The sequence below is a fragment of the Kitasatospora sp. NPDC096140 genome (assembly GCF_040303045.1).
Classification (GTDB): Bacteria; Actinomycetota; Actinomycetes; order Streptomycetales; family Streptomycetaceae; genus Kitasatospora.
In genome coordinates, this window is sequence record NZ_JBEOUW010000010.1 from 108,514 (window position 1) to 166,184 (window position 57,671).

Here is a 57,671-nt window from a genome sequence, read left to right on the forward strand (position 1 = left end):
ACCCCCACAGCCCCGGCGCCGGCTGCGCGGGGCGGCGCCCCCCCCGCCCCCCCCCCCCACCCCCCCCCCCCCCCCGGCCCCCCCCCGCGCCCCCGGGGCCCCAATTCGTTCGGTGTCGGTCAGGCGTCGAGCTTCGCGGGCTCGGCCTGATCGGCCTGCTCGGCGCGCTCGGCCGATTCGGCCTTCTTCGAGGCCCGCAGGCTGGTGAAGGTGGTGACGGCCAGCACCACCACGATGAAGCCGAGCGAGAACGGGATGCCGATCTCCGGCGCCCACGTCGCGCCCGCCTCGTGCGCGGCGTGCAGCACCAGCTTCACGCCGATGAAGCCGAGGATCACCGACAGGCCGTAGCTCAGGTGCACCAGCTTCTTCAGCAGGCCGCCGATCAGGAAGTACAGCTGGCGCAGACCCATCAGGGCGAAGGCGTTGGCGGTGAAGACGATGTACGGGTCCTGGGTGAGGCCGAAGATGGCCGGGATCGAGTCCAGCGCGAACAGGACGTCCGTCGTGCCGATCGCCAGCATCACGATCAGCATCGGGGTGATCAGGCGGCGGCCGTGCTCACGGACCAGGAGCTTGGTGCCGCGGTAGCCGTCGGTCGACGGGAAGCGCCGGGTGATCGACTTGAGCAGGCGGTTCTCCTCGAACTCCTCGTCCTCCTCCTCGGCCCGCGCCTCCTTGATCAGCTTCCAGGCGGTCCAGATCAGGAAGGCACCGAAGACGAAGAACACCCAGGAGAACTGGGTGACCAGTGCGGCGCCGCCGGCGATGAATGCCGCGCGGAGCACCAGCGCGATGATCACACCGAACATCAGCACGCGCTGCTGGTAGATCCTCGGCACCGCGAACTTGCCCATGATCAGGATGAACACGAAGAGGTTGTCGACGCTGAGCGACTTCTCGGTGATGTAACCGGCGAAGAACTCACCCGCCGGCTGCCCACCGGAGTGCCACCACAGGAAGCCGCCGAACAGCAGCGCCAGCACGACCCAGACGGCCGTCCAGATCCCGGCCTCCTTGATCGAGACCTCGTGCGGCTTGCGGCCGCCGATGAAGAAATCGGCCACGACGAGTGCGATCAGCACACCGATCGTGGTGGCCCACATGGTTACGGAAACGTCCATTACTGCTCCTCCGGCAGCTAGGCGAGACAGGTCGTCACTGCCGGAGGTCTCTTCCGCCCATCGGGCCAGCGCCCCGGGATGCCGCGACGGGCACCCGTGATGACGGGGTCGGCTGTCGAGGAATACTCCCCTCCGCTGCCATCGAGAGTAACAGGACGGGCAAAGAAAGGTAAAGAAGGTAAAGATCCGTCAGGAACGACGGCCCGGGATGACCGCCGGGGGCGGCGTCAGAGGAACGGCTCGATCGCCGGCAGCAGGTCCTGGAACGTGCGCCCCTTCGCCGGGGCACCGATCGCCTGCATCTCCCAGCCGCCGTTGCCGTCCCGGACCACCTTGGCCATGATCTGCCCGGTGTGCGGCCCGCCGCCCGCCAGCTCGTACCGGGCCAGCTCCAGCCCGGTGGTCTCGTCCACCAGCCGGCAGTGCGCCCGCTGCACCTCGGCGAAGGTCTGCCCGGTGTACGAGCTCACCGTGAACACCACCTGGGTGATGTGCGCGGGCACGTGCATCAGGTCGACCAGGATCGCTTCGTCGTCCTCGTGGCCCGAGCCGCCCTGCAGGTTGTCCCCGGTGTGCCGGACGGAGCCGTCGTTGCTCTCCAGGTGCTGGAAGAACACCACGTCGGACGGGGTCCGCTCGGCGTACAGTAGCGCCGAGGCGTCCAGGTCGATCGTCCTGGTACGGCTGCCGAACAGGCCCCGCTTGGGGGCGGCCTGCCAGCCGAGTCCCATCCGGACCACGGTCAGGGCGCCGCCCTGCCCCTTCTGGAGGCTGACCCGCTGCCCCTTGGCAAGGTTCACCGACACGACGTTGTCCTCTCTGCCGGCCACGCGGTCGCTGCCGCCCGGCTCCCCTGGAACACCCCGTCGCCGTCCCCCGGCTGAGGCCCCCTCTGCATACGGCCCGCGCCCGTCCAATGAGCGCGATGCCGCAGGCCAGCCTAGGCCCTGCGACACCCCCGCCTCCTCAGGGTTTCCCCGTTTGTGGCAAGGCTGAGACACCGCCGGGCTTGACCGGTGCCATTCCGGCCAAGCCCGGGCGCCCCGGTCGGGCGGCTACGCCACGCCGGCCTCGCGCATCTGCCGCAGCTCCTTCTTCAGCTCCTTGACCTCGTCGCGCAGCCGGGCCGCGACCTCGAACTGCAGGTCGGCGGCGGCCCTGTGCATCCGGTCGGTCATCTCCTGGATGAGGTCCGCCAGCTCGGCGGCCGGCAGGGACTTGGCGGGCTTGCGCTCCGCGCCCAGCGCCGGCACCGGGGCCTTGCCCTTCCCCGGGCTGCGGTAGCCGGTGGACAGCAGCTCGTCGGTGTCCACGTCCTCCCGGGCGAGGGTGTCCAGGATGTCGCCGATCTTCTTCCGCAGCGGCTGCGGATCGATGCCGTGCTTCTTGTTGTAGGCCTGCTGCACGGCCCGGCGGCGGTTGGTCTCGTCGATGGCCTTCTCCATCGCCGCGGTGATCCTGTCCGCGTACATGTGGACCTGGCCGGAGACGTTGCGGGCCGCGCGGCCGATCGTCTGGATCAGGGAGGTGCCGGAGCGCAGGAAGCCCTCCTTGTCCGCGTCCAGGATCGCCACCAGCGAGACCTCGGGCAGGTCCAGGCCCTCGCGCAGCAGGTTGATGCCGACCAGCACGTCGAAGCGGCCCGCCCGCAGCTCGCGCAGCAGCTCCACCCGGCGCAGGGTGTCCACGTCGCTGTGCAGGTACCGGACCCGGATGTCCAGGCCGAGCATGTAGTCGGTGAGGTCCTCGGCCATCTTCTTGGTCAGCGTGGTGACCAGCACGCGCTCGTCCCGCTCGACCCGCGTGCGGACCTCGTGCACCAGGTCGTCGATCTGGCCCTCGGTCGGCTTGACGATCACCTCGGGGTCGATCAGGCCGGTCGGGCGGATGATCTGCTCGACCTGGCCGTCGCCCCGCGACAGCTCGTACTGGCCGGGCGTCGCCGACAGGTACACCGTCTGGCCGACCCGCCCCAGGAACTCCTCCCACTTCAGCGGGCGGTTGTCCATCGCGGACGGCAGCCTGAAGCCGTGCTCGACCAGCGTGCGCTTGCGCGAGGCGTCGCCCTCGTACATCGCGCCGATCTGCGGGACGGTCACGTGCGACTCGTCGATGACCAGGAGGAAGTCCTCCGGGAAGTAGTCGAGCAGGGTGTTCGGCGGGGAGCCGGGCTCGCGGCCGTCGAAGTGCATCGAGTAGTTCTCGACGCCCGAGCAGGTGCCGATCTGGCGCAGCATCTCGATGTCGTAGGTGGTGCGCATCCGCAGCCGCTGGGCCTCCAGCAGCTTGCCCTGCTTCTCCATCCGGGCGAGCGTCTGCTCCAGCTCCTGCTCGATGCCGGTGATCGCGCGCTCCATGCGCTCGGGGCCGGCCACGTAGTGCGAGGCGGGGAAGACGTAGACCGAGTCGTCCTGGCTGATGATCTCGCCGGTGAGCGGGTGCAGCGTGTAGAGCGCCTCGATCTCGTCGCCGAACATCTCGATCCGGACGGCGAGCTCCTCGTAGACCGGGAAGATCTCGATGGTGTCGCCGCGCACCCGGAAGGTGCCGCGGGTGAAGGCGACGTCGTTGCGGGCGTACTGGATGTCCACGAAGCGGCGCAGCAGGTCGTCCCGGTCGATCTCCTGGCCGACCTTGAGCGGCACCATCCGGTCCACGTACTCCTGCGGGGTGCCGAGGCCGTAGATGCAGGAGACGGACGCGACCACGACCACGTCCCGGCGGGTGAGCAGCGAGTTGGTCGCCGAGTGGCGCAGCCGCTCGACCTCCTCGTTGATCGAGGAGTCCTTCTCGATGTAGGTGTCCGTCTGCGGGACGTACGCCTCGGGCTGGTAGTAGTCGTAGTACGAGACGAAGTACTCGACCGCGTTGTTCGGCAGCAGCTCGCGGAACTCGTTCGCCAGCTGCGCGGCCAGCGTCTTGTTCGGCGCCATCACCAGGGTGGGCCGTTGCAGCTTCTCGATCATCCAGGCCGTGGTGGCCGACTTGCCGGTGCCGGTGGCACCGAGCAGCACGACGTCCTTCTCCCCTCCCCTGATCCGCCGCTCCAGCTCGGCGATCGCCGCCGGCTGGTCACCGTTCGGTTGGAAGGGACTGACGACCTCGAAGGGCGCCACGGACCGCTCAATACTCGTGATGGGACGCACGACTCCACCGTACGACCCACCACTGACAGCCGGGGCCTACTTGGCGCTGTCGCGGGCCAGGGCGACGAGGCGGGAGATCGCGCGCAGGTACTTCTTGCGGTAGCCGCCGCGGAGCATGTCCTCGGGGAAGACCCGGTCGAAGGGGATCCCGGAGGCGGTGACGGGCAGTTCGCGGTCGTACATGCGGTCGGCCAGGACGACCAGGCGCAGGGCGGTGGACTGGTCGTCGACCTGGTGCACGCCGCGCAGGCAGACCGCGGTGACGTCGTCCAGCAGCGCGCCGTAGCGGCTGGGGTGGACGGCGGAGAGGTGGGCGAGCAGGGCGTCGAAGTCGTCCAGCGAGGCACCGGGGGTGCGGGCGGCGGCGGCCTCGACGGCCTCGTCGGAGTACGGCGGCGGGGCGTCGGGCAGGCCGCGGTGGCGGTAGTCCTGGCCGTCGATCCGCAGCGGGCGGAAGTGCGCGGACAGGCCCTGGATCTCGCGCAGGAAGTCGGCGGCGGCGAAGCGGCCCTCGCCCAGCTTCTCGGGCAGGGTGTTCGAGGTGGCGCACAGCTTGACGCCGTTGTCGACCAGGCGGCCGAGCAGGGTGGAGACCAGCACGGTGTCGCCCGGGTCGTCCAGCTCGAACTCGTCGATGCAGAGCAGCGTGTGCCCGGAGAGGGTCTGCACGGCCTGCTGGAAGCCGAGCGCGCCGACCAGGTTGGTCAGCTCGACGAAGGTGCCGAAGGCCTTCGGCCCGGGGGCGGAGTGCCACAGCGAGGCGAGCAGGTGGGTCTTGCCGACGCCGTAGCCGCCGTCGAGGTAGACGCCGGCCGGGCCGGTGGGCGCGGGGGCGGAGCGGCGGAACCAGCTGCGCTTGGGTGCGGAACCGTTTCCTCCCGCGAGGGTGGCCGCGAACTGCTCCAGGACCTGGACGGCCTCGTACTGGCTGGGCTGGCTCTGGTCCGGGATGTACGACCCGAAGCTCACCTCGGCGAACCGGGGCGGCGGGACCATCTCGGCGACCAGCCGCTCGGCGGGCACGACGGGACGGCGGTCGGTGAGCGCGATCGGGGAGCCGGCCGCGCTCGCGGTGGCTATGGACTCGGTCGCGGTGTCGGGGCGGGAGGCTGCGGGCACATCAGTAGAGGGTACGCCTGGTCCCGGTGGCCTCCGAACCGCCTCCGGACGACCTGCGGTGGAACACTGAGGGCATGCAACAGTTGATCAGCCCGCTGGGTGAGCCGGTCGCCGATCCGGCCGCACTGGAGTCGCTCGCCGCCGTGTACGCGTACCCCGAACAGGTGAATCGGGGCCGCCCCTGGCTGCGCGCCAACATGGTGGCCGGCCTGGACGGCGGGGCACGGCTCGACGGCCTGTCCGAGGGGCTCTCCGGCGACGCCGACAAGCGGATCTTCGGGGTGCTGCGGGCGCTGTCGGACGTGGTGCTGGTGGGCGCGGAGACGGTCCGCGCGGAGGGCTACCGGCCGGCCCGGGCCCGCAGGGAGTTCGCGGCGGCCCGGGCCGCGGCCGGACAGGCCCCGGCGCCGGTGATCGCGATCGTGACGCGCTCGCTGGAGCTGGACCTGACCGCGCCGCTGTTCACGGAACCGCTGGTCAGGACGGTGGTGATCACCACCGAGGACGCCCCCGAGGAGCGCCGCCGGGCGGCCGCCGAGGTGGCCGACGTGGTACTCGCCGGCACCGGCTCGGTGGACCTGCGGGCGGGCGTGGCCGCGCTGGCCGAGCGGGGCTGGACCCGGCTGCTCACCGAGGGCGGCCCGCGCCTGCTGGGGCAGCTCGCGGCGGCGGACCTGCTGGACGAGCTGTGCCTGTCGCTCGCCCCGCTGCTCACCGGCGGCGACGCGCCGCGCATCCTCCGCGATGCGGAAATGCCTGACGTGCAGCGGATGCGGCTGGTCTCATTGATCGAGCAGAAAGGATTCCTCTTCACCCGCTACCTGCGTCACCTGGGTTCGGAATGACCCCGTGACCCCCCGCTCGTGATCCCGTTATGCGATGCCGGGGCCCGGGGGCCGGCCACTGGAAGGGACTCACGTGTTCAAGACGGTACTGATGATCGAAAAGGCTCTCTCGGACGCGGACGTGGAACTCGTCACCACGCTCCACAGCGACGAGAAGGTCTCCTTCGTCGTCCTGATGCAGCCGCGCGGCAAGCAGGACGAACTGCTGCGGGCGCTCGACGACGTGGCCCTCGGCCACCTCGACAAGGTGAGGCACGAGCACGACGAGTCCGAGAGCGGGCCGACCGTGGCCACCGAGTCGCTGGAGCACAGCCTGCGCCACCTGCGCGCGGCCGGGGCCGAGGCGGTGGGCGAGCTGGTCGAGGACAAGCCCCTGGAACGGCTGCGCGCGGTCGTCGAGGAGCACCGGGCGGACGAGGTGGTGGTACTCACCTCACCGCACTTCGTGGAGGAGTTCTTCCACCGCGACTGGGCCTCGCAGGCCCGGCACAAGGTGGGGGTCCCGGTGCTGAGGCTGTTCGCCAGCGACTCCTAGCTGCGGGCGCCGGTGGTGCAGAATCGTCCTTGCGGTCCGCCCGCGAGGACGGTTCCCACGTCGGCTCCCACGCCGACGGGTGCCGAGCCGTCCGCCCGACCTGTCTGCCCCCGCCCGTACGGAGCCACGCCTTGAACGACGCCGCGCACGACCTGCACGCCCCGCACTTCATCGGCATCGGCGGCGCCGGGATGTCCGGCCTGGCGAAGATCCTCGCAGTGCGCGGTGCCAGCGTCTCCGGCAGCGACTCCAAGGAGTCCGAGACCGTCCTCGCGCTGCGCGCCCTCGGCGCCACCGTGCACGTCGGCCACGCCGCCGAGCACGTGCCGGACGGCACCAGCAGCGTGGTCGTCTCCAGCGCGATCCGCGCCGACAACCCGGAGCTGGCCGCCGCCCGCGAGCGCGGCATCCCGGTGGTGCACCGCTCCGACGCGCTGGCCGCGCTGATGGGCGGCCGCCGCACGCTCGCGGTGGCCGGCACCCACGGCAAGACCACCACCACCAGCATGCTCGCCGTCGCCCTCGGCGAACTGGGCCTCGACCCGTCCTACGCGATCGGCGGCGACCTCGACGCGCCCGGCTCCAACGCCCACCACGGCACGGGGGAGATCTTCGTCGCCGAGGCCGACGAGAGCGACCGCAGCTTCCACAAGTACGCGCCCGAGGTGGCGATCGTGCTCAACGTGGAACTGGACCACCACGCCAACTACGCCTCGATCGACGAGATCTACGAGTCCTTCGAGACCTTCGTCGGCCGGATCGTCCCCGGCGGCACCCTGGTGGTCTCCGCCGACCACGACGGCGCCCGCGAGCTGACCTCCCGGGTGGCCGGCCGCGAGGGCCTGAACGTGGTCACCGTCGGCTCCGCCGAGGACGCCGACGTCCGGGTGCTCTCGGTGGTCGCCCGCGGCATGACCAGCGAGGTCACCGTCCTGCTGGACGGCACCGAGCTGACCTTCACCGTCTCGGTACCCGGCCGCCACTACGCCCACAACGCCGTCGCCGCGCTGGCCGCCGGCGTCGCGCTGGACGTCCCGGCCGCCGACCTGGCCAAGGCGCTCGGCGCCTACACCGGCGTGCGCCGCCGCCTGCAGCTCAAGGGCGAGGCCGCCGGCGTCCAGGTGATCGACTCCTACGCCCACCACCCGACCGAGATGACCGCCGACCTGGAGGCGATCCGCGAGGGCCTGGACGGCGAGGGCCGGGTGCTGGTGGTCTTCCAGCCGCACCTGTTCAGCCGCACCCAGCAGCTCGCCGAGGAGATGGGCCAGGCCCTGGCGCTGGCCGACGCCTCCGTGGTGCTGGACATCTACCCGGCCCGCGAGGACCCGATCCCCGGCGTGACCAGCGAGCTGATCATCGACGCCGCCCGCCGGGCCGGCGCCGAGGTCACCGCCGAGCACTCCTTCGCCGCCGCCCCCGCCGTGCTGGCCGGCCTCGCCCGCCCGGGCGACCTGCTGCTCACCATGGGCGCGGGCGACGTCACCAACCTCGGGCCGGCCGTCCTCGACTATCTTGAGAGGGGCCTGGAGCACCTCGCGAACGTTGCTTCCAACGTCTGACGTACGTCCGTCCGACATCCACCGCGAACGGGAGCCGTGATGAGCTACGAGATCGAGAAGTCCGAGGCCGAGTGGCGTGCCGAGCTCAGCCCCGAGGAGTACCACGTGCTCCGCGAGGCGGGCACCGAGCGGCCGTTCACCGGTGAGTACACCGACACCAAGACGGTCGGCGTCTACGGCTGCCGGGCCTGCGGCGCGGAGCTGTTCAGCTCCGAGACCAAGTTCGACAGCCACTGCGGCTGGCCGTCGTACTACGCGCCGCTGGCCGAGGACCGGGTCCAGTACATCGAGGACACCACGCTCGGCATGCGCCGGGTCGAGGTGCGGTGCGCGCGCTGCGGCGGGCACCTCGGGCACGTCTTCGAGGGCGAGGGCTACGGCACGCCGACCGACCAGCGCTACTGCATCAACAGCGTCTCGCTGACGCTGCGGCCGGCCGAGTAGGCCGCGCGGCGAGGAGGCCCGGACACCCTGCGGCGGTGTCCGGGCCTCCGTGCTGTCCGGGGCGTCCGCGGCCTCCGAGGCGTCCGGGTCCTCGTACCGCCGGGTCTTCGTACCCGGCGGGCCCTGCGCGCGTTACCCGGCGACCGGCTCGAAGCGGACCGGCAGGTGCACCAGGGCGCGGTGGAACGGGCCCGGACGCCAGAGCAACTCCTCGGCGGGGGTGGACAGTTCGAGGTCGCTGAGGCGGCTGCCCAGCTGCTCGATCGCGGTGATCGCGATCAGCAGGGCGGGGTCGCGGGCCGGACAGGCGTGCGGGCCGGCCGCCCAGGCCAGGTGGGCGCTCTCGCCGCTGCGCAGCCCGCCGCCGTCGGTGGGCGGTGCGGCCTGGGAGTTGGCGGCCGCGTAGGAGACCAGCAGGAGGGTGCCGGCCTTGATCTCACGGCCGTGGAACACGATGTCGTAGCGCGGGTAGTGCGCGGAGAGGTTGGCCAGCGGCGGCTCGTGCCAGAGCACCTCGTCGATCGCCTGGTGGGCGGTCATCGCACCGCCGAACAGCGAGCCGGCGTAGCGGGCGTCGGTGAGCAGGCGCAGCAGGGCGTTGCCGATCAGGTTGGTGGTCGGCTCGTGCCCGGCGATCATGGTCAGGCTGATCTGCCGGATCGCCTCGTCGTCGTCCAGCCCGCGCGGGTGGGTGACGAACCAGGAGGCGAGGTCGTGCCGGGGGCGCTCGCGGCGTTCGGCGACCATGGCGGTGACCACCGCGAGGAGTTTCCCGTACGCGGCGCCCGCCTGCGCGGTGCCCTCGATCAGCCCGGTGATCGCGGCGACCACCTCGGCGTGCTGCGCCTCCGGCACGCCGAACCAGGTGGTGAGCACGGAGGCGGGCACCTGGCGGGCGTACTCCGCGATCAGGTCGGCGCGGCCGACCGCGGCGAAGCGGTCGATCAGCCGGTGGGCGGTCTCGGCGACCTGGCGCTGGAGCCGGTGCGGTTCGAACAGCGCGAGGGCGTCGGTGATCACCGCGCGGTAGCGCGCGTGCGTCTCGCCGTCGCTGAACAGGGCGGTCGGGCGGTAGCCGAGCACCGGCAGCAGCGGGGAGTCCGGCGGGACGGTCCGCTGCCAGGCCCGGGAGTCCTTGGAGAAGGTGTCGCTGTCGCGCAGCAGGTCCAGCGCGGCCTGGTAGTCGGTGACGAGCAGGGCCTCGACGCCGGGCGCGATCTCCACCGGGGCGACCGGGCCGTGCCGGCGCAGCCGCTCGTAGACGAGTTGTGGGTCGGCGGCGAAGACCGGGCCGTGGATCGGGATCGGGCGGGTCTCGACGGTCACGGGCACTCCTGGGTGACGGTGGAGGCGGTGGGCAGGGCGTCGAGGACGTGCTCGGCCAGCGCGATCAGCGCGTCCAGGCTGCCCTCGCGTTCGCGGGCGTCGCAGAGCAGGAGGGGGGTCGCGGGGTGCAGGTCCAGGTGGGCGCGGAGCACCTCGACCGGGTGGGCCGGCGCGTCCGGGAAGCAGTTGACCGCGACGGCGTACGGCAGGCCCTGCTCCTCGACCATGTCCATGATCTCGAAGGAGTCGGCCAGCCGGCGGGTGTCGGCGAGCACCAGCGCGCCCAGGGCGCCGCGGGCGATGTCCTGCCAGAGCGGGAAGAAGCGGCGCTGGCCGGGGGTGCCGAACATGTAGAGCACGACGTTGCCGGGCAGGGTGAGCCGGCCGAAGTCCACGGCGACGGTGGTGGTGGTCTTCTCGGGCAGGCCGGCCAGGTCGTCCACCGGGCGTCCGGTCTCGGTCATCGCCTCCTCGGTGTGCAGGGTGGCGATCTCGGAGAGGGTGCGGATGAGGGTGGTCTTGCCGACGCCGAAGGGGCCGGCGACCACCAGCTTCATCAGCGTCTGGTCCCGGTCGGGCAGGTAGCCCACCCGGTCCGGCGGCCCCGCGGGGTGGCCGTCGGGGTGGCCGTCGGGGTAGCCGTCGTGGTGGCCGTCGGGCGGGTCGACGGGTGGATCGACGGACCGGCCGACCGGGTCGGCGGCCCGGTCACCGGAGCGCACGGAGTCCAACGAGGAGCCTCTCGACGATGGAGCGGTCGGTCTGCTGGGCGCGCGGGATCGGTGCGCGGGCGTGCAGGCAGCCCGCCTCGACCAGATCGGCCGCGAGGAAGACGGTGGCGCTGACCGGCAGGCGCAGGTGCGCGGCGGCCTCCACCACGGTCAGCGCGCCGGGGCACAGCAGTTCCCAGAGCCGGCGGTGTTCGGGTTCGAGCCCGGTCGGCGGTTCGGCACGGTCGGCGAACAGAACGGTCAGTCGCTCGAAGCCCTCGGTGCCGGGGCGGCTGCGGCCGCCGGTGGCCAGGTAGGCGGGCACCATCCGCCTGCGGGGGACGGCGGTCATGACCGGCCGGTGTCGCCCTGCCGCCGGCACGGGCTCGCGAGCGCGCGGCCCAGGGCGGCGACCTGCACCTGCATCTGGTACGACACGTTGCCGAGCTGGGCGTCCGGGGTGGTGAACACGGCGAGCGAGGTGTTCTCCCCGGCGGGGACGACGATGGCGTAGCCGAGGTCGGACTCCACCACGGTCTGGGCCAGTCGCGGCCGTTCGGCGTCGGTGAACGCGCCGGTGAAGGCGCGGGCGGCGGCGTGCACGGTGGCGGTCATCGCGGCGACCCGCTCGGCGGAGGCCCGTCCCAGGCTCTCCGAGGCCCCTTCGACCAGGCCGTCCCCGGTGGCGATGACCGCGTGCAGCACCCCCGGCAGCTCCAGCAGCGGGGTCAGCACCCACGAGATCTCGTCGGTGGCGGTCGGGCTGGGCGAGCTGCTCACTGCTCGGCTCCTTCTAAGGTCGTCGGGCCGGTGGTGTGGTCACCGGTGGGGCGGGCGGTGGTGGTGTCGCCGGGGGTGCCGGCGGGGGTGGTGCTGTCCTGGGTCGCGGCGCCTGCGCGGTCGGCGGCCTCGCGCTGGGCGCTCGCGCGTTCGGCGGCTGCACGGTCGGCACTCTCGCGTTCGGCACTCTCGCGTTCGGCGGCTGCACGGTCGGCACTCTCGCGTTCGGCACTCGCGCGTTCGGCGGCTGCACGGTCGGCGGCTGCACGGTCGGCACTCTCGCGTTCGGCCTGCGCCACGGCGGCCCGGCCGGAGTCGGTGCCCTGCTGCAGCGCCTGCCAGCGGGCGGCGGCCCGCTCGGGGGACCGACCGGGGGCGTCGGATCCGCCGGCGGATCCCACCGCGGACCCGCCGGCCGAGCCCGCGGTGGCGGCGGGCGCACCGGCCTCCTCGGGGGCCAGCGGACGGCGGCGGCGCCGGGTGGGCAGGCCGGTGCCGTCGTCGGCCGGGGCGTCGCCGGAGGCCCGGGCGGCGGAGGCGCCGTCGGAAGCCGGGGAGGTCTGGGAGGCCGGGGCGGCCTCGGACGCGGGGGAGGTCCGGCCGTCCGGGACCGCCGCGTCCCCCGACGGGCCGCCGGTGCCCGGGTCGGGCACCACGCGGATGGCCGGTGCCGGGTGCGGTCCGGGCTGGTGGTGGCGGTCGGCGAGCTGCGGGCCGTCCTGCTCGTCGGCGTCGCGCATCGGCGGGACGGCGGCGACGGTGGGCGCGGACGCGGGGCCGGACCCGGCCCGCAACGGCAGCGGGGTGAGCACCGACAGCGGCTGCTCGTCGTCGACGACGGTCACCAGCCCGGCCGGGATGCGCAGGATGGTCCGCATGCCGCCGTACGGCGAGGGCTCGATGTGGCAGGAGAAGCCGTACTGGCGGGCGAGCTTGCCGATCACCGCGAAGCCGGTCTTGGGCGGGTTCCCGAGCTCGGTGAGCAGGAGGTCCGGCGGGCCGGAGAGCAGTCGGCGGGCGCGGCGCAGCTGGTCCTCGTCCATGCCGATGCCGCTGTCGTCGATGATCACCAGCGCGCCGCGGCCGCCCTGCTGGACGGTGACCGGGACGTCGGTCTCCGGGTGGGAGTAGGCGGTGGCGTTGGCGAGCAGTTCGGCGATGGTGACGGCGATCGGCTCGGCGGCCCGGGCGACGACCGCGAGCCGGTGCTCCCGCAGGTGGTTGGCGACCTTGACCCGGGCGTAGCCGGGCACCCGGGAGAGGGCGCCGACGACGACCTCGGCGAGCGGCGAGTCGGTGCGGGCCAGGCCCGGCCAGGCCTCGCAGAGCACGGCGACGGTCTGGATCCGGCGCAGCGCGACCTCGTTGCGGAAGTCGACCTCCAGCAGCCGGGGGTCGTCGTTGTCGTGCTGGAGCTGCTGGACCAGGCTCTGGATCTGGTAGAGCAGGGTCTGGATCCGGGAGGTGGCACCGCGCATCGCGGCGCGGGCGGCGGCATCCACCCGTTCGCGTTCGTCGGCGAGGGCGGCGGCGGTGGCGTCCAGCACGGACTGCAGCGCCCGGACGGCCTCCGGGCCGACGATCTGCGGGTCCAGCGGGCCGACGACCGGGGCGTTGGCGTGGCTGAGCCGTACGGCGGTGGCGGCGACCCGCTCCTGGGCGAGGTGGCCGATCTCGGCGAGCAGCGCGGCGGCGCGCGCCTCGGCGGCGGCCAGGCGGTGGTCGGCCTCCTCGGCGCGGGTGGTCGCCGCGGCGCCCTGCCGCAGGGCGTCCCGGACGGCCTCCTGCGCCTCCCGGGCCACGTCCTGCGCCTCGTGGACGGCGTCCTCGGCGGCGCGGGTGCGGCCCTCCGCCCGCCGGGCCTCGTCGGTGGAGCGCCGGGCGGTCTCCTGGGCCTCGCGCAGTTGCTGCTCGGTGCGGGCGAGGCGGCCCTCGGCGACGCGGGCGCGCTCCTCGCCCCGGGTGAGCGCGGTCTCGGCGGCCGCCGCGCGGGCGACGGCCCCGGCCCGGCCGCGGGCGAGCACGGCCGCGGCCACGGCGGCGACCAGCGCCAGGGCGATCAGCGCGATCTGCGTCATCGGAGTCCTCGGGAGTGCTTGCGGGGCGGGCCGGGCAGGCGGGCGGGCCCGGTTCCGGGCGGGGCATGGGGGGCGGCTTCCCGGCCGGCCCGGTTCCGGGCGGGGCACGGAACCGGGGGCGCGGAGCCGCGGGGCGCGGAGCCGGGTGTCAGTTCCGGGCGGGGCGCGGGCGCGGGATCCGGGCGGCGGGGCCCTCGGCCAGCTCCCGGGCGACCAGGGCGACCTGCCCCATGGCTTCCAGCGCGCCCGGCGCCGCCGAGCCGTCCAGGTGCCGGTACTCGGCGGCGACGGTGAGCACCAGCCGCTCGGGCAGGCCGAGTTCGGGGTGGCGCTGTTCGGCGATCACCCGCCGGGCGGCGTCCAGCGCGGGTATGCCGGCGGCGTGCAGGGCGTGGGCGCGCTCGCGGACGTACGCGAGGTAGCCGATGTGCCCCCGGACGCCGTCGCGGTCGAGCACCGGGCCGTGGCCGGGGACGAAGATCTCCGCGCCGGTGGCCAGGGCCTGCTCGCAGGCGCCGATGACGTTCTCCAGCGGGCCCGCCCAGTGCGAGGGGTGGTCGCCGGGCTGCTCCGGCGTCGAGGAGAAGATGACGTCGCCGGTGAACACCGCGCGCTGGTGCGGGAGGTGGACGATCAGGTCGCCGCCGGTGTGGGCGGCGGGCAGGCTGGTGATCTGCACGGGGTGGCGTCCGACCCGCAGCTCCAGCTCGCCGGTGAAGACGGTGTCCGGGTGCACCGGGTCCGTGGCGGACCAGTCGAAGCGCCCGAAGTGCTCCCTGAGGTAGCCGCCGAGCAGCGAGTCCGGGTCGCTGTCGGTGACCAGGGCGTGCTGCTGCTTCGGGGTGGGCTCCCAGTGGATGTGCTCCAGCGCCTCGCGGGTGGCGATCACCTCGGCGTCCGGCACCACGCCGGCGCCCCACAGGTGGTCGCCGTTGGCGTGGGTGACGACCACCCGGTCGATCTCGACCCCGGCCGGCAGCAGTCGGCGGCTCGCGGCGAGGAACTCCCCCGCCATCGAGGGGTCGTAGGGCGTGTCGATCCAGAGCGCGGTCGTGTCGGAGGCCAGCAGTCCGCAGTTGGCCAGGCCCCAGCCCCGCTTCGGGGGGAGCCACACGTACAGGTCCTCGGCAATCGCGCTCACGTTCGCACGGTTGATCGTCATGTGCGCGATTATGCCCATGATGCGTCAAGGGCGGGGCAAAACCTGTACGAATAGCCGGAGTTCATGGCCTGCTCTCGCCCGTCTGTCCGGATTCGCACCGCAGGTCCGAGACCAATCGTCTCACTGGTCGGGACGACTGACGGACACCTCGCCCCGGAAGCCCGACGGGACGTCCGACCGGGGTGCGGGCAGGACCCGGCAGACCTCGACCGTGACGTCCACGGTGTCCAGCCCGATCACCCGGCCCTCCACCGCGGCGAATCCTTTCTCCCCCGAGCGGAAGAGCGTCGCCAGCGGGGAGTTCCGGCTCGCCGCCGTCAGCGCCTCCACCGCCATCGCGGAGCCGAAGGCGAACACCCCGCAGAGCACGACGCAGGGCGCGTGCCGGGGCGTGCGGGTGACGAAGACGAAGCCGTGGTCGCGGATCAGCTCCCCGGCCGGATTGAACAGCGCCTCGAAGGTCATCCCGCCCCAGCGGGCGCGGGCCGCCTCCGGGTACTCGATCGCGAAGTCCGGGAACACCGCGTCCAGCACGCCGCCGGAGTAGGCGTTGACGCTCGGGCCGCCGATCGAGAAGGTCGGCATCCGCGGGTCCTGCGCGCCCGCCACCACCAGCTCGATCGTCGCCTTCCGGTTGACCTTGCGCAGCAGGTCGGTGAGTTCCGCTATCGCCCTCGCCTCGGCCATCGGCATGAACAGCACGTTCTTCGGCCCGCGGCTGGTCAGCTGGCAGCCGTCCGAGGTGAGGGCGAACTCCGCGACCTCGATGCTCGGCGTGATGATCTGCACCCGGCTGTACGGCGCGAGCAGCGCCCGCAGGAAGCCGTAGCGCAGGAACAGTCTCGTCCGGGCGAGGGAGCGGGCCGCGAGGAAGCCGATCACGGCCGGCACCGATGCGATCAGTACCTGGAGCAGGATGTCCATATCATCCCCCCGGAGGAAGACTCGACCACGAACCGTACGCCCTGGTTAAGTCCCCGCCCATGGCCGGAAATACCCCCCCTGACGGCGATTCCGGGTGTCAGAATCACCGCTCCGAGGGTCACTTCAGGCGCTTGATCCCCTTGCGCTCCCCCGCGCAGCGCTCGTACCCCAGCCACGCGTTGACCGCGAGCATCGGCGCGTTGGTCTCGTCGTTGGAGGTGTACGCGCGCCGGTAGCCCGCCGCGGCCGCCAGGCGCAGGGACTCCAGCTTGGCCAGCTTGCTCAGGCCGCGCCCGCGGAAGTCCCGGCGGCAGGCGGTGAACGCGGACCAGTAGCGGTCCACCCCGTCGGTCTGCGCCAGGGTGAACGCGGCGGGCTCGCCGTCCACCACGGCGACCACGGTCAGCGTCAGGTCCAGGTCCGGCCGGGCCCAGTCGCCCCGCAGCCACTCCTCGTACTCCAGGGCGTCCATCGGCACCTCGCCGGGCTCGTCCCGGATGGCGTCCGCCTCGACCAGGAACAGCGGGCGGGGGTCGTCCGCCCAGTCGGTGGCCGGGCGCAGCTCGACGCCGGCCGGCCGGACCGGTGCCTGCGGCAGCGGCAGCGTCAGGTCCCGTCCGCCGAACTGCGCGGGACGGCCCGGCTCGTAGCCCCGGGCGGCGGCGAAGGCCAGCGAGGCGGGCTCGTCGTCCAGCCAGGTGTGCAGCTCCGTCACCCCGTACTCGACCAGGTGCCGTTCGGCCGCGGCCAGCAGCGCGGTCGCGGCGCCGCGGCGCCGGAACTCCGGCAGCACGCTGCCGTTGGCGTACCCGACGCCGACGGTCGTCGTCCCGCGCACCAGCCCGCAGCGCACCGCGCCGACCACCCGGCCGTCGCACTCGGCGACGAAGGTGCGGAAGTGCTCGTCGGGATTCGGCCGGTCGTTCAGCCACAGCAGGGCCTCGGCGCTCAGCACCAGGTGCTCGCGCCCGGCCCGGTGGGCGGCCGCCACGGCGGCGGCGTCGTCGGGGTGGAATTCACGGATCGTCAAAGAAGTCATGGATTCCCACGCTAGCCGCGCCGCCCGCGCACCGCCTCCGAATTTCCGCCCGCGAAAGGGGGCCCCAGCTGCGGGAACGGCCGCGGCGGAGGGCCGGAGCCGGGCCTTCCGGGGCGGCAAGCTCAAATAATGCTCTGAGAAGACCGGGTGAGGCTTGGCAGCCACCCCGCCCGGGGACATCCTCAGCAACACGGCCGCGGAAAGCCCGGCGACGACGCCCGCACCACCCGACGGCCCTCCCACCCCAGCCCTCCGAAGGGGGCGAACCCATGACTTCCGCTGCCCTGGACCGGCCCGTACCGGCCACCGGCCCCGCCGCCCCCACCCGCCTGGGTGTCGGCCTCGGCTGGCGCCCGGAGATCGACACCGTGGTCGAGCGCCAACCCGGCCTGGACTGGGTCGAGGTCGTCGCCGAGAACGTCTGCGCCGGCCACCTGCCCGACTCGCTGACGGCGCTGCGCGAGCGCGGCGTCACCGTCGTCCCGCACGGCGTCGGCCTCGGTCTCGGCGGCGCCGAGCTGCCCGACCCCGGCCGTCTCGCCCGACTCGCCGACACCGTGCTGGCGCTCGGATCCCCGCTGGTCACCGAGCACCTGGCCTTCGTCCGGGCCGGCGGTCTGGAGGCCGGTCACCTGCTGCCCGTCCCCCGCACCCGGGACTCGCTGCGGGTGATCGCCGAGAACGTCCGGATCGCCCAGGACCAGCTCCCGGTGCCACTCGCCCTGGAGAACATCGCCGCTCAACTCGCTTGGCCGGACGACGAGTTCACCGAAGGGCAGTTCCTCGCCGAGCTGGTCGGCCGCACCGGCGTCCGGCTGCTGATCGACGTCGCCAACCTGCACACCAACCGGGTCAACCTCGGCGTCGACCCGGCCGCCGAACTCGACCGCCTCCCGCTGGAGGCGCTCGCCTACGTCCACGTCGCCGGCGGCACCCTGGTCGACGGGACCTGGCACGACACGCACGCCCACCCCGTCACCGAGCCGGTGCTGGAGGTGCTGGCCGAGCTCTGCGCGCGGGTGGCGCCGCCCGGCGTCCTGCTGGAGCGGGACGCGAACTTCCCGCCGCCCAGTGAGCTGGCCGGTGAACTGGACGCCATCCGCCGGGTGCTGGAGGGGAGCACCCGGTGACGAGCGACCCGACCACGGCGACCGGCCCGACCGCAGCCCCGGAGGCCACCGGCACCGCCGGTGCCCGGGAGCGGCTGGCCCGGCGCCAGGAGGAGCTGCTGGCCGCCCTGGTGGCCGGCGGGCCCGTCCCGCCCGGCTTCGACCCGGTCCAGGTCCGCGTCCAGTCCACCGGCCTCGCCGCCAAGCGGCGCGACACCACCGCGAAGGTGGCCCCGGACCTGCCCCGCCTGCTCGGCGACCGGTACGGGCCGCTCTTCCTCGACTACGCCCGCACCCACCCGCAGACCGGCGGCTACCGCGCCGACGCCCGGGCCTTCGCCCAGTGGGTGCTCACCGACGGCGGCCCGACCGCCGCCCACCACCGCCGGGCCCTGGAGCAGTGGCTCCACCCGGCACCCGTACGGCCGCCCGGCCCGCTCGCCCGCCTTCGCCGGGCCCTGCGCGGCTAGCGACCCATCGTCATCCCGGGGGAACCGCCCATGTGGCACAACAGCTACTTCGTCGTCCCGGCCGTCCTGCTGGCGGCCGCCGCCCTGTACGCCTCCCGGACCCGGCAGCACATCGGCCGCGTCCGGTACGCCAAGGGCCTGCCCGGCCGCGGTCTGCCGCTGCTGGACACCGCGTTCCTGTCCGGCGGGCCGGGCCGGGTGTTCGACACCGCGCTGGTCCGGATGCACCTGGCCGAGCAGGTCGTGATCAGCCGCTCCGGCCTGGTCACGCTCACCGGCGGCAAGCCGTACGACGCCGTCGACCAGGCGGTCCACGAGGCCGTCGGCCCCACCGGCAGCCGGGAGATCGGCCCGCTGCGCCGGATGGTGATGCGCTCGGACGCCGTCCAGGAGATCGGTGGCCGGCTCGCCGACCGCGGCCTGCTGCGCCGCCCCGAGCGACTGCGGCGGGCCCGCACCGCCCGCCGGCTGCTCTGGCTCGCGATGCTCGTCGTCGTGGCCTTCGCCGTCGCCGCCGCGCTGCTCGACGACGGCGCCCCCGGCCACGACCGCCCTCACCTCTGGATCCCGGGCCTCCTGCTGTTCGTGGGCGCCGTCACGCTGCTGGCCACCTGGCCGGTCAGGGGCCGGATCACCCCGGCCGGGGCACGCCAGCTGACCCTGATGGGCGGCTCGCCGTGGACCCCCGGCTCGGGGGTGCCGCCCATGCTGGTGGGCGGCGCGCTGCTGGGCGCGCTCGCACTCGGCGGGCTGGCCGCCGCCGGGCTGGAGAACCAGGAGCTGGAGGCCGCGATGCTCGGCGCGACGGCCGAGGAGGAGGAGATGATGCGACAGGCTTCCACGAGCTCGTCCTGGTTCACGAACTCCTCGTCCTCGTCCTCGTCTTCCTCCTCCTCGTGCTCGTCCTCCTCGTGCTCGTCCGGCAGCCCCGCCACCTGGTGCGGCTCCTCCGACTCCGGTTCCTCCGGCGGGGGCAGCGGCTGCGGCTCGTCCAGCTGCGGCTCCTCCTCCGGCAGTTGCGGCTCGTCCTCCTCCAGCTGCGGCTCGTCCTCCTCCAGCTGCGGCTCGTCCTCCAGCTGCGGTTCCTCGTCCTCCAGCTGCGGATCGAGCTGCGGCGGGGGCGGCTGCGGCTCCTGACCGGCCCCCGGTTCGTCCCACGACCGACGTCACAGTTCGGTATCGCGGACCGGGAAGGCGTTCCCCGCGCCATCGGGCCAGGCATACAACAAGCCCATGTGGTTGCTCTTCCTCATACCGGCCTGTGTCGCGGCGGTCCTCTCCTGCCTCCGGCTGGTCCGGATGACCGCCACCGCCGACGCCCTGGCCGAACAGGACGGGCTGCGCCCACCGGAAGCCGTCGGCATCGGGCTGTACGAGACCGCCTACCTGGCCGGCGGCCCGGACCGGGTGGTCGAACTGGCCCTCGTCCTGATGGCCGGCCGGGGCCGGCTGCACTTGGCGCACACCGGCTGGACCACCGTGGTCGACCCCAAAGGCCGCAGCCGCCTGGAGCGGGCGATCATCGCCACCGTCGGCCCGGAAGGCCAGTGCCGCACGGACGAGCTGCGCCGGGCGATGGCCGAGCACCCCACCGTGCTGGAGATCGGCGCCCGGCTCGCACTGGCCGGCCTGGCCACCCCGGCCCTGGTGCAGCGCAGCACCGTCGTGGTCGTCCGGCAGGTCCGGCACGCGCTGCTGCTCTCGCTGGTCCTGCTGGCCGCCTCGCTGGCGGTCAGCGGCTTCACCGGCGGTGACACCCTCACCCCGCTCGCCTGGTTCTCCCTGCCGCTGGTGCTCACCTCGGGCACCCTGCTGATGGCCCGGGTGGACGTCTACCCCTACACCCGCTGGGCCTCCCCGATCGGCCAGGAGGTGCTGCGGGAGGTCCGCCCGGCCCGCCAGCGCGGCCTCGCCGACGACGAGGAGCGCGAACTGCTCACCGCCGTCGCCATGAACGGCCCGGCCGTCCTCCCCGACGCCCGCCTCCGTGCCGCCCTGCGCCCGCACCGCACCTGACCCGGATCCGGCTGCAGGGCGACGCCCGGGGGCCCGGGAACGCCGGAGGCCGGCTCCCCTCGTGCGGGGAGCCGGCCTCCGGACGGAGTGCGGGTGGCTCAGGCCAGGCCGCCCAGCAGCTCGCTGACCGGCTTGCGGCGGCCGGTGAAGAACGGCACCTCCTCGCGGACGTGCAGCCGGGCCCGGGAGGGGCGCAGGTCGCGCATCAGGTCCACGATCCGGTGCAGCTCGTCCGCCTCGAAGGCGAGCAGCCACTCGTAGTCGCCGAGCGCGAACGAGGCCACCGTGTTGGCCCGCACGTCCGGGTAGCCGCGCGCCATCTTGCCGTGCTCGGCGAGCATCGCGCGCCGCTCCTCGTCCGGCAGCAGGTACCACTCGTAGGAGCGCACGAACGGGTACACGCAGACGTAGTCGCGTGCGCGCTCGTCGGCGAGGAAGGCCGGGATGTGCGACTTGTTGAACTCGGCCGGGCGGTGCAGCGCCATGTTCGACCAGACCGGCTCCAGCCAGCGGCCCAGGCCGGTGCGGCGGAAGCGGTTGTACGCCTCCTGCAGGTCGTCCGAGTCGGCGGCGTGCCACCAGACCATGATGTCGGCGTCCGCGCGCAGACCGGAGACGTCGTACGTGCCGCGCACGGTCACGTCCTTCGCGGCCAGCTGCTCGAACAGCTCGTCCACCTCGGCGGCCAGGGCGGCACGGTCCTCGGGCAGGGCGTCCTTGAGCTTGAACACCGACCACATGGTGTAGCGGATGACCTGGTTCAGGTCGCGCGCCTTCTTCTTCTCGGGTCGCTGCTCCGGCTCCCGCTCAACGCTCTCAGTCATGCGCCCATTGTCCTCTCCGTGGAACGTTCCCCGGTCTCCGGGGTCAACAGTCTGTCGACGGCGGCCACCGCGGCGGCCGCCGAGCCGATGCACGCCGGAATGCCCACCCCGTCGTACGCGGCGCCGCACAGCGCCAGCCCGCCCACCTGCTCGGCCGCCGCCCGGACCCGGGCCACCTTCTCCGGGTGGCCCACCGGGTACTGCGGCAGACCGGCCTCGAAGCGCGAGACGAAGGTGTCGTACGGCCGGGCGGTCAGCCCGATCGCCTCCCCCAGGTCCGCCAGCGAGCGCGCCACCAGCTCCTCGTCCGGCAGGCCCAGCGCCTCGTCCTCGCGGTGCCGGCCCAGCGAGGTGCGCAGCAGGAACGCGTCCGGCGCGGAACGCTCCAGCCAGCCCCACTTGTTGGACGAGAAGGTGGACGCCTTGATCCGCCGGCCGTCCACCGGCGGCACCAGGAAACCGCTGCCGCTCGGCGGCTCGGCCAGGTCGGAGCGGCGGAACGCCAGGGTCACCAGTGCCATGCCCGCGTACTCGACGGTGTCCAGTTCGGCGGCGGCCGCCGGGGCGTCCGTGCGCAGCAGCCGGGCCGCGGCCGGGGCCGGGACGGCCAGCACCACGGCGTCCGCGTGCAGCACCTCGCCGCCGGTCCGCACCCGCCAGCCGTCGGGGGTGCGGCGGAGCTCGTCCACCGGGGCGTCCGTGCGCAGGTCCGCGCCCGCCTCGGCGCAGGCCGCGGCGACCGCCTCCGGCAGGGTGCCGAGGCCGCCGCGCAGACCGTTGAACACCGGGGTGCCGACCACCTGCGGCCGGGAGGCCAGCTCGTGCACCCCCTCGACCAGCGAACCGCCGCCCCGGGCGATCCCCAGCAGCTGCGGCACCGCGGCGCGCAGCGAGATCTCGTCCGCACGCCCGGCGTAGACCCCGCCCAGCAGCGGCTCGACCAGCCGGTCCACCACCTCCCGGCCCAGCCGGTCGGCGACGTAGCGGCCGATCGCGACGTCCTCCCCCACGTCGGTGGGCTGCTCGTGCCGGGCCCGCTCCAGCCCCTCGGCGGTGAGCACGCCGGAGGCCGCCAGTGCCTCCAGGTCGCCCGGCACCCCCATCACCTGCCCGCCCGGCAGCGGCCGCAGCGCCCCGCGGGTCCAGATCGCGGCCTTCGCGGTGGTCGGCGGCTCCAGCTGCTCCGCCAGTCCGACCGCCCGCGCCAGCTCCACCGCCTCCGGCCGCCGGGCCAGCACCGACTCGGCCCCGAGGTCCACCCGGACCCCGCCGACCTCACCGCCCCACAGCTTCCCGCCGACCCGCCCGGACGCCTCCAGCAGCGTCACCCGAGCCCGCGCGGGCCCCCCGGCCGCCCCACTCAGGAAAGCGGCCGCAGCCAGCCCCGCGATCCCACCACCGACGACGACGACCTGTGCATCCGACATGCTCCGCAGTCTCGCAGGTCTTTACACGGACTCCTCAATCCGCTGCACGCCCGCCGCTCGGCACCAGCGCGTCCAGATCGATCGCGATCGAGAACGGCACCGGGCGTTCGATCTTGCCGCGGAAGATCCCGGCCGGGGCGTAGGCGCTCGTCGCCTCGTCCAGCTCGTAGACGTGCACGACCGGCAGGCCCGCCTCCTCCTCCACGATCCAGTAGTGCGGGATGCCCGCCTCGGCGTACTTGCGGACCTTGACGGTGCGGTCCCGGTGCGCGGATTCCGGCGAGACGACCTCGACGACGAGCGCCACCTCCTCGGGAGCGAACTGCGTCCGGTCCGGGTCGAACGCAGCCTTGACGACGAGGACGTCGGGCTCGGGCCGGTTCCGCTTGTCGAGCTTGATCGTCATCTCCCGTCCGACCCTGTGGCCCTCCGGCAGCTGCCGCCGCAGTGTGTACACGAGGTCCGTGACGACATCACCGTGCCACCAGCGCTGGGGAGACATCATGAAGACCAGTGCTCCATCGATCAGTTCGGTGTGCCGCGGCGCCTGCGGCAGGTGGTCGAGGTCATCGGCGAACCAACCCTCGGCTCTGGGCGCGTACATCCAGTCCGGCAGCTCACTCATGCCCCCAAGATAGCGAGATCGGCGTCCCGGTATCCGGCTGCACGGGCGGTGTGCTATCGGAATGCCATGACGTATCTGAGGGGCGAGGCGGTCCGGTGGGTGGAGGACGGGTGCCCGGGGTGGGTGGAGGTCTGCTTCACGGACGCGGACGGGCGGCGGTGGTCCGTGATCGACAAGACCGCGATGTTCGGGACGGAGCAGGCGCTCGGGCCGGACGCCTGGCTCGACGTCGACTCGCCGTACCCGGTGCCGGTCGAGATCGACTGCACGGTGCTGGAAACCGGCCCGGACGGGGTGGCCACGGTGTCCATCCACCGGCCGCACGGCCTCGAAACCGTGTGCGGGCAGCGGGAGTTCAGGGTCCGCCGGGACCGGCTCGTCGAGGACTGACCGCAGTTCCGTAGGCTCGACCGCATGGAACCGATCGTGGTGAGTGCGTGCCTGGCCGGGATCCCCTGCCGGTACGACGGGCGGGCGAAGACCTCGGCGGACGCCGTGCGGCTGGTCGAGGAGGGGCGGGCCGTGGTGGTGTGCCCGGAGGGGGCGGGCGGGTTGCCGACGCCGCGGCCGCCGGCGGAGATCGTGGGCGGGGACGGCGCGGACGTGCTGGACGGGCGGGCGCGGGTGGTGGACGCCACCGGGGCGGACTGCACCGGGGAGTTCCTGGCCGGCGCCCGGGCGGCGCTCGCCGCCGCCGAGTCGGCGGGGGCGCGGCGGGCGGTGCTGATGGCGCGCAGCCCGTCCTGCGGCTGCGGGCAGGTGTACGACGGGACGTTCTCCGGGGAGCTGCGCCCCGGCGACGGGGTGACGGCCGCGCTGCTGCGGCGCGCGGGGATCGAGGTCGCCGCCGGGTAGCGGGCCCCGGGACGGGGCCCGCCACCGCGGGTGGGTCAGCGCGCGCTGGCCTCGTGGACGAAGGCGACGAGGCGGCTGAGCGCGTCCGGGTCCATGGACGGCAGCACGCCGTGGCCGAGGTTGAAGATGTGGCCGCTGGTGCCGAGCGCCTGGGCGGCGTGCAGCACCTCGCGGGCCTTGGTCTCGACGACCTTGGTGGGCGCGAAGAGCACCGCCGGGTCGAGGTTGCCCTGCAGGCCCTTGCCGGGGCCGACCCGCTCGGCGGCGACGTTCAGCGGCACCCGCCAGTCGACGCCGACGATGTCCGCACCGGCCTGGCCCATCAGGCCGAGCAGCTCGCCGGTGCCGACGCCGAAGTGGATCTTCGGCACGCCGTACTCGGCGACGGCGTCGAAGACCTTGGTGCTGGCCGGCAGCACCGAACGGCGGTAGTCGTCCGGCGCGAGCGAGCCGACCCAGGAGTCGAACAGCTGGATCGCCGAGGCGCCCGCCTCGATCTGCACCTTCAGGAAGGCCGAGGTGATGTCGGCGAGCCGGTCCACCAGGGCGGCCCACAGCTCGGGCTGCCCGTACATCATGGCCTTGGTGTTCTCGTGGTTCTTGGACGGCCCGCCCTCGACCAGGTAGCTGGCCAGCGTGTACGGCGCGCCGGCGAAGCCGATCAGCGGGGTCTCGCCGAGCTCGTCCACCAGCAGGCCGATGGCCTCGGTGATGTAGGGGACGTCGTCCGGCTCCAGGGGGCGCAGCCGCTGCAGGTCCTCGAAGGTGCGGATCGGGTCGGCGATGACCGGGCCGACGCCGGCCTTGATGTCGACGTCGATGCCGACCGCCTTGAGCGGCACCACGATGTCGCTGAAGAAGATCGCCGCGTCCACCTTGTGCCGGCGCACCGGCTGCAGGGTGATCTCCTTGACCAGCTCGGGCCGCATGCAGGACTCCAGCATGGGGATGCCCTCGCGGACCTTCAGGTACTCGGGCAGCGAGCGGCCGGCCTGGCGCATGAACCAGACGGGCGTGTGTGGCACCGGCTCGTTCCGGCAGGCGCGCAGGAACGCGGAGTCGTACGCGGCGCCGCGGCGCGCGGGGGTGGTCCGGCCGTCGTTGCTGGCCGCCGTCGTGTCTGCCGTAGTCTCGCTCACGCGTCAAATCTTCGCACGCGTCCCGGGGGCCTCTTCCCGGCCGGTCTCGTCGGTTCCTCCAAGATCTGCCGGGGTTTGCCGTTCCGGCACGCCGCTGGGAGAGAAGTTGCGGCGATAACCCGTGCTTTCGACCTAGTCTTCGGGTCATGGCAGCGGTCGGAGGGCACCCCGCGCAGGGTGGCGGAGCAGGTGGCGGAACGGGTCGCGAGGGGGCGCCGAGCGAGTTCCGGGCTGCCGTGGCGGCCCTGGACGGGGCCCGGCTGCGGCCCGAGGTGCAGCTCTCCCCCGCGCCGGCGCCGCGCCGGCTCGCCCCGCACTCCTTCGCGGTGACCGCCGCGGTCGAGGTGGACGGCGAGGAACTGGCGGACGGCCGGCTGGTGCTGCTGTACGACCCGGCCGGGCAGGAGTCCTGGAACGGGGAGTTCCGGGTGGTCACGATGACCCGGGCCGAGCTGGAGCCGGAGATGGCCGGCGACCCGATGCTGTGCGAGGTCGGCTGGGCCTGGCTGCTCGACGCGCTGCAGGCGCACGGCGCCGGGTACGCGGAGCCGTCCGGCACGGTGACCAGGTGCGCGTCCCAGTACTTCGGCGGTCTGGCGGACCGCCCGTCGTCGACCGAGATCGAGATCCGGGCCTCCTGGACGCCGGCCGACGGCCGTTTCGAGCGGCACCTGGCGGCCTGGGCGGACCTGCTCTGCATCAGCGCCGGCCTGCCGCCGGCCGCGCCGACGCCGCAGGGGCCGCCGGAGGTGCCGTCACTCGGTGGAGTGGTCCCGATGCCCGCCCGGCGACGTCCCAGGTCGCACTGACGGGTGGTGTCGGGGCCCGGCGGCACCGGACGGCCGGACGCCACCCCCAGGGCTGACGGAGTGTGAACTCGGACCCGCTCTGCGTCAATAACGCGGTCGATACCGACTGGTTTGCATCGAATCTGATCGATTTTGTGCGAATACGAGGCATGTCGCATCAATCATTTGCGCGATTTGTCCGTATTGTTACTCACTAGATCGTGATCTTTCGCTAAAGCCGGGCACGGTAGCTGCCGAAGCAGACTGTGACCCTTTCCGAACGCGGAACACTCCGACCGCCCCCATCGGGGTTCCGTCCGCCACTCCCCGCAGGAGGCCTGGTGTCGGTCCTTCTTGAGCACCCCGCAAACGTGGTCGCCTACCGCCCGACCAAGCCCACCGCCATGGTGGTCATCGCCGATCCCCGCGTCCGAAACACCGTCACCCGTCACCTGTGGGCGCTCGGCGTCCGCGACGTGATCGAGGTGTCCTCGATCGCCGAGGCCCGCCCCCGGGTCTCCACCCCGCGCGACATCTGCGTCGCCGACGTCCACCTCCCGGACGGCTCCGGACTGACCATCCTCGCCGAGACCCGCGCCGCGGGCTGGCCCAACGGCCTGGCACTGTCCGCCGCCGACGACATCGGCGCGGTCCGCAGCGCACTGGCCGGCGGCGTCAAGGGCTATGTGGTCACCGGCACCCGGACGAACGTCGCGATGCCGGGCCGACCGGGTCTGCCGCTCGGCGCCGCCGGGCTGGCCGGCCGGATGCGCCGCCCGGGGATGCCGGGCATGCCGGGCGCCGCCGGAGCGCCGGGCGCCCCCGGAGCCCCCGGTGCGCCGGGCCCGCAGCAGGCCGCCTACCGCGAGCTGTCCGGCCGCGAGGTCGAGGTGCTGCGGCTGGTCGCCGAGGGTCAGTCGAACAAGGCGATCGGCGTGGCGATGGGCCTGTCGGCGCTCACCGTGAAGAGCCACCTCGCCCGGATCGCCCGCAAGCTGGGCACCGGCGACCGTGCCGGAATGGTCGCCGTCGCCCTGCGCACCGGGATCATTCACTGAGCCGAGCGCTCCGGACCGCCGCGGCGGCCGAGGAGGAACGTTTCCTCCTCGGCCGCCGCGCCGACGTCCACGGCCCGGCCGGAGCACGGCCCGGCCGGAACCGAAGCCGGGACGAGAACGGCCGGGCGACCCCGCGAGTGACGGTCTGACCAGTCCGACAACACTCCCGGTCCCGAGGACCGTCGTACCCTTGGTGGGTGACCGACGCCGTAGCAGCCATCCCAGAAGAAGCAGCCCCGGTCCCGCTCCTGGAGCCGAAGGAGGGGATCCCGCCCGTCGTGGCGGACGAGCAGGCGCTGGCCGCCACGGTCGCGGCCTTCGCCGCGGGCACCGGGCCGGTCGCCGTCGACGCCGAGCGCGCCTCCGGCTACCGCTACGGGCAGCGCGCCTACCTCATCCAGCTGCGCCGCGCGGGCTCCGGCTCCGCCCTGATCGACCCGATCGCCTGCCCCGACCTCAGCGCGCTCGACGCCGCCCTCGCGGACGCCGAATGGGTGGTGCACGCGGCCACCCAGGACCTGCCCTGTCTGGCCGAGGTCGGCATGAGACCCCGGCGGCTGTTCGACACCGAGCTGGCCGGGCGGATCGCCGGCTTCGCCCGGGTCGGCCTCGGGCCGATGACCGAGAACGTGCTGGGCCTGAGCCTGGCCAAGGAGCACTCGGCGGTCGACTGGTCGACCCGCCCGCTGCCCGAGCCGTGGCTGCGCTACGCCGCTCTGGACGTCGAGGTGCTGGTCGAGCTGCGCGACGCACTCGAACAGGAGCTGGACGCCCAGGGCAAGCTCGACTGGGCCCTGGAGGAGTTCGCCGCGATCGCCGCCGCGCCCCGCCCGGCGCCGCGCACCGACCCGTGGCGGCGCACCTCGCAGCTGCACAAGGTCCGTCGGCGCCGCCAGCTGGCCGTGGTGCGCGAGCTGTGGCTGGCCCGCGACCGGATGGCGCAGGAGCGCGACGTCTCCCCCGGCCGGGTGCTCTCGGACGCCGCGATCGTCAACGCCGCGCTGGCCATGCCGCTGAACGTCCCCGCACTGCAGGCCGTCCAGGGCTTCGGGCCGCGGGTGCACCGGCGCCAGCTGGAGCAGTGGCTGGCGGCCGTGCAGCGCGGCCGGGAGATCCCGGAGGGCCAGCTGCCGCCGGCCGCCGCACCGCACGACGGCCCCCCGCCGCCGCGGGCCTGGGCCGAGAAGGACCCGGTGGCCGCCGCCCGGCTCTCCGGCGCGCGCAGCGCGGTCAGCGAGCTCGCCGAACGGCACCACCTGCCGGCCGAGAACCTGATCACCCCGGACCTGGTCCGACGCGTCTCCTGGGAGCCCCCGGCCGACCGCGGCCCGGAGGGCGTGGCCGCCGCGCTGCGCCGACTGGGCGCCCGGCAGTGGCAGGTGGACCTGGTCGCGCCCGCGGTGGCCGCCGCGTTCGCCGCCGCTACCGCGGTCCAGGGCTGACCCCGACAGGACCTCGAAAGGGGATGTCGTCCGTACGGACGGCATCCCCTTCGTCGTGCCCGGGAACAGCTCTCCTGGTCGGACGTGTCGCGGGACACACGGGCAGATCCGTCCGAGAGGCCTGGGCAGGGTGGTTACCGACCGGTAGCATGACCGTGATGCGGCGCCGCTCGGGTCTTCGCCGGCGGCAGCCTGCCCACCTCAAATGTTGGTCCCTGGGAGGAGAGCCCCCGTGCCTCGTACCGCGAGGGACGTCGTCTTCGTCGATGGCGTCCGCACCCCGTTCGGCAAGGCCGGCCCGAAGGGCATCTACCACGAGACCCGCGCCGACGACCTCGTCGTCAAGTGCATCCGGGAGCTCGTGCGCCGTAACCCGAACCTGCCCGTCGAGCGCATCGACGAGGTCGCCGTGGCGGCCACCACGCAGATCGGCGACCAGGGTCTGACCATCGGGCGCACCGCCGCCCTGCTGGCAGGCCTGCCGAAGTCGGTCCCCGGCTACTCGATCGACCGCATGTGCGCCGGTGCGCTGACCGCCGTGACCGCCACCGCCGGCGGCATCGCCTTCGGCGCGTACGACGTGGTCGTGGCCGGCGGCGTCGAGCACATGGGCCGCCACCCGATGGGCGAGGGCGTCGACCCGAACCCGCGCTTCGTCTCCGAGAAGCTGGTCGACGAGTCCGCCCTGTTCATGGGCATGACCGCGGAGAACCTGCACGACCGCTTCCCGCACATCACCAAGGAGCGCTGCGACGCCTACGCCGTGCGCTCCCAGGAGAAGGCCGCCAAGGCGTACGCCAACGGCGACATCCAGCCCGACCTGGTGCCGATCTCGATCCGCAACACCAACCCCGAGGTCGGCGAGACCGGCTGGGGCCTGGCCACCGTGGACGAGCCGCTGCGCCCGGGCACCACGATGGAGTCGCTGGCGAACCTCAAGACCCCGTTCCGCCCGCACGGCAACATCACCGCGGGCAACTCGGCCGGTCTGAACGACGGTGCCACCGCCTCGCTGCTGGCCGCCGAGGACGTCGCCGAGGAGCTCGGCCTCCCGGTCAAGATGCGCCTGGTCTCCTACGCCTTCGCGGGCGTCGAGCCCGAGGTCATGGGCATCGGCCCGGTGCCGGCCACCGAGAAGGCGCTGGCCAAGGCCGGTCTGACCATCGACGACATCCAGGCGTTCGAGGTCAACGAGGCCTTCGCCGTCCAGGTGCTGGCCTTCCTGGACCACTACGGCATCGCGGACGACGACGAGCGGGTCAACCCGTTCGGCGGCGCGATCGCCTTCGGCCACCCGCTGGCCTCCTCGGGCGTGCGCCTGATGAACCAGCTGGCCCGCCGCTTCGAGCAGCGCCCGGACGTCCGCTACGGCCTCACCACGATGTGCATCGGCTTCGGCATGGGCGGCACCATCATCTGGGAGAACCCGCACTTCGAGGGTGGTAAGTGACCATGAGCACCACGACTGAGCTGCTCCAGCACGGCGCCGAGCTGTTCCCGGGCGAGGTCGTCACGACCGCCCACGTGCGCCACCTGGACCTGCCGCTGCAGGCCGGCAAGCTGGCCCTGATCACCCTGGACAACGGCTTCGACCACACCAAGCCGACCACCTTCGGCCCGGGCTCGCTGCTCAAGCTGTCCGTCGCGCTGGACCAGGTCGAGGCCGAGGCCGCCGAGGGCAAGATCGTCGGCGCCGCGATCACCGGCAAGCCGTTCATCTTCGCGGTCGGCGCCGACCTCAAGGGCGTCGAGCTGCTCAAGGAGCGCGCGGACGCGCTGGCCATCGGCAAGGGCGGCCACGAGGTCTTCAAGCGGATCGCCGCGCTGCCCGTCCCCACCTTCGCCTTCTACAACGGCGCGGCGATGGGCGGCGGCGTCGAGGTCGGCCTGCACGCCGACTACCGCACGGTGTCGGCCGGCGTCCCGGCCTTCTCGCTGCCCGAGGTCTTCCTGGGCCTCGTCCCCGGCTGGGGCGGCTGCACCATCCTGCCGAACCTGATCGGTGCGGGTAAGGCCGTCAAGGTCATCGTCGAGAACTCGATGAACCAGAACAAGCAGCTCAAGGGCAAGGACGTGTTCGAGCTGGGGATCGCCGACGCGATCTTCGAGCCGGCCGACTTCCTGGAGCAGTCGCTGCTGTGGGCCGCCAAGGTCCTCAAGGGCGACGTCGTCGTCGAGCGCGAGGCGATCGACCGCGGCAAGGCCTGGGACGACGCCGTCCTCTGGGGCCGCATGGTCGCCGACGGCAAGGTGCACGGCGCCGCGCCGGCCGCCTACAAGGCGCTGGACATCATCGCCGCCGTCAAGGACGCCGACCTCGCCGACAAGGGCAGCCTGCAGGGCGGCTTCGACGCCGAGGACGAGGCCCTGGCCGACCTCATCATGAGCGGCGAGCTGCGCAGCGGCATCTACGCCTTCAACCTGGTGCAGCGTCGGGCCAAGCGCCCGGTCGGCGCCCCGGACAAGTCGCTGGCCCGCCCGGTCTCCAAGGTCGGCGTCGTCGGCGCCGGCCTGATGGCCTCGCAGCTGGCGCTGCTGTTCGCCCGTCGTCTGGAGGTGCCGGTGGTCCTCACCGACATCGACCAGGCGCGCGTCGACAAGGGCGTCGGCTACGTCCACGCCGAGATCGACAAGCTGCTCGCCAAGGGCCGCATCGGCAAGGACAAGTCCAACCGCCTCAAGGGCCTGGTCACCGGCTCGCTCGACAAGGCCGTCGCCTTCGGCGACGCGGACTTCGTCATCGAGGCCGTGTTCGAGGAGATGGGCGTCAAGCAGACCGTCTTCGCGGACCTGGAGAACGTGGTCTCGCCGACCTGCGTGCTGGCGACCAACACCTCCTCCCTGTCGGTCACCGAGATGGCCTCGAAGCTGAAGCACCCCGAGCGGGTCGTCGGCTTCCACTTCTTCAACCCCGTCGCGATCCTGCCGTTGCTGGAGATCGTCCGCGGCGACAAGACCGACGACGCGTCGCTGGCCACCGCCTTCGCCGTGTCGAAGAAGCTGAAGAAGACCTCGGTGCTGTGCAAGGACGCCCCGGCGTTCGTGGTGAACCGGATCCTGACCCGCTTCATGGGCGAGATCCAGAACATCATCGACGAGGGCACCCCGATCGCCGACGTCGAGAAGGCCGTCGAGCCGCTCGGCCTGCCGATGTCCCCGATCGTGCTGCTGGAGCTGGTCGGCCCGGCCATCGCCCTGCACGTCTCGGAGACCCTGCACGGCGCCTTCCCGGAGCGGTTCACCGTCTCCGAGAACCTCGGCAAGGTCGTCAAGGCCGGCAAGCGCGGCTTCTACACCTGGACGGACGGCCAGCAGGTCCTCGACCCCGAGGTGCTGGAGCTGCTGACCTTCGGCGACTCGGTCCTCTCCGAGGAGCAGGTCCGCGCCCGCGCCCTGGAGGCCGTCGCGCAGGAGATCGGCCTGATGCTGGAGGAGGGTGTCGTCGCCGAGGCGCAGGACATCGACCTCTGCATGATCACCGGCGCCGGCTGGCCCTTCCACCTGGGCGGGATCACCCCGTACCTGGACCGTGAGGGCATCTCGGAGCGCGTGAACGGCAAGCCGTTCCTGGCCCCCGGCGTGGCCTCGGTGCCCGCGTAGGGCGTAGCCCGCCTGACGGAGGAGCCCCGGTGACCTGGTGGTCACCGGGGCTCCTCCGTGTGTGCGGGCCCTTCGGCGTGGCGCGGCGTGTGCGGGCCCTTCGGCACCGCGGGTACGGACGTCTCAGTGCTTGAGGCGGTAGACCACGGTGTCGGCGAAGACGCCGACCATCTCGTAGTGGGTGTCCAGCAGGTTCTCGATCCGGGGGACCATGACCGGCTGGTACGGGGCGATGCCGGAGTCGTCCACCACGACCTCGGGCAGGCCGTTGGCCAGCTCCTTGTCGAAGGTCTGCCAGGCGTTGGAGACGCTGAACTGCTCGCCGACGTTGGCGCTGCCGTCCTTGCCGCCGCTGTAGTTGGTGAGGAAGCCCGCCGTCAGGTAGCGGGAGGCGGGCTTGCGGTCGGCCAGCCAGTACAGCTCGGGGTGCATGCCCCAGACCAGCACGGTGTCCTTGGGGGTGGTCTGGGCGGCGACGGCGGTGGCGACCTCGGTGGTGCGGTCGAGCCGCTCCCCCGGCCAGGCCAGCGCCAGGCCCCAGAACACCGTGGCGGCGGCCGTGGTGTACGCCAGGACGGGCTTCCAGCGGATCGCCGACGTGGCGACCGCCCCGGTGCCCAGCAGCACCAGCGGCGGGATCAGCTGCAGGTAGTAGTGGCCGAAGAAGTGGAAACCGACGCTGACCGCGACGACCGAGGAGAGCAGCCAGACCCACAGGTCGGCGGTCGAGCCGTGCTCCTCGCCGGCCACCGGCAGCGGGCGGTGTCGGTACCTGAGCCAGAGCCGGCGCCCGACCGGCAGCAGGAAGCCCAGGCCGGCCCCGGCCAGGATGGCGGAGTTGCCGAGCGCGCGGCCGAGCATCTGCAGCCAGGCACCGCCGAAGGAGGCGTAGTCGCCGCTGCCGGTGACCACCCAGAACAGGAAGCCCTTGGGCTTGGTGAGGATCACCGCGACCAGCGCTATCGGCAGGGTGAAGCCGAAGCCGATCTTGAACAGGGCGGGCGGCCAGCGCACCCCGCGGCGGCGGGCGTCCTGGAAGAGCATCCAGAGCACCGGCAGCAGCACCGCGCCGCCGGTCTGCTTGGTCAGCGAGCAGAGCGCCACCGCGATGCCCGCGGCCAGCCAGCGGCGCCGCTCGGCGTACCGGAAGGCGGCCACCATGGCGGGCAGCATGAAGACCTCGAAGGTCGCCGCCTGCGTGTCCTCCGGGGAGAGCCCGATGGAGACCAGCAGGTAGAGCAGGCCCGCGCCGGCGCCGGCCCGGTTGCCCCAGCGGCCGCGGGCGATCGAGGCCAGCAGGATCGCGGTCACCAGGTGGGCGACCACGGCCAGGGTGCGCAGCGGCCAGAGCGAGGCGGAGCCGAAGACCGCGAAGCAGGCCTGGTAGAGCCAGGGCAGCAGCGGGGGCTTGCGGTCCACCACGGTGTCGTACAGCACCCCGCCGTCCGCCAGCATCCGGGCCTGAGTGGCCAGGAAGCCCTCGTCCGGGCTCCAGACGGGCCGGGCGAAGGACGGGATGTGGGTGAGCAGCGCAACCAGTGCGAGGACCGGCACCAGCCTGGTCCAGTACCCGTTCCGGAGATGGGTACGGACACGCTCGGGCAGGCGCTCGGCCAGTCCGGCGGGGCGGAGGCGGGTGGGGGTCGGCACGGTTGACAACCTACCGGGCGGGATCGGCGCCGGTGGCGCCGGTCCCGCCATTCCGTAGGATTGTCAGCTTGTTCCGTGACGAACTGTTACAGAGTTACGACGAACGGTCGTCAGCGGAACGGGTGACGCCCCCGTCGGCCCGCGTCGCTCAGGCGTCGACCGTCGCCGTGTCCAGGCGGGCGACCAGGGCCGTCACCTTCCGGGCGATGTCCGGGGCGTTCAGGCCGATCTCGGCCAGGATCTCGGCCCGGCTCGCGTGGTCCAGGAACTCCTGCGGGATGCCGAAGTCGCGGACCGGCAGGTCCACGTCCGCGTCCCGCAGCGCCTGCGCCACGGCGGCGCCGACGCCGCCCGTCCGGCCGTTGTCCTCGATCGTGACGACGACCCGGTGCTCGGCGGCCAGGCCGGGCAGGGCCCGGTCCACCGGCTTGACCCAGCGAGGGTCCACCACCGTGGCGGTGATGCCCTGGGCGGCCAGCAGGTCGGCGACCTCCAGGCTGGTCGGGGCCATCGCGCCGACCGAGACGATCAGCACGTCGGCGCGGTGGGCGCCGGAGGACTCCTCGGCGGCGCGCAGCACGTCCATGCCGCCGACCTTGCCGACCGCGGCGACGGCCGGGCCGACCGTGCCCTTGGAGTAGCGGACCACGGTCGGGGCGTCCTTGACCTCGACGGCCTCGCGCAGCAGCGCCCGCACCTGGTCGGCGTCGCGCGGGGCGGCCAGCCGCAGGGTCGGGATGATCTGCAGCATCGACATGTCCCACATGCCGTTGTGCGAGGCGCCGTCGTCACCGGTGACACCGGCCCGGTCCAGCACGAAGGTGACGCCCAGCTTGTGCAGGGCGACGTCCATCAGGACCTGGTCGAAGGCCCGGTTGAGGAAGGTCGCGTAGACCGCGAAGACCGGGTGCAGCCCGTTGGTGGCCAGGCCGGCCGCGCTGGTGACGGCGTGCTGCTCGGCGATGCCGACGTCGAAGATGCGGTCCGGGAAGGCCTCGGCGAACGGGGCCAGGCCGACCGGGTGCAGCATGGCCGCGGTGATCCCGACGATGTCCTCGCGCTCGTGGCCGAGCGCGACCATCTCCTCGGCGAAGACCGAGGTCCAGCTCTGCCCGCCGCCGCTCTGGATCGGCAGGCCGGTCTCCGGGTGGATCTTGCCGACCGCGTGGAAGCGGTCCTCGTCGTTGTTCTCGGCGGCGTGGTAGCCGCGGCCCTTCTCGGTGAGGCAGTGCACGATCACCGGGCCGCCGAAGCCGCGCGCCTTGGTCAGCGCGGACTCCAGGGCGGTCAGGTCGTGGCCGTCGATCGGGCCGATGTACTTGAGGCCGAGGTCCTCGAACATGCCCTGCGGGGCGATGAAGTCCTTGAGGCCCTTCTTGGCGCCGTGCAGCGTCTCGAACAGCTGCTGGCCGACCACCGGGGTGCGCTGCAGCGCGTCCTTGCCCCAGGACAGGAAGCGCTCGTAGCCCTGGGTGGTGCGCAGGGTGGCGAGGTGGTTGGCCAGACCGCCGATGGTCGGCGAGTAGGAGCGCTCGTTGTCGTTGACGACGATGACGACCGGGCGGTCCTTGGCGTCGGCGATGTTGTTGAGCGCCTCCCAGGCCATGCCGCCGGTGAGCGCGCCGTCGCCGATCACGGCGACCACCGGGTCGTTCTTGCCCAGCAGCTGGTTGGCCTTGGCCAGGCCGTCGGCGTACGAGAGCACGGTGGAGGCGTGCGAGTTCTCGATCACGTCGTGCTCGGACTCGGTGCGGGACGGGTAGCCGGACAGGCCGCCCTTCATCCGCAGCCGCGAGAAGTCCTGGCGGCCGGTGAGCAGCTTGTGGACGTAGCTCTGGTGACCGGTGTCGAAGAGGATGCGGTCGCGCGGCGAGTCGAAGACCCGGTGCAGCGCCATGGTGAGTTCCACCACGCCGAGGTTGGGGCCGAGGTGGCCGCCCGTCTTGGAGACCTCGGTCACCAGGAAGGTCCGGATCTCCTGGGCCAGTGCGGCCAGCTGTCCGGGCGTGAGCCGGTCGAGATCGCGCGGTCCCCGAATGCGGGTCAGCAGGGCCACCCGTTCCTCCTCGTTCAGTGTTCGCGGACCGCTGGCGGTCCGACGGGCGTCGCTGCCCGGTCCGGCGGCAGGCCGACGGTCGCGGCCGGTACCGACCGGTCGAGTCTAATGTCCGCTTGCCGGACACCGAGCGGCGCGCCCGGTGCCACCGTTCGGTTACCGCCATTCCGGGAGGTCGGCCGGGGGATGCGGGTCACGACAGGTTGACGGACTGGCGTTCGAACGCCTTTACAACGGACGACCGCCGCCGGGCTCGGATCCGACGGTGCTAGGCGCGGCCCAGCGCGCCGGACTCGCCCATCTCGCTCATCACCAGCGCCAGCGCGCCGAGCACCTCGGCGCGGCCGCCGAGGGTGCCGGGGACCACCGAGAGCTGCCGGGCGGCGCTGGGGATCGCGTAGCGGGCCACCGAGTCGCGGATCGGGGCGAGCACCAGCTCACCGGCCTCGGCGAGGTCGCCGCCGAGGATCACCCGGCGCGGGTTGAGCAGGTTGCACAGGGTCGCGACGCCGGTGCCGATCTGCCGGCCGGCGTCGGCGATCACCCGGCGGCAGCCGAGGTCGCCCTGGTGGGCCAGCTCGACCACCCGGGGCAGCGTGAGGTCCGGGCCGAGGGTGGAGCTGAGCAGGGAGAGCAGGTAGCGGGAGCCGACGAAGGTCTCCAGGCAGCCGCGGTTGCCGCAGCGGCACACCGGCCCGGCCTCGTCCAGCGTGATGTGCCCTATCTCACCCGCCGTACCGCCCGGGCCGCGGTAGATCTGGCCGTTGACGACCAGACCGGCGCCGACACCGCTGGCGATCTTGATGTACGCGAGGTCGCTCAGGCCGCGGCCGGCACCCCAGACCAGCTCGCCGAGCGCACCGAGGTTGGCGTCGTTGTCCACGTGCACCGGCATGCCGAGCCGCTCGCCCAGCTCCCGCCCCGGGGCGATGCCCGTCCAGCCGGGCAGGATCGCGGTGGAGCCCAGCGCGCCGGTCTCCACGTCGATCGGGCCGGGCACGCCGAGGCCGACGCCGATCACCTTGTCCGAACGGAACCCGGCCTGCGCCAGCAGCCGCTCGACCATCGCCTCGGCGCGGTCGAAACCCTGCTGGGCGGAGACGTCCACGTCGATCGGGGCGCTCTCCTCGGCCAGCACCCGGTGGGCGAGGTTGCCGACCGCGACCCGCAGGTGGGTGTGGCCGAAGTCGATGCCGACCACGATGCCGGCGTCGCCGCTGAGCGAGACGCTGCGGGCCCGGCGGCCGCCGGAGGAGGTGTCGGCGACCACGACGGTGCCGCTCTCCTTCAACTCCCGCACGATGTTGGACACGGTGGCCGCGGAGAGACCGGTGCCGCGGGCGATCTCGGCCTGGGTCAGCGAGCCGGCCATCCGCACCGCGCGCAGCACCCGCTCCAGGTTCGCCCGGTGCAGGGACGACTGCGAGCCCGGTGTGTCCGTCGACATGATCCACCCTCCCAGGGCGGGGACCCCTCCGCCGGGTGTCCCCTTCAACTCCTGAAGGGTACGGCCCGGGGGCGGGGGCGGGGATGTCGACGGTGAGGGTTCGCAGGCGGATCGGAGGTGGATCGGAGGTGGACCGGAGGTGGAGACGACCGGGCGGCGGGCGCCGGTCCGGGACCGGCGCAGCGGCGGGCGCGGCGAGGACGGCCGCCGGGGGCGGGTGAGCCGGACGGGTGATTCCGACGGGTGATGCCGACGGGTGACAGCGGCGGTGCGGTCGGCCCGGGAGCCGGGCGGGCGGGCCGCCGGGGTCACGCCGCGGTGTCGGGGGTGGGGGCCGGGTGATCGGGGGGTGAAGGTGTTGCACGGCCTGGACCTGCGGGGACGAGGTTCGACGGTCCTGGCAGCGGCCGAAATCCACACACCACTAGCATGGTGCCCAATTCTCACCCGTCCCACCGGAACCGCGGACGGTACCGGCAGGGGGCACTTCCAGACATGACGGGGAATCAGATGGCAGGGGATCACCCTACGCCGGGGGCAGGCGAAACTCCCGGCAACGGTCCGCAGGACAACCGGGGCGTCTCGTTCGGACGCCCGCCGGGCGGCGGGGTCGATCCGGCCGCCGTCGCGGACCAGATGACGCAGCTCGACGGCTCGGCCGTCCCGGGCCAGGCCGCCCCCGCCGGGCCGCCGCCCGCGCAGCCGCCGGCACCGCCCGCCCAACCGCCCGTCGGCGGCGCCGACTACGCGGCGTACGCGCCGACCGCGGCCGGCGGCTTCCCCGCGCAGGCCCCGCCGCCCCCGCCCGGCGCCCCGGTCGGCCCGTACGACCCCGTCCCCGGTGGCCCGTACGGCGCCCCCGACGCCGGGCAGGGCTACAACAACACCGGCGGCTACAACTTCCCGCAGCAGCAGCCCGGGTACAGCTACCCCGGTGCGCCGGCCGCGCCCAAGCAGCGCAACCCCGTGATGCTGTGGGGCGGGATCATCGGCGGCGTGCTGGCGATCTCGATCGTGGTCGCCCTGGTCGTCCTGCTCAAGGACGACCCCAAGCCCACGCCGGGCCCGGACCCCGTCTCCACCGGCAGCACCAGCGACGGCGGCACCTCCGGGGACACCACCCCCGGCCCCGTCACCAAGGGCGCCACCTTCAACGTCGCCTGGACCGCCCCCAAGGGCGCCGCCGGCGACGCCTCGAACCAGATGCTCGGCGTCTGGGGCACCGACAAGCTCGCCGTCCGCGTCGACAGCAACGGCATCAAGGCCTACAACCTGACCGACGGCAAGGAGGCCTGGACCATCCCGGTCCCCTCCGGCGTCAAGGAGCTGTGCACCGCCTCGTACGGCGCCAACTCCAAGGGCGTCGCCGCGATCTCCTTCAACACCGGTGACAGCGACTGCTCCACCGTCGGCGCCGTCGACCTCAACCAGGGCAAGCTGCTCTGGAGCGCCAAGGTCTCGGCCGACCGGATGTCCTCGCCGACCCTGAGCGTCACCGACAACGTCGTCGCCATCGGCGGCAACATGGTCGGCGCGCTGAACATCGCCACCGGCCAGCCCGCCTGGCAGTACCAGCCCCGCGACAAGGACTGCAGCGTGCGCGGCCGCGCGGCCGGCGTCCAGATCGCCGTCAGCGACCGCTGCTACGGCGGCAGCGGTCCCAAGTCGCAGCTGGTCATCGTCAACGCCGAGACGGGCAAGGCGGCCAGCACGCCGATCACCCTGACCGGCCAGATCGAGCAGGTCGACCAGGTCGTCTCGGACAAGCCGCTCGTCCTGCTGATGTCCAGCGGCCCGCAGGGCGACTACGTCCTGCCGTTCGACAAGGACAACAAGCCGGGCAACCAGATGTCCGTCAAGGAAGCCGGTTCGGACAGCCTGCGCCTGTCCGGCCAGGACGAGGCCCTCACCCGGAACGTGGTCAGCGGCTCCACCCTGTACGTCCAGGTCAGCAGCACCAAGCCGGGCATCAACGCCTACGACCTGAACACCGGCAAGCGCCTGTGGGCGGCCACCACCTCCTCGACCAGCAACGACATCCGCCTGGTCTCGGGCACCGACAAGGACGGGAAGGTCCGCGCCGTCGTCGAGCAGGGCTACGACAAGCCGGCCCGTCTGGTGACGCTCTCGCCGACCGACGGCTCGATGACCGACATCGGCACCATCGCCATGTCGAACGGCCTGGACATCGGCAGCAGCACCTCCGAGTACGTCATCTCCGACGACGGCAGCGCGGTGTACGCCTTCCGTCGCTACAGCTCCACCGACGGTCCGCTGACCAAGTGGAAGAAGTGACGCCGGGGGCATGACCCTCCGTCGGGGCCGAGGGCCACGACGACACACGGGCGGGGCGGGTACGGGCGAACAGCCGGTACCCGCCCCGCCCGTGAATTTTCGGCGGACCCATGCGTTGGACATGCGAGGATTCGGAACATCCGCCTGACAAAGGAGTGCAGCGAGTGCCCGGCACAAACCTGACCCGCGAGGAGGCCCGCACCCGGGCCGATCTCCTCCGCGTGGACGCGTACGACATCGAGCTCGACCTGGGCTCGGCCCGCGAGGGAGGCACCTTCCGGTCCACCACCGTGGTCCGGTTCACCGCCACCACGCCCGGCGCGGACACCTTCATCGACCTCGTCGCCCCGAGCGTCGAGGAGATCACCCTCAACGGGGCGTCGCTCGACCCGGCGAGCTTCGCCGACAGCCGCGTCCCGCTGCCGAACCTGGCCGCCGAGAACGAGCTGCGGATCGTCGCCGACTGCGCGTACACCAACACCGGTGAGGGTCTGCACCGGTTCGTCGACCCGGTCGACGGCGAGACCTACCTGTACACCCAGTTCGAGGTGCCGGACGCCCGCCGGGTCTTCGCCACCTTCGAACAGCCCGACCTGAAGGCCGCGTTCAGGTTCACCGTGACCGCGCCCAAGGGCTGGGTCGTGGTCTCCAACTCGCCGACCCCGACCCCCGTCGGCGACGGCGACACCCAGGTCTGGGAGTTCGAGCCCACCGGCCGGATCTCCAGCTACATCACCGCGCTGATCGCCGGCCCGTACGTCGGCGTCTTCGACAGCTACGAGAAGGGCGAGCAGAAGGTGCCGCTGGGCGTCTACTGCCGGCCCTCGCTGCGGGAGTTCCTGGACCCGGAGGCCATCTTCGAGGTCACCAAGCAGGGCTTCGACTACTTCCAGGAGAAGTTCGACTTCCCGTACCCGTTCGCGAAGTACGACCAGCTGTTCGTCCCGGAGTTCAACGCCGGCGCGATGGAGAACGCGGGCGCCGTCACCCTGCGCGACCAGTACGTGTTCCGCTCCAAGGTCACCGACGCCGCGTACGAGGCCCGCGCCGCGACGATCCTGCACGAGCTCGCCCACATGTGGTTCGGCGACCTCGTCACCATGGAGTGGTGGAACGACCTCTGGCTGAACGAGTCCTTCGCCACCTTCGCCGAGGCCGTCTGCCAGGCCGAGGCCCCCGGCTCCAAGTGGCCGCAGTCGTGGACCACCTTCGCCAACCAGATGAAGACCTGGGCGTACCGGCAGGACCAGCTGCCGTCCACCCACCCGATCATGGCCGAGATCAACGACCTGGAGGACGTCCAGGTCAACTTCGACGGCATCACCTACGCCAAGGGCGCCTCGGTGCTCAAGCAGCTGGTGGCCTACGTCGGCCAGGACGCCTTCTTCCAGGGCGTGCAGGCCTACTTCAAGCGTCACGCCTGGGGCAACACCCGGCTCAGCGACCTGCTCGGCGCCCTGGAGGAGGCCAGCGGCCGCGACCTCAAGGCCTGGTCCAAGTCCTGGCTGGAGACCGCCGGCATCAACGTGCTGCGGCCCGCAATCACGCTGAACACCGACGGCGAGATCGAGTCCTTCGCCGTGCTGCAGGAGGCCCCCGCGCTGCCCGCCGGCGCCAAGGGCGAGGCCGTGCTGCGGCCGCACCGCATCGCGATCGGCCTCTACGAGCTGAACGGCGACGCGCTGGTGCGCACCGACCGGATCGAGCTGGACGTCGACGGCCCGCGCACCGAGGTGCCGGAGCTGGTCGGGCGTCACCGTCCGGCCGTCGTGCTGCTGAACGACGACGACCTGTCGTACGCCAAGATCCGGCTCGACGAGGACTCGATGGCCGTCGTCACCGAGCACCTCGGCGGCTTCACCGAGTCGCTCCCCCGCGCGCTGTGCTGGGCCTCCGCCTGGGACATGACCCGCGACGGCGAACTCGCCGCCCGCGACTACCTGTCGCTCGCGCTCTCCGGCATCGGCCGCGAGTCCGACATCGGCGTCGTGCAGTCCGTGCAGCGCCAGGTCAAGCTCGCCCTCGACGCGTACGCCGACCCGGACTGGCGCGAGGAGGGCCTCTCCCGCTGGGCCGCCGCCGCCGAGGAGCACCTGCGCGCCGCCGAGCCCGGCAGCGACCACCAGCTGGCCTGGGCCCGCGCCCTCGCCTCGGTCGCCCGCACGGACGGTCAGCTCGGACTGCTCGCCGGTCTGCTGGACGGCTCGGTCGAGATCAAGGGCCTCGCGGTGGACACCGAGCTGCGCTGGACGCTGCTCGGCCGCCTCGCGGCCACGGGCCGGGCGGACGAGGCCGCGATCGCGGCCGAGCTGGAGCGGGACAACACCGCGGCCGGCCAGGAGCACGCGGCCACCTGCCGCGCCGCCCGGCCGACCGCCGAGGCCAAGGCGGAGGCCTGGGCGTCGGTGGTGGAGTCCGACACGCTGACCAACTACGTCCAGGAGGCCGTCATCGCCGGCTTCCAGCAGTCCGACCAGCGCGAGCTGCTCGCGCCGTACGCGGAGAAGTACTTCGCGGCGGTCAAGGGCATCTGGGAGACCCGCAGCCACGAGATCTCGCAGCAGATCATCGTCGGGCTGTACCCGGGGCTGCAGGTGACGACCGGGACGCTGGAGGCCACCGACGCCTGGCTGGCCTCGGCCGAGCCGGCCCCGGCCCTGCGGCGCCAGGTCGTCGAGTCGCGGGCCGGGATCGAGCGCGCGCTCAAGGCCCAGGCGGCCGACCGTGCGGCGGGCGCTCGCTGACGAGGCGCGGACAACCCGAAGGGGCGCCGGACGGGATCGTCCGGCGCCCCTTCGGGGTTGTGCGGGTCCGGGTGGACTCCGTGCGCGGGGTGGTTACTTCTTCTTGGTCTTGCCGTAGGGCAGGCCGGCCAGGGCGGCGATCACCACGAAGAGAACGATCGGGAGAAACACGTACAGGCCGAGGGTCTGGCCGAGGCTCAGGCCGGTACCGGGGTCATCGCCGTCGTCCCTGGTGTAGGCCATGGCGGGCGACGACAGCAGCATCATCAGCGTGACCGTTGCGGAGACCGCGCCGGCTCGCAAAGCGTTCCTCTTGTCCACGTTTCCAACTTACCCGCCGCTTATGGGAGGGCGCGCGTCGGGGTCGGCCTGGTGGGTCGGGGGGCGTGCGCCGGGTGGTGACGGCGGGCCCGGGCGGGGCCGGCGGGGCCGGACGGGGACCTGTGCGGCCGGGACAGGCGGGGACCTGTGAGACCGGGGTGGGGCTGGTACGGCCGGGGCCGGGAGGGGTGGCCGCACGCGGCGGGGGTGCCGCGTGCGGCGCGGGGCCGTCGGGTCAACGGGGCAGGGCGAGCAGGTGGGCCAGGACGCGGGCGGCGGGGGTGGTGGCGAGGCGGTCGAGGGTGACCGGGGCGCCGGAGCCGTCGGCGACCGGGAGGCGCCAGTTCGGGTACTGGTCCCAAGTGCCCGGCAGGTTCTGCGGGCGCGGGTCCCCGATCAGGTCCGGCAGCCAGACGCCGACCAGCTCCGCCGGGGTCGCCCGCAGGAAGCGGTACAGCGCGGGCATCGACAGCGGCTCGTCCGGGGTGAGCAGCCCCTGGGCGGCCAGCGCGGCCCGCCAGTCCGCCAGCTCCCCGGCCGCCTCCTCCTGCTCCTCGCCCAGCGGGCGGGCCAGCAGGCCGAGCCGGTGGCGCAGCTCGACGTGCTCCCCGGAGAGCCGGGCGGCGGTGCTCGGCAGGTCGTGGGTGGTCAGGGTGGCCAGGCAGCCAGGCCGCCAGCGGTCCGGGGCCAGGATGCCGCCACCGGCCTGCCAGTCCCGTTCGAACCAGAGCACGGAGGTGCCGAGCACCCCGCGCGCCGCCAGCTCCTCCCGGACGCCCGGCTCCACCGTGCCGAGGTCCTCGCCGATCACCGCCGTCCCGGCCCGGTGCGCTTCCAGGGCCAGCACGCCGAGCATCGCCTCGGCGTCGTAGCGGACGTACGCGCCCTCGGTGGGCGGGTGCCCGGCCGGCACCCACCAGAGCCGGAACAGGCCCATGACGTGGTCGATGCGCAGGGCCCCCGCGTGCCGGGCGGCCGCCCGCAGCAGGTCCGCGTACGGGGCGTAGCCGGCCTCGGCGAGGGCGTCCGGACGCCAGGGCGGCAGGCCCCAGTCCTGGCCGTGGGCGTTGAAGGCGTCCGGCGGGGCGCCGACCGAGATGCCGCCGGCCAGGACGTCCTGCAGGGCCCAGGCGTCGGCGCCGTCCGGGTGGACGCCGACGGCGAGGTCGAGGATCAGGCCGACCGGCATGCCGGCCTCGCGGGCGGCGCGCTGGGCGTGGCCGAGCTGCTGGTCGACCTGCCAGGCGAGCCAGTGGTGGAACTCGACCCGGTCCCGGAGCTCCTTGCCGGCCTGCTCGACGTGTGGGCCGTCCGGGTGACGCAGGCCCTTCGGCCAGTGGTGCCAGTCGGCGCCGTGCACCTCGGCCAGGGCGTTCCACAGGGCGTGCCGGCGCAGCCACTCGCCCTCCCGGCGCCGGAACGCCTCGTACGCGGCCTGCCGGCCGGGCCCGCGCGGCACCTCGTGCAGCAGTTCCAGGGCCTCGCGCTTGAGCGCCCAGACGGCGTCGCGGTCGATCAGGCCGTCGTGGCCGAGGACCTCGTCGCGCAGGCGGGCCGCCCGGTGGGTCAGCTCCTCGGCCCGGGCGCGCTGCTCGCCGTCGAGGTACGGGTACTCGGGGACGGCCTCGATCCGCAGGTGGACCGGGTCGGCGAAGCGGCGGGAGGAGGGGCGGTACGGGGACGGGTCGGAGGGGGTGGCGGGGAGCCCCGCGTGCAGCGGGTTGATCTGCACGAAGCCCGCGCCCAGGTCGGCACCCGCCCACTGGGCCAGTTCGGCGAGGTCGCCGAGGTCGCCCATGCCCCAGGAGCGGTCGGAGAGGACGGAGTACAGCTGGGCGAGGAACCCCCAGCTGCGGCCGGGCAGTCGGGGGACCTCCTGCGGGGCCACGATCAGCGCCGCTTCGGCCTTCGCACCGTTGGACTCCGCCTTGAGGGTGTGCCGCCCGAGGGGCAGGTCGGCGGGCAGCCAGTGCGAGTGCCCGCACGGCAGCTCCCAACTCCCGCCGTCCTCCAGCTCCACGTGCAGCCGGGCGTCCGCGGGGACGTCCAGGGCGGTGCGCCGGCCCTGCCGGACCACCACGGTGGGCGGCAGCAACCGGGCGCGCTGCTCGGTCCGGTGACGCTCCAGCGCCTCCCGCACCTCCTCCGACGTCCCGGCCGCCACCCCCAGTGCGGCCAGCACGGCGACCAGGGTCCGCGCCCCCACCGCCCGTCCGCCCGGCCCCGGGTGCCGGGTGTCCACCCCGTACGCCTGCGCCAGCGCGACCAGTTCGGCGGGCGGTGGCGGGGCGTCCTGCGCCGGTACCTGCTCGGCTCCGTCACTGTCGTGGTAAGCGGCCACTCGCGGCTCCTGCGATGTCTCGGCAACGCCCGGTCGGGACTCCCCAAGTCCTACCCGGGTAACCGCCCGGCGACGCTGCGCGACACGGCGGATCGGGCGGTCCGGCACGGCGGGGCCGGTGACCGTCGGCGACGGACCGTCTCCGGGCCGCCCCGCCTCCCCGTCCACTTCCCGTTCCACCGGCCGCGGCTGACGCATCGCCGCAGCTCACGGCGCCGGTCCGGGAACGCCGGGGCCGGATCGGCGGGGCGGGCCCCGGGGGGCTTCCGGGGCGGCTTCGGACAGGATTGGAGGAGGGTTCGAGGAGAGTTCGGGGAGAGGCTCTGGAGGGCCCCGCGAGGGGATGAATCGGGGCAAGATCGGCATAGCCGTCGACGGCGTTGACACCGGGTTGGGTACCTGGTGGGGTTGCTCGCGTTGTGGTCCTGGCCTGGCGAGGAGGCTCCTGTGCAAGCCCGAGTGTCCGTCGCAGCCGGGCGACGCCTGCGGTCCCAGTTGGAGCAGAGTCCTGCGTTGCGGGAGGTGCTGCAGCACCCGGCGGCGCTGGCCGCGCGGCGGGCGACGGCGCGGACGTGCCGTCAGCTGGCGCCCAGGACGGCGGACCGGCTGATCGCCGACCTCAAGGGGACGGAGCCGCTGCTGGCCTCGGTGCGGGCGGAGCGTGCGGCCGGGCGTCCCGGGCGGCGGGCGATGCAGATCGCGGCCGGGGTGGCGACCGCCGCGGTGGTCGGCGGGCTGTTGGCCGGGCCGCTGCCGTCGGCGGCGTACGCGGCCACGCCGGGGCCGGACGTGGTGTCCACCGCGCCGCAGACGCCGCTGGGGAGCGTGACCGACCCTCAGGTGTTCCCGCGGCCGCAGGAGAAGACGGTGGCGGGCAAGGCGGTCGTGGTGCCGGCCGCCGTGACGCTGGTGGCCTCGCCGAAGGCGGACATCGGCGCGGTCCTGGCCGTCCGTGAGGTGCTGAACGTCGCCGGGGCGACCGAGGTGACGCCGCAGGCGGACGGCGGGACGCCGGCCGCCGGCTCGCTGGTGGTGTACGTCGGCGGGCCCTCCGAGGGCGCCGACGGCGAGGTGGACCGCGTGCTGCGGCAGCTGAGCGCCGCGGCCGGCGGAAAGGAGGGCACCGCGCCCTCGACCGCGAACCTGCCGGCCGGCGGGTACGTGCTGTCGGCCGGTCAGCTGCCCGCCCAGGGCGGCGGGACGTACGGCGCCGTGGTGCTGGCGGGCACGGACTCCACCGGGACCTTCTACGCCGCGCAGAGCCTGCGCCAGCTGCTCGCCGCCGTGCCGGCCGGGCAGGGGCAGGCGGCGGGCGCGAACGGGCTCGGCCTGCCCGGGATCACGCTGCGGGACTGGCCGACCGGCGCGCCGGTGCGCGGCACCGCCGAGGCGTTCTACGGCACCCCGTGGACGGCCCAGCAGCGGCTGGACCAGGTCGACTTCCTCGGCCGCTCCAAGCAGAACTTCTACCTCTACGCCCCCGGTGACGACCCGTACCGGCTCTCCCGCTGGCGCAACGCCTACCCGGCCGCGCAGGCGGACGAGCTGCGCGAGCTGGCCGACCGGGCGCGGCGCAACCACGTCACGCTCGGCTACGCGATCGACCCGGGGCAGTCCCTCTGCTTCAGCTCCGGCAAGGACGTGGACGCGCTGGTGGCCAAGCTGGACGGGCTGCGCAAGCTCGGCTTCAGCGCCTTCCAGCTGCAGTTCCTGGACGTCAGCTACGACGAGTGGCACTGCGGCGACGACCGCGACGAGTACGGCACCGGGCCCGCCGCGGCCGCCAAGGCGCAGGCCGAGCTGGTGAAGAAGGTGCAGGACCGGCTGATCGCCCGGAACCCGGGCCTGGCGCCGCTGTCCGTCGTCCCGACCGAGTACCACCAGCAGGGGGCCACGCCGTACCGCAAGGCGCTGGCCGCGGCGCTGCCGGCGAACGTGCAGGTCGCCTGGAGCGGGGTCGGGGTGATCCCGGAGAAGATCACCACCGCTCAGGCCTCCGACACCGCAGACCTGTACGGGCACCCGCTGGTCACCATGGACAACTACCCGGTCAACGACGCCAGCCCGGACCGGCTCTTCCTCGGCGCCTACACCGGGCGCGACCCGGGGGTGGCCACCCGCTCGGCGGTGATGCTGACCGGTGCGATGCAGCAGCCGATCGCCTCGCGGATAGCCATCGCCACGGCCGGCGACTTCGCCTGGAACCCCGTCGGCTACAAGTCGGACGAGTCCTGGCAGGCGGCCGTGCGCACGCTGGCCGGGCCGACCGGCGCCGCCGCGACGCCCGCCGGGACGGCGCTGCCCGCCGTCACCGCGCTGGCCGGCAACAGCGTCTCCTCCCCGCTGTCCCAGCAGGAGTCCGGCTACCTGACGCCGCTGCTCGACCGCTTCTGGGCGGCCGCCGAGCCCACCTCGGGCGCGGCCCCCGACCTCGCCAGGCTGATAGAGGCCGCCGCCCCGCTGCGTGACGCCTTCGCCGCGATGGCCACCGCCCAGCAGACGCTGGCCGGCACCCCGGCCACCGCCCAGCTGGCCGGCGAGGCCGCGCCGTGGCTGGGCCCGCTGCGCGACTACGGGCTGGCCGGGCAGGCCGCCCTGAACATGCTGCTCGCCCAGCACGGCGGCGACGGCGCGGCCGCCTGGAAGGCCCGGGTGGAGCTGAACCGGCTGCGCGAGCAGCTGGACCGGTCCCCGGCCACCATCGGCGCCGGGGTGCTCGCCCCGTTCCTGGACCGCGCCGTCCGCGCCGCCGACAACTGGGCCGGCGTGGTCAGCGGTGGGGTCACCGCGACCACCACCCTGGGCACCGCCCAGGACCACCTGCCCGCGCTGATGGCCGACGGCGTGGCGGACACCTTCTACTGGAGCTCCGCTCCCCCGCAGCCCGGCGACGCGGTCGGCCTGGACCTCGGCGCGGGCCGCCCGGTGAGCGGCGTGACCGTGCTGATGGGCAGCTGGGGCAACGGCCCGGACGCCCGGACCGCCGTGGACGACTACATCCGCGACGGCGTGCTGGAGTACTCCACCGGCGAGGGCGGCTGGAAGCAGCTGGCCGTCGTCAAGAACCAGAAGACGGTCAGCGCCCAGCTCCCGCCGGGCACGATCGTCCGGGCGGTGCGGCTGCGGGCCACCGCCGCGCAGAAGACCGCCGTCGCGGTGCGCGAGTTCACCGTCACCGCCCCGGACGAGTCCCCGGCGAGCGTCACCGGCGGGCCCGACGCGCTGCCCGGCTCCTCCGCCGCCGCGGTGCTGGACGGCAACCCGGACACCGCGTACCGGGCCGCCAAGGCGCCGACCGCGCAGGACGAGCCGCTGACCGTGGAGCTCGGCGCCGCCCGCCCGCTGGACCGGCTCACCGTGCTGACCGACCCGGGCGTGCGGGCCACCGCCACCGTCGCGGTGCGCCGCGCCGACGGCACCTGGGCGGACATCGGCACCGTGGTGCCCGGCTACAACGAACTGCCGGCCGGCGGGCAGGTGGCCGACGCGTTCCGGCTGACCTGGCGGCCCGGCGGCGACCCGCCGGTCGTCAACCAGGTGATCCCCTGGTACGCGGACGCCCCGGCGGCCCGCCTCAGCCTGTCCGACCCCGCCATGGACGTGGTCACCGGCGCGGCCGCGCCGGTCAAGACCCAGGCCACCGTGGAGGCCGGCCGCCCCGAGGGAACCACCGGGGAGCTGCGTGCCGAGGTGCCGGTCGCCGCCAAGGGCCTGACCGTGACCCCGGCCGGCCCGGTGACCGTGCCGCGCGGCGGCCGGGTGGGCGTGCCGCTGCAGGTCGCCGCCGCGCCGGGCACGCCGTCCGGGACGTACCAGGTGCCGGTGCAGTTCGTGTCCGGGGCGACCAGCGTCAAGCAGGTGCTCCAGGTGCACGTGGTGCCGCCGACCGGCGGGCCGGACCTGGCGCTCGGCGCCAAGGCCACCTCCTCGGGCGACGAGACGTCGAACTTCCCGGCCTCGGCGGTCACCGACGGCGATCCGAAGAGCCGTTGGTCCTCGCCGGCCAAGGACGACGCCTGGGTGCGGCTGGAGCTGCCGCAGGCGACCCGGCTGGGCGCGGCGGTGCTGCACTGGCAGGCCGCGTACGCCGCGGCGTACAAGATCCAGGTCTCCGCGGACGGGAACTCCTGGACGGACGCGGCGACGGTGGACAACGGCAAGGGCGGCGACGAGACGGTGCGCTTCGACGCGCCCGGCGTCCGGTTCGTCCGGGTCCAGGGCGTGGCGCGGGCGACGAAGTACGGCTACTCGCTGTGGGGCGTCGAGCTGTACGCGGTGACCCCGCCGGCCCAGCCGCAGCCGCCGGCCGGCCAGCCGGGGCAGCCCGCTCAGCCGGGTCAGCCGGGTGGTGCGCCGGCCGCTCCCGCGACTCCTCCGGCGACGCCCGCGAAGCCGTAGCCGGCCGCGGGCCCCGAGAACGCGGCGGGCCGCCGTGCTCCCCGCTGCGGGGGGCGCGGCGGCCCATGAGGCGCGTACCGACGGTGTGACGGGCGGGCCCTTGTGTCGCTGGGGTCAGGCGGAGAGCGGTTCGGGCTGCTCGCCGCGGCGGACGGGGGTGGGGTGGGCGCCGTGCGCCCGGCCGATCGGTACCGAGTGGTTGGGCTCGGTATGGTCGTGGTGCTCGTACTCGCCCCACTGCGGGGCGCGCAGCTGGTCGCCGCCGCCGTAGGGTTCCAGGTAGGGGCGCCAGCGCGGGTCCTTGATGCCGGTGCCGATGATCCGCCAGGCGAGTCCGCTGGGCGGTGCGGGTGGGCGCTTCATCCGCCACCCGAGTTCGGTGAGGTGACGGTCGGCCTTGGTGTGGTTGCAGCGGCGGCAGGCTGCCACCACGTTGTCCCACCGGTGCTGGCCGCCCCGGCTGCGCGGGATCACGTGGTCGACGCTGGTGGCGGCGGCCCCGCAGTAGACGCAGCGGCCGTGGTCGCGGGCGAACAGCGCCCGGCGGGTGAGCGGGACGGGCCCGCAGAACGGGACCCGGACGAAGCGGGTCAGACGGACGACGGACGGCGCCGGAAGGGCGCTGGTGGCGCTGTGCAGAGTGACTCCCGTGTCCTCCAGGCTGACTGCCTTGTGGTTGAGGACCAGGATGAGTGCGCGGCGCATCGATACGACGCCGAGTGGCTCGTAGGACGCGTTGAGGACCAGGACATGCGGCACGGATGCCTCCTTGGACGCCTGCGGCGCGTGGCTCGCGCCGGGACGAGCGGTTGGATCGCACAACGAGTGCGCGATCTCCCCCAGTGTCGCCTTACGCCTTTGTACGGCGCCACCACTCCTGTGTAACGGACCTGCCGTGAACTTCGGGTGTGGTCTCTGTCATAACCGGTATGCCCGGGGAAGGTCGACTTGCACCCGGGTGCCGCCCGGGTGCCGCCCGGGCCCGGCCGGTGGCCCTCCCGGGGGACGGATCGGCCGGTCGGAGCAGTGTCCGGCCGGGTCGCGGCGGCTTCCGGGGTGGGGTGCGGGGGGAGCGCACCGGGGTGTTGACGGGGCGTCCGGGCCCTTCCGTACGCCCTCGGGAGGCTTCGCGCGAGGCGGCCGACGGCGTTCGGCGTGTCCGGGCGGGCGTTCGGCGGCGGATAGGCTAAGGCGCACGGTCCGCGGGCCGCTTGCCGGCGGTGTGGGCCCGCCACGCACCCAGCAAGGAAGGTCCGCACGTGTTCAGCTCCGGCGCCACCGGTCTGTCCGACGCGTCCCCGACGCCCTCCGTCCCGACGCCGACCCCCAGCCCCACCGCGCAGCTGCCGAACCTGGACCTGCGGATCCCGACCAGCGCGCAGGAGGTGTCGGACACCACCAAGCAGGCCGCCAGCTGGTTCGACACGCACTGGCAGAGCTGGCTGGCCTCGGGCCTGCGGATCGTCTTCATCGTGGTGCTGGCGATGGTGCTGCGGGCCGTGGTGCGCAAGCTGATCACCCAGCTGATAGGGCGGATGGCGCGCAGCCCCGAGCACCAGGAGGAGAGCCGGCTGGGCGGGCTGCTGGCCAACACCGGGGTGGTGAACCCGGAGCGGCGCCAGCAGCGCTCGGAGGCGATCGGCTCGGTGCTGCGCAGCGTGGCCTCCTTCACGATCCTGGGCACGGCGGCCCTGATGGTGCTCTCCGCGCTGGGGGTGAACCTGGCGCCGCTGCTGGCGAGCGCCGGTGTGGCCGGTGTGGCGATCGGTTTCGGCGCCCGCAACCTGGTCACGGACTTCCTCTCCGGGGTCTTCATGATCATGGAGGACCAGTACGGCGTCGGCGACGAGATCGACACCGGGGTGGCCACCGGCACGGTGCTGGAGGTCGGCCTGCGGGTGACCAAGCTGCGCGGCGCGAACGGCGAGATCTGGTACATCCGCAACGGCGAGGTGAAGCGGATCGCCAACATGAGCCAGGGCTGGTCGACGGCCTCGGTGGACGTCCAGGTCGCGTACAAGGAGGACCTGCTGCGGGTCGAGGACCTGATCCAGCAGACCGCCGAGGAGCTGGCCAAGGAGACGCCGTACGACGAGTTGGTCTGGGCGCCGGTGTCGATCCTGGGCGTGGAGTCGGTGGCGGCGGACTCCCTGATGCTGCGGGTCGAGGCCCGGACCGCGCCCGGCAAGGCGGCGGTGGTCTCCCGGGCGCTGCGCCAGCGGCTCAAGACGGCCTTCGACGGGGCCGGGATCAAGGTCAAGGAGGAGGCCCCGACGGCCGCGGCCGCGGCGGCGGCCGCCGTGGCCGCCGCGGTGATCGCGCCGGCGCAGGCCCCCGCGGTCGAGCAGGTGGCGCCGTCCGCGTTCGCCGACCCGAACTCGGCCCGGTTCAAGGCCGCCGAGCCGATCCCGGTGCCGAAGCCGGAGCCGGCCCCGTAGGCCCGTAGGCCCCGTAGCGGAAACGGCTCCCCGCAGAGGGGACGAGAGCCCCGCCCCGGCACCGCGGGGGCGGGGCTCGCTGCTGCCGGTAACGCTTCGGCATCCTCCGTTCCACCGACCATTGACACCCCGCTGACGCGGCCCTTACGGTCCTTCCCAAGCGACTGGAAAGTTTCCTAACAGTTCGCCCGAAGCTCGCACCCGTCCCCACGGACGCCGCCCGAGAGCCACCCCGACGTCCCCCGGCGGCAACCCCGACCAGCCGAAAGAGGAGGATTCGGGCATGACCAAGAGCACCGCCAAGGCCCCCCTCGCCGGCACCCCGAGCCTCCTGCGGGCCATCAACGACCGCGCCGCCCTCGAACTCCTGCTGGAGAACGGCCCGCTCTCCCGCACCCGGATCGGCACGCTGACCGGGCTCTCCAAGCCCACCGCCTCCCAGCTGCTGGCCCGGCTGGAGGCGGCCGGGCTGGTCGTGCCGGTCGGCACCACGGCGGGCGGGCCGGGGCCCAACGCCCAGCTCTACCAGGTGAATCCGGCCGCCGGGTACGTCGCCGGCCTGGACGTCACCAACACCGGGATCCGGGTCGCGGTCGCCGACATCACCGGCACCACGCTGGTCGAGCACACCGTCAGCACCAAGGGCGTGCCGGCCGCCGAGACCGTCGCCACGGTCGCCTCCGCCGTCGCCGAGGCGGTCCGGGCCGCCGGACTCGCCGAGGGCAGCCTGCGCACCGTCGCGATCGGCGTCGGCGGCGCCCCCGACCCGGTCACCGGCAAGCTGCGCTACGCCTCCCACCTGCCCGGGTGGCACTCGCCGCGGCTGGTCGAGGAACTGTCCGAGGCGATCGGCGCGCCGGTGTCGATCGAGAACGACGTGAACCTGGCCGCCGTCGCCGAGCAGGCCTCCGGTGCGGCGGCCGGCTTCGAGGACTTCGTCCTGCTCTGGGCCGAGGCGGGCGTCGGCGCCGCGATCGTGATCGCCGGGCGGCTGCACCGCGGCTTCACCGGCGGCGCCGGGGAGGTCGGCTACATGCCGGTGCCCGACTCCCCGGTCGAATGGGACTCCCGCCGCCGCAAGTTCGGCGGGTACCAGGCCCTGGTCGGCGCGCCCGCCGTCCGGGCCCTGGCCCGCGAGCACGGGCTCGGCGCGCCCACCGCCGAGGAGTCGGTGGCCAGGGCCCTGGCCACCCCGGGCGCCGGCGACGCCTTCCTCGCCGCGCTGGCCGGGCGGCTCGCCGTCGGACTGACCGTGATCGTCTCGGTCGTCGACCCCCAGCTGGTGGTCCTCTCGGGCGCGGTGCCGAGCGCCGGCGGCGAACGCCTGCGCGCGCTCGTCGAGGACGAACTGGCCAGACTCTCCATCGCCCGGCCGGAGGTGAGGAGCAGCGCCCTGCCCGGCTCCCCCGTCCTGCTCGGCGCCCTGCAACGCGCCCTGTCGGACGCCCGCGAGGCGGTCTTCTCCACCCACTGACGCTCCCGCCCACCGACGCTCCCCCCGCACCCACCTCTCCCCGACCCCCGAACGCGGGCCCCGAGGCGACGAAGCCTGCCCGCGCACTTCCAGGAGGACCTCCCAGTGCACGCCACCACCTCCCGCAGAGGCCGCCGCACGATCGCCGCCGTCGCCGGCAGCGCCGTCCTGGCCCTGCTCGCCACCGCCTGCACCGGTTCCAGCGACTCGGGCGGCAACGACGACTCGGCCAGCGGCAAGGACGTCACCATCACCTTCTGGCACGGCTGGAGCCAGGACAACGAGACCAAGGCGATCGACGACAACATCGCCGCCTTCGAGAAGGCCCACCCCAACATCCACGTCAAGGCCGTGGGCAACATCCCGGACGACAAGGTCAACCAGGCTCTGCGGGCCGGCGGCGACGACGCCCCGGACGTGGTCTCCTCCTTCACCACCAACAACGTCGGCATGTTCTGCTCGACCAAGGCCTTCGTCGACCTCAAGCCGCTGCTCCAGAAGAGCGGCATCGACCCGGCCAAGACCTTCCCGGCCGCGATGCTCGACTACACCCAGTTCCAGGGCAACCAGTGCTCACTGCCGCTGCTCGGCGACGCGTACGGCCTGTACTACAACAAGAAGGCCTTCGCTGAGGCGGGCATCGCCCACCCGCCCAAGACCTTCAGCGAGTTCGCCGCGGACGCCGCCCTGCTGACCAAGGCCGACGGCGACTCGTACAAGCAGCTCGGCTTCATGCCGCTGTACCACGGCTACGAGTCCACCACCGAGCACTACCTCGGCCAGTACGGCCCCACCTACTTCGGCCCCGACGGCAAGTCGAACCTCGCCACCGACCCGAAGGTCGCCGCGATGCTCAAGTGGCAGAAGGGCCTGGTCGACCAGCTCGGCGGCTACGACAAGCTGGAGAAGTTCCGCGCGACCTTCGGCGAGGAGTTCAGCGCCAAGAACCCCTTCCACACCGGCCAGGTCGCGATGGCCCTGGACGGCGAGTGGCGCACCGCCTCGCTCGCCGCGAACAAGCCCGACTTCGACTGGGGCACCGCCGCCTTCCCGGTGCCGGACGACCAGGCCGACACCTACGGCCGCGGCTACCAGACCGGCACCATCGTCGGCATCGCCAGCACCAGCAAGAAGCAGGCCGCGGCCTGGGAGCTCGTCAAGTACCTGACCACCGACACCGACGCGGTCGTCGGCTTCGCCAACGCGATCCACAACGTGCCCAGCACCTTCGCGGCGCTCGACTCGCCGAAGCTGGTCAGCGACGACAACGTCAGGACCTTCCTGGACATCGCCAAGAACGCCCACTCCGGCACCACCCCGCCGGCCGTCAACGGCAGCGGCTACATCAGCTCGCTGCAGAACCTCGGCTACGACTACGAGTCCGGCAAGCAGACCGACCTGCAGGCCGGTCTGGCGGCCACCGCCAAGCAGATCGACACCGACATCGCCCAGGCCAAGTAAGCGCCCGCGAACGGCCCACGGAGCTCCCATGTCACTCGCGTTCGGCACCCGCAAGGAGAGCGGCGGCAACGCCGGCGCCGGACCGGCCGGCCCGGCGGCGCCCTCCACGCAGCACCTGCTGCGCCGGAAGCGCCGCCGGGAGGCGGCCCGCACCCTCGCCTTCCTCTCCCCCTGGCTGATCGGGTTCAGCGTCTTCTTCGTCTACCCGCTGGTCTCCACCGCCTACTTCTCCTTCACCCAGTACAACGGCTTCGGCCAGCCGACCTTCAACGGCCTCAAGAACTGGGACTACGTCCTCGGCCAGCTGCCGACCTTCTGGCAGGGCCTGCGCAACACCCTCTGGCTGGTCGTCGTCATGGTGAGCCTGCGGGTCGCCTTCGGCCTCGGCATCGGGATGCTCATCACCAGGGTCAAGACCGGCGCCGGCTTCTTCCGCACCGTCTTCTACCTGCCGTACCTGGCCCCGCCGGTGGCCGCGACCGTGGCCTTCGCCTTCCTGTTCAACCCCGGCACCGGCCCGGTCAACCACCTGCTCGGCGAGCTCGGCCTGCCGCAGCCCGGCTGGTTCGCGTCCCCGGACTGGTCCAAGCCCGCGCTCACCCTGCTCGCCATGTGGGGCGTCGGCGACCTGATGGTCATCTTCATGGCCTCGCTGCTCGACGTCCCCAGGGAGCAGTACGAGGCGGCCGAGCTGGACGGCGCGAGCCCGTTCCAGCGGTTCCGGTACGTCACGCTGCCGAACATCTCGCCGATCATCATGTTCGCGGTGGTCACCGGGGTGATCCAGACCATGCAGTACTACACCCAGGCGATCGTCGCCGGGAAGGTCGCCAGCGGCATCGCGGGCAACTCCGGCCAGCAGTTCGAACCGGGCTACCCGGGCGGCTCCACCTGGACCCTGCCGCAGATGGTCTACAACCTGGGCTTCCAGCGCTTCAACTACGGCGCGGCCTGCGTCGTCGCCCTGGTGCTGTTCGCCATCTCGATGGCCGTCACCTCGATCCTGCTCCGCCGCCGGTCCGGCTTCATGGCGAGCGACGACTAACGGGCCAGTGAGGACCTGATCATGACTCTCGGCAACACGCTCACCGAGGCGCCGGCCCCGGCCGGCCCCACCCGCCCCGGCCGGCCCGGCAGCCCCGCGGCCCGGGCCGCCCGGCGCCGCGCCCTGCTCCACTGGGTGGCCGTCCACTCGCTGGCCATCGCCGCCGCGCTGTTCTTCCTGCTGCCCTTCGTCTTCGTGCTGCTCACCTCGCTGATGGACGACCAGCAGGCGCTCACCACCGACTACTGGCCCACCCACTGGGAGTGGGGCAACTACGGCAAGGTGTGGAACACCCCCGGCTTCCTCACCTGGTGGCGCAACACCCTGCTCTACGCCGGCGCGGGCACGCTGCTGACCGTCGTCTCCAGCCTGCCGGTCGCCTACGCGCTCGCCAAGTTCCGCTTCCGGGGCCGCAACCTCGCACTGATGGCGGTCATCGCGATGATGATGCTGCCGCCGCAGGTCACCGTCATCCCGATGTACCTGTTCTGGGCCAAGCAGATGGGCATGAGCGGCTCGCTCTGGCCGCTGATCATCCCGATGGCCTTCGGCGACGCGTTCTCCATCTTCCTGCTGCGCCAGTTCCTGATGACCATCCCCCGGGAGTACATCGAGGCCGCCCGGATCGACGGCTGCGGCGACCTGCGCACCCTGCTGCGGGTGGTCCTGCCGATGGCCAAGCCGGCCATCGCCGCGGTCGCGCTGTTCCAGTTCTTCTACTGCTGGAACGACTACTTCGGCCCGCAGATCTACGCCAGCAACAACCGCGAGGCCTGGACCCTCTCGTACGGGCTGGAGTCCTTCAAGGCCGCCCACCACACCAACTGGAACCTCACCATGGCCGCCACCCTGCTGGTGATGGCACCGGTGATCGTCCTCTTCTTCTTCGCTCAGAAGGCCTTCATCGAAGGCGTGACACTGACAGGGGTCAAGGGCTGATGTCCGCACCGAAGACGTCCGGAACCGCCGCGCTCAAACTCGCCGTCGTCGGCGGGGGTTCGACGTACACCCCGGAGCTGATCGACGGCTTCGCCCGGCTGCGCGACACCCTGCCGATCGGCGAACTGGTGCTGATCGACCCGGCCGCCGAACGGCTGGAGCTGATCGGCGGCCTCGCCCGGCGGATCTTCGCCCGACAGGGGCACTCCGCGGCCGTCACGGTGACCACGGACCTGACGGCGGGCGTCGCGGACGCCGACGCCGTCCTGCTGCAACTGCGCGTCGGCGGGCAGGCGGCGCGCAACCAGGACGAGACCTGGCCGCTGGAGTGCGGCTGCGTCGGGCAGGAGACCACCGGCGCCGGCGGGCTCGCCAAGGCGCTGCGCACCGTCCCGGTGGTGCTGGACATCGCCGAGCAGGTGCGCCGGACCAACCCGGACGCCTGGATCGTCGACTTCACCAACCCGGTCGGCATCGTCACCCGGGCCCTGCAGACCGCCGGCCACAAGGCCGTCGGGCTCTGCAACGTCGCCATCGGCTTCCAGCGCAAGTTCGCCGCGCACCTCGGGGTGGACCCGGAGCTGGTGCGGCTCGACCACGTCGGGCTCAACCACCTGACCTGGGAGCGCGGGGTGACCCTGCTGGACGCCCCCGGCGCGGCCGGCGGGCGGGAGGTGCTGCCGGAGCTGCTCGGCGGCTTCGGCAAGGAGATCGCCGAGGACCTGCACCTGCCGCAGGCCGTCATCGAGCGGCTCGGGGTCGTACCGTCCTACTACCTGCGGTACTTCTACCAGCACGACGCGGTGGTCGCCGAGCTCAGGGAACAGGGCTCGCGGGCCGCGCAGGTCGCCGAGATCGAGCGGCAGCTGCTGGAGCTGTACGCCGACCCGACCCTGGACACCAAGCCCGAGCTGC

At 73.2% G+C, this 57,671-nt stretch carries 44 protein-coding genes and 1 pseudogene (1 of these 45 running past the window's edge); 23 read left to right on the forward strand and 22 right to left on the reverse strand.

Annotated elements, in window-relative coordinates; all coding sequences use genetic code 11:
- Positions 1-119 precede the first annotated feature (119 nt).
- The 4 genes from ABT048_RS12925 to zapE all read right to left on the reverse strand — a co-directional run bounded on the left by ABT048_RS12925 (position 120) and on the right by zapE (position 5,350).
- The gene (locus tag ABT048_RS12925) at positions 120-1,124 is read right to left on the reverse strand and encodes a TerC family protein (protein WP_350521403.1); all 1,005 of its coding nucleotides are present in this window, start codon (positions 1,122-1,124) and stop codon (positions 120-122) included.
- 227 nt (positions 1,125-1,351) lie between these two features.
- Positions 1,352-1,930 carry a TerD family protein gene (locus ABT048_RS12930; RefSeq protein ID WP_350521404.1) on the reverse strand — a complete coding sequence of 193 codons (579 nt, stop codon included), beginning with the start codon at positions 1,928-1,930 and terminating at the stop codon, positions 1,352-1,354.
- 249 nt (positions 1,931-2,179) lie between these two features.
- Complete coding sequence (gene uvrB, locus ABT048_RS12935; RefSeq protein ID WP_350521405.1) at positions 2,180-4,270, reverse strand: excinuclease ABC subunit UvrB; 2,091 nt, start codon at positions 4,268-4,270, stop codon at positions 2,180-2,182.
- 36 nt (positions 4,271-4,306) lie between these two features.
- On the reverse strand, positions 4,307-5,350 hold the full coding sequence (gene zapE, locus ABT048_RS12940) for a cell division protein ZapE (RefSeq protein ID WP_350521523.1): 1,044 nt from the start codon (positions 5,348-5,350) through the stop codon (positions 4,307-4,309).
- Positions 5,351-5,463: 113 nt separating this feature from the next.
- On the opposite strand from zapE, the gene ABT048_RS12945 reads away from it, so the two are divergent.
- From ABT048_RS12945 to msrB, 4 genes are all read left to right on the forward strand, one after another.
- Positions 5,464-6,234, forward strand: coding sequence for a pyrimidine reductase family protein (locus ABT048_RS12945; protein ID WP_350521406.1), 771 nt, complete (start codon positions 5,464-5,466; stop codon positions 6,232-6,234).
- Between the two features lie 73 nt (positions 6,235-6,307).
- Entirely contained in the window at positions 6,308-6,769 is a 462-nt protein-coding gene (locus tag ABT048_RS12950; RefSeq protein WP_350521407.1) for an indole-3-glycerol phosphate synthase, read from the forward strand.
- A gap of 131 nt (positions 6,770-6,900) precedes the next feature.
- On the forward strand, positions 6,901-8,331 hold the full coding sequence (gene murC / locus ABT048_RS12955) for a UDP-N-acetylmuramate--L-alanine ligase (protein ID WP_502894003.1): 1,431 nt from the start codon (positions 6,901-6,903) through the stop codon (positions 8,329-8,331).
- Positions 8,332-8,370: 39 nt separating this feature from the next.
- On the forward strand, positions 8,371-8,775 hold the full coding sequence (gene msrB, locus ABT048_RS12960; RefSeq protein WP_350521408.1) for a peptide-methionine (R)-S-oxide reductase MsrB: 405 nt from the start codon (positions 8,371-8,373) through the stop codon (positions 8,773-8,775).
- Positions 8,776-8,907: 132 nt separating this feature from the next.
- Here msrB and ABT048_RS12965 read toward each other — a convergent pair whose 3' ends face one another.
- The 8 genes from ABT048_RS12965 to ABT048_RS13000 form a co-directional block, all read right to left on the reverse strand.
- A complete protein-coding gene (locus ABT048_RS12965; RefSeq protein WP_350521409.1) occupies positions 8,908-10,101 on the reverse strand; it encodes a cytochrome P450 in 1,194 nt (397 codons plus the stop codon).
- Complete coding sequence (locus tag ABT048_RS12970) at positions 10,098-10,658, reverse strand: GTP-binding protein (protein ID WP_350521525.1); 561 nt, start codon at positions 10,656-10,658, stop codon at positions 10,098-10,100. The genes ABT048_RS12965 and ABT048_RS12970 overlap by 4 nt, the downstream gene beginning before the upstream one ends.
- 151 nt (positions 10,659-10,809) lie before the next feature.
- Complete coding sequence (locus tag ABT048_RS12975; RefSeq protein ID WP_350521410.1) at positions 10,810-11,163, reverse strand: DUF742 domain-containing protein; 354 nt, start codon at positions 11,161-11,163, stop codon at positions 10,810-10,812.
- Entirely contained in the window at positions 11,160-11,591 is a 432-nt protein-coding gene (locus tag ABT048_RS12980; protein ID WP_350521411.1) for a roadblock/LC7 domain-containing protein, read from the reverse strand. The genes ABT048_RS12975 and ABT048_RS12980 overlap by 4 nt, the downstream gene beginning before the upstream one ends.
- Positions 11,588-13,669: an ATP-binding protein gene (locus ABT048_RS12985; RefSeq protein WP_350521412.1), complete on the reverse strand. Its 2,082-nt coding sequence runs from the start codon at positions 13,667-13,669 to the stop codon at positions 11,588-11,590. Before ABT048_RS12985 ends, ABT048_RS12980 begins: the two co-directional genes overlap by 4 nt.
- Positions 13,670-13,817: 148 nt before the next feature.
- On the reverse strand, positions 13,818-14,831 hold the full coding sequence (locus tag ABT048_RS12990) for an MBL fold metallo-hydrolase (protein WP_350521413.1): 1,014 nt from the start codon (positions 14,829-14,831) through the stop codon (positions 13,818-13,820).
- A gap of 120 nt (positions 14,832-14,951) precedes the next feature.
- Complete coding sequence (locus tag ABT048_RS12995; RefSeq protein ID WP_350521414.1) at positions 14,952-15,755, reverse strand: hypothetical protein; 804 nt, start codon at positions 15,753-15,755, stop codon at positions 14,952-14,954.
- A 118-nt stretch (positions 15,756-15,873) separates the two neighbouring features.
- Complete coding sequence (locus ABT048_RS13000) at positions 15,874-16,794, reverse strand: GNAT family N-acetyltransferase (RefSeq protein WP_350521415.1); 921 nt, start codon at positions 16,792-16,794, stop codon at positions 15,874-15,876.
- 269 nt (positions 16,795-17,063) lie between these two features.
- Here ABT048_RS13000 and ABT048_RS13005 point away from each other — a divergent pair.
- From ABT048_RS13005 to ABT048_RS13015, 3 genes and pseudogenes are all read left to right on the forward strand, one after another.
- Positions 17,064-18,373, forward strand: a pseudogene (locus tag ABT048_RS13005) (MbnB/TglH/ChrH family RiPP precursor modification enzyme).
- 30 nt (positions 18,374-18,403) lie between these two features.
- Positions 18,404-19,510: a TIGR04222 domain-containing membrane protein gene (locus ABT048_RS13010; protein ID WP_350521416.1), complete on the forward strand. Its 1,107-nt coding sequence runs from the start codon at positions 18,404-18,406 to the stop codon at positions 19,508-19,510.
- 96 nt (positions 19,511-19,606) lie between these two features.
- On the forward strand, positions 19,607-20,389 hold the full coding sequence (locus ABT048_RS13015) for a TIGR04222 domain-containing membrane protein (RefSeq protein WP_350521417.1): 783 nt from the start codon (positions 19,607-19,609) through the stop codon (positions 20,387-20,389).
- Between the two features lie 98 nt (positions 20,390-20,487).
- On the opposite strand, the gene hemQ is transcribed toward ABT048_RS13015, so the two are convergent.
- The 3 genes from hemQ to ABT048_RS13030 are packed head-to-tail and all read right to left on the reverse strand — an operon-like array spanning position 20,488 to position 23,265.
- Positions 20,488-21,213, reverse strand: a complete 726-nt coding sequence (gene hemQ, locus ABT048_RS13020) for a hydrogen peroxide-dependent heme synthase (protein ID WP_350521418.1) — start codon at positions 21,211-21,213, stop codon at positions 20,488-20,490.
- On the reverse strand, positions 21,210-22,640 hold the full coding sequence (hemG, locus tag ABT048_RS13025) for a protoporphyrinogen oxidase (RefSeq protein WP_350521419.1): 1,431 nt from the start codon (positions 22,638-22,640) through the stop codon (positions 21,210-21,212). The genes hemQ and hemG overlap by 4 nt, the downstream gene beginning before the upstream one ends.
- A 34-nt stretch (positions 22,641-22,674) precedes the next feature.
- On the reverse strand, positions 22,675-23,265 hold the full coding sequence (locus ABT048_RS13030) for a Uma2 family endonuclease (protein WP_350521420.1): 591 nt from the start codon (positions 23,263-23,265) through the stop codon (positions 22,675-22,677).
- Between the two features lie 66 nt (positions 23,266-23,331).
- On the opposite strand from ABT048_RS13030, the gene ABT048_RS13035 reads away from it, so the two are divergent.
- Complete coding sequence (locus tag ABT048_RS13035) at positions 23,332-23,655, forward strand: hypothetical protein (RefSeq protein ID WP_350521421.1); 324 nt, start codon at positions 23,332-23,334, stop codon at positions 23,653-23,655.
- Between the two features lie 24 nt (positions 23,656-23,679).
- On the forward strand, positions 23,680-24,120 hold the full coding sequence (locus ABT048_RS13040) for a 2-thiouracil desulfurase family protein (RefSeq protein ID WP_350521422.1): 441 nt from the start codon (positions 23,680-23,682) through the stop codon (positions 24,118-24,120).
- Between the two features lie 35 nt (positions 24,121-24,155).
- Here the strand turns inward: ABT048_RS13040 and hemE are convergent, their stop codons facing one another.
- Positions 24,156-25,259, reverse strand: coding sequence for a uroporphyrinogen decarboxylase (gene hemE / locus ABT048_RS13045; RefSeq protein WP_402803987.1), 1,104 nt, complete (start codon positions 25,257-25,259; stop codon positions 24,156-24,158).
- Between the two features lie 146 nt (positions 25,260-25,405).
- Between hemE and ABT048_RS13050 the strand changes: the two genes are divergently transcribed.
- The 5 genes from ABT048_RS13050 to ABT048_RS13070 all read left to right on the forward strand — a co-directional run bounded on the left by ABT048_RS13050 (position 25,406) and on the right by ABT048_RS13070 (position 32,147).
- On the forward strand, positions 25,406-26,068 hold the full coding sequence (locus tag ABT048_RS13050) for a DUF3000 domain-containing protein (protein ID WP_350521423.1): 663 nt from the start codon (positions 25,406-25,408) through the stop codon (positions 26,066-26,068).
- A 320-nt stretch (positions 26,069-26,388) separates the two neighbouring features.
- A complete protein-coding gene (locus ABT048_RS13055) occupies positions 26,389-27,105 on the forward strand; it encodes a response regulator transcription factor (RefSeq protein WP_030288221.1) in 717 nt (238 codons plus the stop codon).
- A gap of 197 nt (positions 27,106-27,302) precedes the next feature.
- Complete coding sequence (locus ABT048_RS13060) at positions 27,303-28,547, forward strand: HRDC domain-containing protein (RefSeq protein WP_350521424.1); 1,245 nt, start codon at positions 27,303-27,305, stop codon at positions 28,545-28,547.
- Between the two features lie 232 nt (positions 28,548-28,779).
- Positions 28,780-29,997: a thiolase family protein gene (locus tag ABT048_RS13065; protein WP_350521425.1), complete on the forward strand. Its 1,218-nt coding sequence runs from the start codon at positions 28,780-28,782 to the stop codon at positions 29,995-29,997.
- Between the two features lie 2 nt (positions 29,998-29,999).
- The gene (locus ABT048_RS13070) at positions 30,000-32,147 is read left to right on the forward strand and encodes a 3-hydroxyacyl-CoA dehydrogenase NAD-binding domain-containing protein (RefSeq protein WP_350521426.1); all 2,148 of its coding nucleotides are present in this window, start codon (positions 30,000-30,002) and stop codon (positions 32,145-32,147) included.
- 123 nt (positions 32,148-32,270) lie between these two features.
- Here ABT048_RS13070 and ABT048_RS13075 read toward each other — a convergent pair whose 3' ends face one another.
- From ABT048_RS13075 to ABT048_RS13085, 3 genes are all read right to left on the reverse strand, one after another.
- Complete coding sequence (locus ABT048_RS13075) at positions 32,271-33,797, reverse strand: ArnT family glycosyltransferase (protein ID WP_350521427.1); 1,527 nt, start codon at positions 33,795-33,797, stop codon at positions 32,271-32,273.
- 148 nt (positions 33,798-33,945) lie between these two features.
- Positions 33,946-35,853 (reverse strand): 1-deoxy-D-xylulose-5-phosphate synthase, encoded by a 1,908-nt coding sequence (gene dxs, locus ABT048_RS13080; protein WP_350521428.1) that lies wholly within the window; start codon positions 35,851-35,853, stop codon positions 33,946-33,948.
- Between the two features lie 268 nt (positions 35,854-36,121).
- Entirely contained in the window at positions 36,122-37,300 is a 1,179-nt protein-coding gene (locus ABT048_RS13085) for an ROK family transcriptional regulator (protein ID WP_350521429.1), read from the reverse strand.
- A 636-nt stretch (positions 37,301-37,936) separates the two neighbouring features.
- On the opposite strand from ABT048_RS13085, the gene ABT048_RS13090 reads away from it, so the two are divergent.
- Entirely contained in the window at positions 37,937-39,595 is a 1,659-nt protein-coding gene (locus tag ABT048_RS13090; protein WP_350521430.1) for an outer membrane protein assembly factor BamB family protein, read from the forward strand.
- 164 nt (positions 39,596-39,759) lie between these two features.
- A complete protein-coding gene (gene pepN, locus ABT048_RS13095; protein WP_350521431.1) occupies positions 39,760-42,339 on the forward strand; it encodes an aminopeptidase N in 2,580 nt (859 codons plus the stop codon).
- Between the two features lie 93 nt (positions 42,340-42,432).
- Here the strand turns inward: pepN and ABT048_RS13100 are convergent, their stop codons facing one another.
- Together ABT048_RS13100 and malQ are read right to left on the reverse strand one after the other, a co-directional pair.
- Positions 42,433-42,660 (reverse strand): hypothetical protein, encoded by a 228-nt coding sequence (locus tag ABT048_RS13100; RefSeq protein WP_350521432.1) that lies wholly within the window; start codon positions 42,658-42,660, stop codon positions 42,433-42,435.
- A gap of 235 nt (positions 42,661-42,895) precedes the next feature.
- Positions 42,896-45,001 (reverse strand): 4-alpha-glucanotransferase, encoded by a 2,106-nt coding sequence (gene malQ / locus ABT048_RS13105; protein WP_402803974.1) that lies wholly within the window; start codon positions 44,999-45,001, stop codon positions 42,896-42,898.
- A gap of 522 nt (positions 45,002-45,523) precedes the next feature.
- On the opposite strand from malQ, the gene ABT048_RS13110 reads away from it, so the two are divergent.
- Positions 45,524-49,399, forward strand: coding sequence for a beta-N-acetylglucosaminidase domain-containing protein (locus tag ABT048_RS13110; protein WP_350521528.1), 3,876 nt, complete (start codon positions 45,524-45,526; stop codon positions 49,397-49,399).
- Positions 49,400-49,513: 114 nt separating this feature from the next.
- Here ABT048_RS13110 and ABT048_RS13115 read toward each other — a convergent pair whose 3' ends face one another.
- Positions 49,514-50,158, reverse strand: coding sequence for an HNH endonuclease (locus tag ABT048_RS13115; RefSeq protein ID WP_350521433.1), 645 nt, complete (start codon positions 50,156-50,158; stop codon positions 49,514-49,516).
- 500 nt (positions 50,159-50,658) lie between these two features.
- Between ABT048_RS13115 and ABT048_RS13120 the strand changes: the two genes are divergently transcribed.
- From ABT048_RS13120 to ABT048_RS13145, 6 genes are all read left to right on the forward strand, one after another.
- Positions 50,659-51,837, forward strand: a complete 1,179-nt coding sequence (locus ABT048_RS13120; protein ID WP_350521434.1) for a mechanosensitive ion channel family protein — start codon at positions 50,659-50,661, stop codon at positions 51,835-51,837.
- A 283-nt stretch (positions 51,838-52,120) separates the two neighbouring features.
- Positions 52,121-53,311, forward strand: coding sequence for an ROK family transcriptional regulator (locus ABT048_RS13125; protein WP_350521435.1), 1,191 nt, complete (start codon positions 52,121-52,123; stop codon positions 53,309-53,311).
- Positions 53,312-53,416: 105 nt separating this feature from the next.
- Positions 53,417-54,772, forward strand: a complete 1,356-nt coding sequence (locus ABT048_RS13130) for an ABC transporter substrate-binding protein (RefSeq protein ID WP_350521436.1) — start codon at positions 53,417-53,419, stop codon at positions 54,770-54,772.
- A gap of 28 nt (positions 54,773-54,800) precedes the next feature.
- Positions 54,801-55,817: a carbohydrate ABC transporter permease gene (locus ABT048_RS13135; RefSeq protein WP_350521437.1), complete on the forward strand. Its 1,017-nt coding sequence runs from the start codon at positions 54,801-54,803 to the stop codon at positions 55,815-55,817.
- 21 nt (positions 55,818-55,838) lie between these two features.
- Positions 55,839-56,756, forward strand: a complete 918-nt coding sequence (locus ABT048_RS13140; RefSeq protein ID WP_350521438.1) for a carbohydrate ABC transporter permease — start codon at positions 55,839-55,841, stop codon at positions 56,754-56,756.
- Positions 56,756-57,671, forward strand: the 5' portion of a protein-coding gene (locus ABT048_RS13145) for a 6-phospho-beta-glucosidase (protein WP_350521439.1). It continues 398 nt past the right edge of the window; 916 of the gene's 1,314 nt are visible here — the first part of the coding sequence; the start codon lies at positions 56,756-56,758; the stop codon falls past the right edge of the window. Before ABT048_RS13140 ends, ABT048_RS13145 begins: the two co-directional genes overlap by 1 nt.

Excerpts from the sequence above, each read along its gene's own strand:
- ABT048_RS12925 (WP_350521403.1), bottom strand. The coding sequence starts at position 1,124 with ATGGACGTTTCCGTAACCATGTGGGCCACCACGATCGGTGTGCTGATC.
- ABT048_RS12945 (WP_350521406.1), top strand. The coding sequence starts at position 5,464 with ATGCAACAGTTGATCAGCCCGCTGGGTGAGCCGGTCGCCGATCCGGCC.
- msrB (WP_350521408.1), top strand. The coding sequence starts at position 8,371 with ATGAGCTACGAGATCGAGAAGTCCGAGGCCGAGTGGCGTGCCGAGCTC.
- ABT048_RS12970 (WP_350521525.1), bottom strand. The coding sequence starts at position 10,658 with ATGAAGCTGGTGGTCGCCGGCCCCTTCGGCGTCGGCAAGACCACCCTC.
- ABT048_RS12975 (WP_350521410.1), bottom strand. The coding sequence starts at position 11,163 with ATGACCGCCGTCCCCCGCAGGCGGATGGTGCCCGCCTACCTGGCCACC.
- ABT048_RS12985 (WP_350521412.1), bottom strand. The coding sequence starts at position 13,669 with ATGACGCAGATCGCGCTGATCGCCCTGGCGCTGGTCGCCGCCGTGGCC.
- ABT048_RS12990 (WP_350521413.1), bottom strand. The coding sequence starts at position 14,831 with ATGACGATCAACCGTGCGAACGTGAGCGCGATTGCCGAGGACCTGTAC.
- ABT048_RS12995 (WP_350521414.1), bottom strand. The coding sequence starts at position 15,755 with ATGGACATCCTGCTCCAGGTACTGATCGCATCGGTGCCGGCCGTGATC.
- ABT048_RS13000 (WP_350521415.1), bottom strand. The coding sequence starts at position 16,794 with ATGACTTCTTTGACGATCCGTGAATTCCACCCCGACGACGCCGCCGCC.
- ABT048_RS13010 (WP_350521416.1), top strand. The coding sequence starts at position 18,404 with ATGTGGCACAACAGCTACTTCGTCGTCCCGGCCGTCCTGCTGGCGGCC.
- ABT048_RS13015 (WP_350521417.1), top strand. The coding sequence starts at position 19,607 with ATGTGGTTGCTCTTCCTCATACCGGCCTGTGTCGCGGCGGTCCTCTCC.
- hemQ (WP_350521418.1), bottom strand. The coding sequence starts at position 21,213 with ATGACTGAGAGCGTTGAGCGGGAGCCGGAGCAGCGACCCGAGAAGAAG.
- hemG (WP_350521419.1), bottom strand. The coding sequence starts at position 22,640 with ATGTCGGATGCACAGGTCGTCGTCGTCGGTGGTGGGATCGCGGGGCTG.
- ABT048_RS13030 (WP_350521420.1), bottom strand. The coding sequence starts at position 23,265 with ATGAGTGAGCTGCCGGACTGGATGTACGCGCCCAGAGCCGAGGGTTGG.
- ABT048_RS13035 (WP_350521421.1), top strand. The coding sequence starts at position 23,332 with ATGACGTATCTGAGGGGCGAGGCGGTCCGGTGGGTGGAGGACGGGTGC.
- ABT048_RS13040 (WP_350521422.1), top strand. The coding sequence starts at position 23,680 with ATGGAACCGATCGTGGTGAGTGCGTGCCTGGCCGGGATCCCCTGCCGG.
- ABT048_RS13050 (WP_350521423.1), top strand. The coding sequence starts at position 25,406 with ATGGCAGCGGTCGGAGGGCACCCCGCGCAGGGTGGCGGAGCAGGTGGC.
- ABT048_RS13070 (WP_350521426.1), top strand. The coding sequence starts at position 30,000 with ATGAGCACCACGACTGAGCTGCTCCAGCACGGCGCCGAGCTGTTCCCG.
- ABT048_RS13085 (WP_350521429.1), bottom strand. The coding sequence starts at position 37,300 with ATGTCGACGGACACACCGGGCTCGCAGTCGTCCCTGCACCGGGCGAAC.
- ABT048_RS13090 (WP_350521430.1), top strand. The coding sequence starts at position 37,937 with ATGACGCAGCTCGACGGCTCGGCCGTCCCGGGCCAGGCCGCCCCCGCC.
- ABT048_RS13125 (WP_350521435.1), top strand. The coding sequence starts at position 52,121 with ATGACCAAGAGCACCGCCAAGGCCCCCCTCGCCGGCACCCCGAGCCTC.
- ABT048_RS13135 (WP_350521437.1), top strand. The coding sequence starts at position 54,801 with ATGTCACTCGCGTTCGGCACCCGCAAGGAGAGCGGCGGCAACGCCGGC.
- ABT048_RS13140 (WP_350521438.1), top strand. The coding sequence starts at position 55,839 with ATGACTCTCGGCAACACGCTCACCGAGGCGCCGGCCCCGGCCGGCCCC.